At 53.4% G+C, this 52202-nt stretch carries 41 protein-coding genes, 2 tRNA genes and 2 pseudogenes (1 of these 45 only partly in view); 21 read left to right on the top strand and 24 right to left on the bottom strand.

The window, feature by feature from the left end; genetic code table 11:
- Positions 1 to 38 precede the first annotated feature (38 nt).
- Positions 39 to 2435 carry an LPS-assembly protein LptD gene (locus tag IKB43_06015; GenBank protein ID MBR2469691.1) on the top strand — a complete coding sequence of 799 codons (2397 nt, stop codon included), beginning with the start codon at positions 39 to 41 and terminating at the stop codon, positions 2433 to 2435.
- 51 nt (positions 2436 to 2486) lie between these two features.
- On the opposite strand, the gene IKB43_06010 is transcribed toward IKB43_06015, so the two are convergent.
- Both IKB43_06010 and IKB43_06005 read right to left on the bottom strand, forming a co-directional pair.
- Positions 2487 to 2559, bottom strand: a tRNA-Ala gene (locus IKB43_06010).
- Positions 2560 to 2727: 168 nt separating this feature from the next.
- On the bottom strand, positions 2728 to 3273 hold the full coding sequence (locus IKB43_06005) for a peptidylprolyl isomerase (protein MBR2469690.1): 546 nt from the start codon (positions 3271 to 3273) through the stop codon (positions 2728 to 2730).
- Between the two features lie 239 nt (positions 3274 to 3512).
- On the opposite strand from IKB43_06005, the gene pyrR reads away from it, so the two are divergent.
- From pyrR to pilQ, 9 genes are all read left to right on the top strand, one after another.
- The gene (pyrR, locus tag IKB43_06000) at positions 3513 to 4073 is read left to right on the top strand and encodes a bifunctional pyr operon transcriptional regulator/uracil phosphoribosyltransferase PyrR (GenBank protein MBR2469689.1); all 561 of its coding nucleotides are present in this window, start codon (positions 3513 to 3515) and stop codon (positions 4071 to 4073) included.
- A 1-nt stretch (position 4074) separates the two neighbouring features.
- Positions 4075 to 5010, top strand: coding sequence for an aspartate carbamoyltransferase catalytic subunit (locus IKB43_05995; protein ID MBR2469688.1), 936 nt, complete (start codon positions 4075 to 4077; stop codon positions 5008 to 5010).
- Positions 5003 to 6250 carry a dihydroorotase gene (locus IKB43_05990; protein ID MBR2469687.1) on the top strand — a complete coding sequence of 416 codons (1248 nt, stop codon included), beginning with the start codon at positions 5003 to 5005 and terminating at the stop codon, positions 6248 to 6250. The genes IKB43_05995 and IKB43_05990 overlap by 8 nt, the downstream gene beginning before the upstream one ends.
- A 5-nt stretch (positions 6251 to 6255) precedes the next feature.
- Positions 6256 to 7257, top strand: coding sequence for a PilZ domain-containing protein (locus tag IKB43_05985; protein ID MBR2469686.1), 1002 nt, complete (start codon positions 6256 to 6258; stop codon positions 7255 to 7257).
- Positions 7258 to 7365: 108 nt separating this feature from the next.
- Positions 7366 to 8514 carry a pilus assembly protein PilM gene (gene pilM / locus IKB43_05980; protein ID MBR2469685.1) on the top strand — a complete coding sequence of 383 codons (1149 nt, stop codon included), beginning with the start codon at positions 7366 to 7368 and terminating at the stop codon, positions 8512 to 8514.
- Complete coding sequence (locus tag IKB43_05975) at positions 8514 to 9146, top strand: PilN domain-containing protein (protein MBR2469684.1); 633 nt, start codon at positions 8514 to 8516, stop codon at positions 9144 to 9146. Before pilM ends, IKB43_05975 begins: the two co-directional genes overlap by 1 nt.
- Before the next feature lies 1 nt (position 9147).
- Complete coding sequence (pilO, locus tag IKB43_05970) at positions 9148 to 9747, top strand: type 4a pilus biogenesis protein PilO (protein ID MBR2469683.1); 600 nt, start codon at positions 9148 to 9150, stop codon at positions 9745 to 9747.
- Positions 9747 to 11672 carry a hypothetical protein gene (locus IKB43_05965; GenBank protein MBR2469682.1) on the top strand — a complete coding sequence of 642 codons (1926 nt, stop codon included), beginning with the start codon at positions 9747 to 9749 and terminating at the stop codon, positions 11670 to 11672. The genes pilO and IKB43_05965 overlap by 1 nt, the downstream gene beginning before the upstream one ends.
- Positions 11669 to 13195 (top strand): type IV pilus secretin PilQ, encoded by a 1527-nt coding sequence (pilQ, locus tag IKB43_05960; GenBank protein MBR2469681.1) that lies wholly within the window; start codon positions 11669 to 11671, stop codon positions 13193 to 13195. Before IKB43_05965 ends, pilQ begins: the two co-directional genes overlap by 4 nt.
- Before the next feature lie 77 nt (positions 13196 to 13272).
- On the opposite strand, the gene IKB43_05955 is transcribed toward pilQ, so the two are convergent.
- The 6 genes from IKB43_05955 to IKB43_05930 all read right to left on the bottom strand — a co-directional run bounded on the left by IKB43_05955 (position 13273) and on the right by IKB43_05930 (position 21434).
- Positions 13273 to 15828: a DNA gyrase/topoisomerase IV subunit A gene (locus IKB43_05955; protein MBR2469680.1), complete on the bottom strand. Its 2556-nt coding sequence runs from the start codon at positions 15826 to 15828 to the stop codon at positions 13273 to 13275.
- A gap of 131 nt (positions 15829 to 15959) precedes the next feature.
- A complete protein-coding gene (locus IKB43_05950) occupies positions 15960 to 17810 on the bottom strand; it encodes a type IIA DNA topoisomerase subunit B (GenBank protein ID MBR2469679.1) in 1851 nt (616 codons plus the stop codon).
- Positions 17811 to 18384: 574 nt separating this feature from the next.
- Positions 18385 to 18458 (bottom strand) — tRNA-Pro (locus IKB43_05945).
- 241 nt (positions 18459 to 18699) lie between these two features.
- Complete coding sequence (locus tag IKB43_05940) at positions 18700 to 19143, bottom strand: Smr/MutS family protein (GenBank protein MBR2469678.1); 444 nt, start codon at positions 19141 to 19143, stop codon at positions 18700 to 18702.
- Between the two features lies 1 nt (position 19144).
- Positions 19145 to 20032, bottom strand: a complete 888-nt coding sequence (locus tag IKB43_05935; protein MBR2469677.1) for a lauroyl acyltransferase — start codon at positions 20030 to 20032, stop codon at positions 19145 to 19147.
- 64 nt (positions 20033 to 20096) lie between these two features.
- Complete coding sequence (locus IKB43_05930) at positions 20097 to 21434, bottom strand: UDPGP type 1 family protein (protein MBR2469676.1); 1338 nt, start codon at positions 21432 to 21434, stop codon at positions 20097 to 20099.
- Positions 21435 to 21529: 95 nt separating this feature from the next.
- On the opposite strand from IKB43_05930, the gene IKB43_05925 reads away from it, so the two are divergent.
- Positions 21530 to 22591: a fibrobacter succinogenes major paralogous domain-containing protein gene (locus IKB43_05925; protein ID MBR2469675.1), complete on the top strand. Its 1062-nt coding sequence runs from the start codon at positions 21530 to 21532 to the stop codon at positions 22589 to 22591.
- Between the two features lie 79 nt (positions 22592 to 22670).
- Here the strand turns inward: IKB43_05925 and IKB43_05920 are convergent, their stop codons facing one another.
- From IKB43_05920 to IKB43_05910, 3 genes are all read right to left on the bottom strand, one after another.
- The gene (locus IKB43_05920) at positions 22671 to 22850 is read right to left on the bottom strand and encodes a hypothetical protein (protein ID MBR2469674.1); all 180 of its coding nucleotides are present in this window, start codon (positions 22848 to 22850) and stop codon (positions 22671 to 22673) included.
- Positions 22851 to 22880: 30 nt separating this feature from the next.
- Positions 22881 to 23630 carry an Rpn family recombination-promoting nuclease/putative transposase gene (locus IKB43_05915; protein MBR2469673.1) on the bottom strand — a complete coding sequence of 250 codons (750 nt, stop codon included), beginning with the start codon at positions 23628 to 23630 and terminating at the stop codon, positions 22881 to 22883.
- Positions 23631 to 23753: 123 nt separating this feature from the next.
- On the bottom strand, positions 23754 to 24899 hold the full coding sequence (locus IKB43_05910; protein MBR2469672.1) for a phospho-N-acetylmuramoyl-pentapeptide-transferase: 1146 nt from the start codon (positions 24897 to 24899) through the stop codon (positions 23754 to 23756).
- A 171-nt stretch (positions 24900 to 25070) separates the two neighbouring features.
- Here IKB43_05910 and IKB43_05905 point away from each other — a divergent pair, with 171 nt between their 5' ends.
- Both IKB43_05905 and IKB43_05900 read left to right on the top strand, forming a co-directional pair.
- On the top strand, positions 25071 to 25535 hold the full coding sequence (locus IKB43_05905) for a hypothetical protein (GenBank protein ID MBR2469671.1): 465 nt from the start codon (positions 25071 to 25073) through the stop codon (positions 25533 to 25535).
- A 26-nt stretch (positions 25536 to 25561) separates the two neighbouring features.
- A complete protein-coding gene (locus tag IKB43_05900) occupies positions 25562 to 26206 on the top strand; it encodes a LysE family translocator (protein ID MBR2469670.1) in 645 nt (214 codons plus the stop codon).
- Positions 26207 to 26218: 12 nt separating this feature from the next.
- Here the strand turns inward: IKB43_05900 and IKB43_05895 are convergent, their stop codons facing one another.
- The 7 genes from IKB43_05895 to IKB43_05865 form a co-directional block, all read right to left on the bottom strand.
- Complete coding sequence (locus IKB43_05895; GenBank protein ID MBR2469669.1) at positions 26219 to 27790, bottom strand: DUF3943 domain-containing protein; 1572 nt, start codon at positions 27788 to 27790, stop codon at positions 26219 to 26221.
- A 176-nt stretch (positions 27791 to 27966) separates the two neighbouring features.
- Positions 27967 to 29406: an Asp-tRNA(Asn)/Glu-tRNA(Gln) amidotransferase subunit GatA gene (gene gatA, locus IKB43_05890; protein ID MBR2469668.1), complete on the bottom strand. Its 1440-nt coding sequence runs from the start codon at positions 29404 to 29406 to the stop codon at positions 27967 to 27969.
- On the bottom strand, positions 29385 to 29714 hold the full coding sequence (locus tag IKB43_05885) for a DUF4321 domain-containing protein (protein ID MBR2469667.1): 330 nt from the start codon (positions 29712 to 29714) through the stop codon (positions 29385 to 29387). The genes gatA and IKB43_05885 overlap by 22 nt, the downstream gene beginning before the upstream one ends.
- A gap of 73 nt (positions 29715 to 29787) precedes the next feature.
- On the bottom strand, positions 29788 to 30393 hold the full coding sequence (rpsD, locus tag IKB43_05880; protein MBR2469666.1) for a 30S ribosomal protein S4: 606 nt from the start codon (positions 30391 to 30393) through the stop codon (positions 29788 to 29790).
- A gap of 111 nt (positions 30394 to 30504) precedes the next feature.
- Positions 30505 to 32169, bottom strand: coding sequence for a hypothetical protein (locus IKB43_05875; protein MBR2469665.1), 1665 nt, complete (start codon positions 32167 to 32169; stop codon positions 30505 to 30507).
- A gap of 12 nt (positions 32170 to 32181) precedes the next feature.
- The gene (locus tag IKB43_05870) at positions 32182 to 35256 is read right to left on the bottom strand and encodes a hypothetical protein (GenBank protein ID MBR2469664.1); all 3075 of its coding nucleotides are present in this window, start codon (positions 35254 to 35256) and stop codon (positions 32182 to 32184) included.
- 77 nt (positions 35257 to 35333) lie between these two features.
- Entirely contained in the window at positions 35334 to 36089 is a 756-nt protein-coding gene (locus IKB43_05865) for an endonuclease (GenBank protein ID MBR2469663.1), read from the bottom strand.
- Between the two features lie 181 nt (positions 36090 to 36270).
- On the opposite strand from IKB43_05865, the gene IKB43_05860 reads away from it, so the two are divergent.
- Together IKB43_05860 and IKB43_05855 are read left to right on the top strand one after the other, a co-directional pair.
- Positions 36271 to 37617, top strand: coding sequence for a bifunctional folylpolyglutamate synthase/dihydrofolate synthase (locus tag IKB43_05860; protein ID MBR2469662.1), 1347 nt, complete (start codon positions 36271 to 36273; stop codon positions 37615 to 37617).
- Positions 37618 to 38175: 558 nt separating this feature from the next.
- Positions 38176 to 39513 (top strand): fibrobacter succinogenes major paralogous domain-containing protein, encoded by a 1338-nt coding sequence (locus IKB43_05855; protein MBR2469661.1) that lies wholly within the window; start codon positions 38176 to 38178, stop codon positions 39511 to 39513.
- Positions 39514 to 39606: 93 nt separating this feature from the next.
- Here IKB43_05855 and IKB43_05850 read toward each other — a convergent pair whose 3' ends face one another.
- The 5 genes from IKB43_05850 to orn form a co-directional block, all read right to left on the bottom strand.
- Positions 39607 to 40026 (bottom strand): type II toxin-antitoxin system HicB family antitoxin, encoded by a 420-nt coding sequence (locus IKB43_05850; GenBank protein MBR2469660.1) that lies wholly within the window; start codon positions 40024 to 40026, stop codon positions 39607 to 39609.
- Positions 40027 to 40034: 8 nt separating this feature from the next.
- Entirely contained in the window at positions 40035 to 40211 is a 177-nt protein-coding gene (locus tag IKB43_05845) for a type II toxin-antitoxin system HicA family toxin (GenBank protein ID MBR2469659.1), read from the bottom strand.
- A gap of 635 nt (positions 40212 to 40846) precedes the next feature.
- Positions 40847 to 41716, bottom strand: a complete 870-nt coding sequence (gene lgt / locus IKB43_05840) for a prolipoprotein diacylglyceryl transferase (GenBank protein MBR2469658.1) — start codon at positions 41714 to 41716, stop codon at positions 40847 to 40849.
- 1 nt (position 41717) lies between these two features.
- A complete protein-coding gene (locus tag IKB43_05835) occupies positions 41718 to 43103 on the bottom strand; it encodes a penicillin-binding protein (protein MBR2469657.1) in 1386 nt (461 codons plus the stop codon).
- Between the two features lie 9 nt (positions 43104 to 43112).
- Entirely contained in the window at positions 43113 to 43667 is a 555-nt protein-coding gene (gene orn, locus IKB43_05830) for an oligoribonuclease (GenBank protein ID MBR2469656.1), read from the bottom strand.
- 205 nt (positions 43668 to 43872) lie between these two features.
- Between orn and fabF the strand changes: the two genes are divergently transcribed.
- From fabF to IKB43_05805, 5 genes and pseudogenes are all read left to right on the top strand, one after another.
- On the top strand, positions 43873 to 45102 hold the full coding sequence (gene fabF, locus IKB43_05825; GenBank protein MBR2469655.1) for a beta-ketoacyl-ACP synthase II: 1230 nt from the start codon (positions 43873 to 43875) through the stop codon (positions 45100 to 45102).
- Between the two features lie 168 nt (positions 45103 to 45270).
- A pseudogene (locus IKB43_05820) lies at positions 45271 to 46164 on the top strand (hypothetical protein).
- 258 nt (positions 46165 to 46422) lie between these two features.
- Positions 46423 to 47805, top strand: a complete 1383-nt coding sequence (locus tag IKB43_05815; GenBank protein ID MBR2469654.1) for a hypothetical protein — start codon at positions 46423 to 46425, stop codon at positions 47803 to 47805.
- A gap of 396 nt (positions 47806 to 48201) precedes the next feature.
- Positions 48202 to 49785, top strand: a pseudogene (locus IKB43_05810) (polysaccharide biosynthesis protein).
- Between the two features lie 35 nt (positions 49786 to 49820).
- Positions 49821 to 51017 carry a tyrosine-protein phosphatase gene (locus tag IKB43_05805; protein MBR2469653.1) on the top strand — a complete coding sequence of 399 codons (1197 nt, stop codon included), beginning with the start codon at positions 49821 to 49823 and terminating at the stop codon, positions 51015 to 51017.
- Between the two features lie 21 nt (positions 51018 to 51038).
- Here IKB43_05805 and IKB43_05800 read toward each other — a convergent pair whose 3' ends face one another.
- Positions 51039 to 51872 carry a hypothetical protein gene (locus tag IKB43_05800; protein ID MBR2469652.1) on the bottom strand — a complete coding sequence of 278 codons (834 nt, stop codon included), beginning with the start codon at positions 51870 to 51872 and terminating at the stop codon, positions 51039 to 51041.
- 152 nt (positions 51873 to 52024) lie between these two features.
- On the opposite strand from IKB43_05800, the gene IKB43_05795 reads away from it, so the two are divergent.
- Positions 52025 to 52202: the beginning of a metallophosphoesterase gene (locus IKB43_05795; protein MBR2469651.1), read on the top strand. It continues 812 nt past the right edge of the window; the window shows 178 of its 990 coding nt (coding positions 1–178); the start codon lies at positions 52025 to 52027; its stop codon lies beyond the right edge, outside the window.

Below are 52202 nucleotides of genomic sequence, written 5' to 3'. Positions count from 1 at the left end.
CCGTGACGGTCTTGTCACTCCCTGCCCTTGGCCAGGAGATGACTCGGTTTGAGTTGGAGGAACAGGTTCAAGAAGAGGAAAAGGATACCACCGAAGTAAACTGGATGAACGATACTTCTGGAGTGGATACCATCGAGTATCGTGCAGTGGACCTGGTTTATGACGTGGACAAGTCTACCTTCAACTTGAACAATAGTGCCCAGCTAAAGTACCGTACCACTACCTTGGATGCCGACACCATTTGGTTCGACCAGGAAAATAGCGTTCTCGCAGCCAGCGGTGACCCCATTCTTAGGGAAACCAAGAATCCATCTCTTTCGGGCATGCGGCTCAAGTACAATATGAAAAGCCGTATCGGTGAAATCTATTACGCCACAACTTACCAAGATAACCAACAGCTGAATGGTATGGAGGTCCGTCGTTTGCCGGACCAGCGAATCCAGATTGCCCGAGGAGATTTTAGTACCTGTAACGATTCCACCCACCAGCATTTTTACTTCTATGGTCGGCGAATGGTGGTAAAACCTAAGGAGACCATAACGGCAAGGCCTGTGGTTCTGAACATTGCCGATGTGCCGGTAGCGGTACTTCCCATGATTGTGGCCCCTCTCAAAAGCGGACGTAAGTCGGGTATCTTGACGCCCAAGTTTGGTGGTGACCAGGTGCAGGGTTATTACATGAGTAATCTAGGTTTCTACTACGCACCGAACGATTACTGGGATGCTACGGTCAAGGGCGATATTATCGAAGGCGAGGAGGCCCGGTTTGAACGCTCTACCTTGACGGGGGAGGTTAGGTACAAGTTGCGCTATGTGCTAGAAGGAAATGTTTCTTACACAAGTTACCTAGAAGAATTTGATATGGCCAATAGTGGCTATGACATCCGTTTTTCTCATAACCAGAACTTGACTCCCGATGGAAAGCATACCTTGAGCGGCTCGGGCTCTTTCGTTTCTAGCCAGAGCGTTCGTAAGGACAACGCCCTGGATGCAGAGACCATCTTGAACCAGCAGGCCAATGCCCAGATGACCTATTCCGGCAAGTTCGGTACCAACAAGAGCCTGACGGTGAAGGTCCGTCAGGACCATAACCTGGTGACGGACATGATGCAGAGGGAAATCCCCGATATCCAGTACCGCATGAGCGGCCCTCTGTTCAATTTTGACATAGATGAAGATGAAGAAGCCTACGACGATCATTCCATCGCAAGTTATCTGGAAAAGTTCAACTACAGTTTCAACAACAGGTTCAACTTCTATACCGTTCGGGCGCAGGATACCGTCAACGAGGTGGACACTACTGCCAAGTATGTGGGTTACACGGGAACTTATTCTTTGGACTATTCCTTGCGGGTCCTTCGGGTAATAAACCTGACGCCACGGGCGGACTTCACAGGCTTCTGGACGGGAACCTCCTGGCGCAATCCAGAAGATTCCCTGATCTACCGTAAGCGCTACATGAGCCTGGATCCGGAACACGATACCTATGGCGAAGCGGCTTACAACCATAACTATAGCGTTACGGCGGATACCAAACTGTATGGAATCTGGGTGCCGGAAATTGGCCGCTTTACGGGGCTTAGGCATGTGCTGTCGCCAAGCGTTTCGTACACCTACGCTCCAGAAATAGATACGGTCAAGACCTTTGCCCCACACCCATTGTTAGGACAGACCCCTTACCAGATTGAACAGAAAACCGTGGGCTTCGGTTTGAACAACGATTTTGATATCAAGTATCTGAAGGTGGTGGGCCGCGCTGCAGACACGACTAGGGAAGATGGTTCGGGGGCGGTAGAAGACCAGTACGGTAACCGTCGTGTGCTAACGACTCGGCATAATGTGTCGTACAACTTTGCAGCAGACTCCCTGAATTTCTCGGACATTACCTCTAGCTTTGGCTTGCAGATACTGCCCGATTACATGTTTACGGTCAATACCCGTCATAGTGTCTACCATAAGTTTAGCGATGACCCCAACAAGGTCCAGGTGCCGGAACTGACGTATTGGGGTTACGAGCTGTCCCGTGCTTTCCGCTGGAGCGGTAACTTTAACGGCGGACTGCCGTCCCAGATGGGCAAGTACGAGATGCTCAAGTGGTCCTTCGGTTTCGATTATCGTTACACCTTCTCCAGTACCCGAGTGGCCAAGGACTTGTTCCAGGACCAGATTTCTCACTCTACAAGCATTACCGCCACGTTCCAGCCCACGGTGAACTGGGAGATGAGCTACAGCACCCAGTACGATTACAACGAAGGCAAGTTTGTGACCCACCGGTTTACCTTTAACCGGACGCTCCACTGCTGGCAGTTGGACTTTACCTGGACGCCTACGGGCCCTGCCGCCGGTTGGAGCTTTGCCATCTATGTGCGTGACCTGCCCGATATCAAGCTGAATGCGGGCAGCACGGATACAAAGCAGGACAAGTCCAGCAAGTAAGGACAATACAGGGAAAACAAAAAGACCCGCCAAATAGGCAGGTCTTTTGAGTGGAGCTAAGGAGAGTCGAACTCCTGACCTCCTGCATGCCATGCAGGCGCTCTACCAACTGAGCTATAACCCCGAAAGGTGAGCCAAATAGAGAAATTTATTTGGCTCCTGTCAAGGGGGGATTTTCGAAAAAATGAAAATTTTTCAATTAATGGGCTAGAGGCTAGGGGTTAGGGGCTAGAGTAGATAATCGCGGCAGAGCCGCCCCCTAGATCCTAGTCTCTAGATCCTGTTCCCTCTCCTAAGCCTTCTCGATGGTCACGCTTTCGATAATCACGTCGTCGAAGGGACGGTCGCTACGGTCCGTCTTGACTCCGGCGATTTCGTCCAGGACCTCGAAGCCCTCGTAGAGCTGGCCGAATACGGAGTAGCCGTCGGCAGGGCCGGGGCCCACCTGGTCGTGGTCCAAGAAATGTACGTCGTCGCCATGAACGATGAAGAACTGGCTGCCGATGGAGTTGGGCATGGCGGTCTTTGCCCAGCTGAGGGCGCCCCGCATGTGGGAAAGGCAGGGGTCGTACTTGTCGCCGATGGTGGTGCCCGGGCCCTTGGCGGAGTGTCCGCCGGTGCCGTTCCTGTTGGTGAAGTCGCCGCCCTGGATCATGAAGTTCTTGATGATGCGGTGGAAGGGAGCGCCGTCGTACTTGCCCTGCTTGGCAAGTTCGATGAAGTTGGTGGCGCATTCGCCCACCCGTTCTTCGAAGAGGCGGAGCTTCATGGTGCCGTGATTGGTTTTCATGATGGCGATAGTTTCGCCTGCCTGGGGTTTGTCGAGCTGGTTGAACATGGGAACTCCTTTAGGAATGGGGTATGAGGTCGCTACGCTTTGAGGTATGGGCAATTTTTTGCTGCATTCCGACGTAACGCAAAGTCCTGCTTATATATATAAAAACAAGGTGTATTTTATGGAGTGCAAAAGAAAAAAGTCCTTGAAAAAATCTAACTTCTAGCGTGAAAATACCTCAAAATGAGCGGAGCGAATGACCTCACACCTCAGAGGGAGCTTGCGACCGCGCTGATGCCTATATGAAAGACAACTGCAAAAGACTTCAAGAACTCCTCTCGGCCCAGGCTATGGAATTTGCCTTGGACGAGATGGCAGCAAAGATTGCAAAGATGCACCCCAGTGCCGACAACATGATTGTTCTCGGCATGGCAAGCCGCGGGATTCCCCTGGCACAAAAGCTCAGCAAGCGCTTGAGCGAAAAGTTCGGGAAACCCATCGAGACCGGCAGCCTGGATGCCACGTTCTACCGCGATGATTTCCACTACCGCAAAAAACTGGGCTCTACGGAAATGCGTTTTACCGAGATGCCCGCCAGCGTAGAAGGCAAGGTGGTGATTCTGGTAGATGACGTCCTGTACACAGGTCGCTCCGTTCGAGCGGCCCTTCAGGCCATTTTGGACTTTGGACGCCCATCGGTGGTTCGGCTCTGCGTTCTGGTGGATCGGGGCCATAGGGAACTGCCCATCGCACCCGACTGCGTGGGACTCACCGTTGAAACCGCACAGAACCAGGAAGTCCGGGTGAACATCGAACCCATTGACAATGAAAATTCCGTCTATCTCGTAGAAGTGGAGGCTTAGCTTGAGCGCACTTGAAATTAAGCACCTGTTTGGACTGCGCGGCGTATCGAAACAAGATATTCGCCTGATTCTCGACCACGCAAAACAGTTTAGAGAAGTCCTTGAACGCCCCGTGAAAAAGGTGCCGAGCCTTCGGGGTATGACGGTGGTGAACCTGTTCTTTGAAAACAGTACCCGCACCCGCACCAGTTTTGAACTGGCGGAAAAGCGGCTCTCTGCAGACACGGTGAACTTTACCAGCAGCAACTCCAGCGTCAAGAAAGGAGAAACTCTGGTTGATACCCTCCGCAACATCGAGGCCATGAAAATCGATATCGTGGTGGTCCGCCACAAGGGGACGGGTGTTCCGAAGTTTTTGGCCGACAACAGTAAGGCCATCATCGTGAATGCCGGAGATGGCGCCCACGAGCATCCGACCCAGGCGCTTCTAGACATGCTTACCGTAGAAGAAAAGCTTGGGACTCTCGAAGGTAAGAACGTGACCATCGTAGGCGACATCCGCCACAGCAGGGTCGCCCGCAGTAACCTCTGGGGCATGACCACCATGGGTGCCCATGTGACGCTTTGCGGACCTAGCACCCTGGTTCCCCGCAACACGGAACTCATGTCCAATGTCACCTGGGAAAGCGATGTGAAAAAGGCGGTAAAGAATGCCGACGCCATTATCGCGCTTCGCCTGCAAAAGGAACGCATGGACGACGCCCTGCTCCCTAGCATGCGTGAATACCGCAACACCTTCGGTATCACCCACGAACTTTTGGAATGCGCCAAGGACAAGGTTCTGATTATGCACCCGGGTCCTATCAATCGCGGCGTAGAGCTGGATAGCGAAATCGCTGATGGTGAAAATTCTGTCATCTTGAACCAGGTGACAAATGGCGTTGCCGTCCGCATGGCTGTACTTTACCTTTTGGCCGGAGGCCGTGCCCATGAATAAGATTGTACTCAAGAATGTTCGCCCTTTTGTAAATGGGAAGTTTGAATCTCCTACCACCATGAACCTTGCCGACGGCAAGTGGGTCAAGGAAGATTTGGCCGACGCGGCCGTCTTTGATGCCGATGGGGCTCTTGCGCTTCCGGCCCTTTTCGGCCTTGGACTGGACTTTAAGGAACCTCTTCGTGACGACATCTACGACTTCAAGGATGGCGTAGATGCCATGCGTCGTGGTGGATTCTACGGTGGTCTTTACGAAAGCTCCGACAATGCCATCGACGATTCCCGCAAGCTTTCGGCCATCAAGCAGATTAGCAGCTTTGCCGGATTTGCGTTCAGCTTCTTGGGCGCCTTCAGTGTGGGCTACAAGTGTAAGGAACTAACGGAGATGATCGAGCTTGCCGAAGAGGGGGCCGTGGGCTTTGGCGACGGTAACCAGGACGCCACCCGGACCAGGTTCTTGCGTCTTGCCATGGAATACGGTTCCATGACGGGCAAGCGTTTCTTCTTTATGCCTTTGGACGAATCCCTCCGCCATCATGGACTTGTCCACGAAGGCCATTACGCCGATACACTTGGTATGAAGGGGATTCCTCGTGTGGCAGAAACCATCGCTGCTTTCCGCATTCTTGAAATGGCTCGGTTCTTAAAAGTTCCTGTGCATTTCAAGCAGGTCAGCTGTGGTGAAACCTTGAAGCTAATCGAAAACGCTCGGGAACAGGGTGTGGACGTTACTTGCGATGTGGACATCTATCACCTGTTGCTAGACGACAGCTGCTTGTTCAATCTGGATTCTCACTGTAACGTGGTGATGCCATTCCGCTCGGCAAGCGACAAGGCGGCTTTGTGGCAGGGCCTCAAGTCTGGGACGGTGAACGCCATCAGCGTGAACCACGATCCGGTGCTTCGTCAAGATAAAGAAGTAAACTTTGAAGACGCTGTCCCAGGAGCCATCTCCCTGGAAATAGCGCTCCCTGCTTTGTGGAAGTCCTTGATGGAAAATCTGGGCGAGGCTCGAGCTCTGGAGCTGTTGTCCTTTGCCCCGGCAAAGATTGCCCATGCCGAAACATCTGACTTGTCTTTAGGTGCCAAGGCGAATCTTGTGCTGTTCAATGACAAGGAAGAAACGGTGGTTACTCCGTCCTTGTTTGCCGGTCAGGTCCGTAATTGCCCGCTTCTGGGTCAAACACTTTCTGGCAAAATCAAGGGCTCCTATTTGGGCGGTCTTTGGACCGAGGTCTAGGCTAAATGATTGAACCCCTGCAACTGTTCTGGATTTTTGGCATTGTGGTCCTAGTGCTTACACTGGTGGCCCTGTGGGAAATTCAGCGCAGTTACTATCGCAGGGAACACGAGGTCATGTTCGGGACGCCTCTCTTTGATGCTCAGATTAAAGAGTTGGGACTTCTTCCTGATGAAATCAGGGTCCTTGAAAAGCTAGTCCGTTCTTCGAAGTACGAAAACAAGGACGCTATCTTGAATACGGCAACCCTCTTTGAATCGGCGGTGTCCAACTACTACGATTTCAAGGGCGAAGACAATGTCAAAAAAGAGGTGCTTGAGGTTATTGCGAGGCTCCGTAGAAAATTGAACTTTACGGCATCGAATCATCTTGCTACAGTAACCTCTACAAGACAGTACAACGAGACGAATCGCGTAGATGTTCTCTTGGACGGTGGAACCCGAATGTTCCATTCGACGATTCTTGGAACGGATGAACTGGGGCTTGTGGTCGGATACGACGAATCCGTAGGTTCGGGGCGCTCCCTGGTGGGCAGGAATGTCCGATTGCGCTGGACCCGGCCAGAAGATGCCGTATACACGGCCAAGGTTGCTGTCAAATCCTTCAATTCGGGCCGCCTTACGCTATCTCATGCGACAAACCTCGAAAAGAAGCAATTGCGCCGTTGGGTTCGCGAACCGGTGGATTTCCCTGTGGTGGCGACCTTTGAAGATGGTTCTACCAGCAATGGGGTGCTTTTGGACCTATCTGCGGGCGGTATCCTTCTTGGGCTTCCGGTGGACTGCTCTTCGGGGCAGCACTTGAAAATCAAGTTCGAGTTGCCCAGTTTTGGTGAAGAAGATGTGGAAATTGAGATTTTGCGCAATTTGGGGCAAAAAAATCCAAAATTTCCGGATTACTATTTCCTGACAGCCTCCTTCTTCGGGGCCTTCGGGTGGACCCAGGAGAGGGTCCTGCAGTACATTTTCGAGGTCCACAAACAAAAAAAGGCCCCCGAAGAGGCCTAAAAAAGTCCTAAGTAGTTCATTTTCAATGACTTAGATGAATTTTTTGCTTGACATTTGGCTTTTATAAAGGTAGAATTAGGGTAGTATAGTTTCCGATTGGAGTTTATTTTGGCTTTAAGTCTGCTAGCTAAGATTCGCGGTGAACGCGTGACCGTAGGCATTGATGTTGGGCATTACAGCATCAAGTATGTTAAAGTCTATCATAATAGCCGCGGTGGTAAGGTGGTGGTCGATGCCGACCTTGAACCGGTACCCGAGGGTGCCATTGTCAATGGTGAAATCCAACGTCGCGAAGGCGGTGACGAACCCCAAGATTCGAACGCTAAAAAAGAAAAAGACGGCTATGAGCTCTTGAGCGAAGCTATGACCAAGCTTATGTTACGTCATCCTCTGGATGAATCTACGGACTTGGTGGCTTCTGTGAACTGCGGCGCTGGCGCCGGTGGCGTCCTGGTGGACCGGTTGAGCGTGAAACTCCCTAAAAATGGAGATGAGGCAGCCATTATTCTCCAGACCGCCCAGTCCCGTCCGCCCTTCGATGACCAGGATAACGTCATTGACTACGAAGTGGCATCTCGTGAAAATGACGAGGTTAAGGTAAACGTGGTGGCTGCAAAGAACGCCCTATTGGATTCTTGGGCCCAGTTCTTTACGGTAAAGGGCCTCAAGCTGTCCGCAATTGATGTGGATATCTTCGGACTTCTCAATGCCTATATGGCGACAGCCAGCGAAGAAGATTTGAATACCACCTGCGCTATTGTGAACATTGGCGAAAAGAAGATGAGTATTGCCTTTGTGCAAGACGGAGCCTTCCACTCCATGCGTGCCATGACTGGCGGTTCCTTGGATTTGGTGATTTCCAAGCTGGGAACTCATTTGGGTATTGATGCTGCCAAGTGTCACGAAATTTTTGAGAAGGGCGATCTAGGGGTGGTGGATGGATTCTCCGAAGCCGAAGTAGAAGAAGCCATGAAGCTTGCTTTTGAAGACCTGATGGCCCAGATTGAGTTTGGTATCCGTTATTTCGAGTCTTCGGAAGACTCTAAGACGCTTGGAAAAATCTTCTTGGGCGGTGGAGGTGCCTCGATCCCTGGAATGAAGGCTTATATAGCAGAGCGCACAGGGCTTGAAACTGACACAGTGAACCCATTCCGCTATGTGGAGTGCGATGCCAAAGTGTTTGGCGCGAATGGTATTTCTCTAGGTCTTTCTAATATCTATGCCCCTGCGTTGGGCCTTGCGATGAGGAAGTTCTAATGGCTACGAAAAAGAAAAAGGAACAAGAAAAATCCGCCGTGGCTACAAGGAAATCTCTTTGCATTTCCATCAACCTGCTTCCCAGGGAATACCGTAAGCCAGTCAAGGATTTTTCCTGGATTACGGACCGCCGTGTGGTGTGGCCGACTATAGCGCTTATTGCTGTTGTTGTTGGCGTGGTGATGCTATTCTCTTTTACGGAAGAGACGATTTCTGGGTTAAACCAGGAACTTAGTCGTGTTAAAGCTGAGGTGGAACGTGAACGTCCGCTGCTCACAAAGATTAGCGACTTAGAACAGAAACAAGGTGTTATCAATACAAAGATAAACGCTCTTAAGTCCATTCAGGTCAGTAAGAAACGTTGGGTTATTTTGTTCGAAAATGTTTCGTCGGTATTGCCGCCTAATATGTGGCTTACTAGTTTGAACCAATTGAGCGACAATGATTTGGAAATGCGAGGTACAACCTTTGATTTCTCTGAGGTTGCCGAGTATATGGTGAAATTGGAAAAGCAGGTAAGTGTTGAAAAGGTCTCGCTGGTAAATATTTCTACTTCGAAGGTTGAAGGAGAGGAAGTTTACACCTTTACCATCAAGGTACTCCTGAAACAGGATTTGGGAATGGAGGGGTAGTATGGGTAATATTGATTGGAAAGACAAGAAAAATATATACGCCATCTCCATAATCGTCTTGATATTGGCTGCTGCTTACTGCGTTTATACCTATATGTGGGATCCTTTTGTCCAGGAACGGACAAACCTGGAGAACCAGTTGCAATCGGCCCAGGCTGAACTGGACAAGATTAACGCTCAAAAGAAGCGTATTGCCGAGTTGGAAATGCAGTTGGTCCAAGCGGAAAAGGATTTTGAAAAACTGAAAGAAATGTTCCCCGAAGAAGAAAAGGTTCCTCTGCGCCTGCAAGACCTATACTCTGTACTTCGTAGTTCTGGTGTGCAAATCCAGCGGTTTAATCCTGAAGGCGGTAGCGAAAAGGAACATTACATAGAGAACCGTTATTCTATTGCGGTGAACTCTGGCTATCACATGTTGGGTTACCTGTTTGCCGAAATAGCAAACTTCAACTACCCGACGGCGATTTCTAACTTGCGCCTTAATCGCTACTCCGGCATTGCCGCCGAGCTTCAGAAAGCGGAAACCCATGGATGGACTCCCATTACCATGTCGGTTACCTTTAACCTGACCACTTACACATCCAAGAAGGTAGCAAAATGATGAAAAAAATATTTGTCCTTTTGTTCCTTGCCTTTGTCGCCTCTACAACTGCGGCTCAGATTAAGGATGTAAAATTTGTCTGCGATGCCAAGAAATGCGAAATGGGATTCCTGTTTGCATCCGAGGAAGATTTGCCTACGTTCTTCCAGAAATATGACGCAGCGGCAAAGAAACTGACTGTTGGTTTTTCCAATACGGATTTCGCCTTGGGCGAAGGAAACTACGATATCGACGGCGCATCCGAGTGGGTGAAATCCATGAGGGTTTTCAAGGACAATTACCGTGGTATGCAGTTCTTGAAAATCGAGATGAATGTAGGTCCGTCCCTGAGTGGTGACAAGAACGAAATTTCCTTGGAAGGTTCCAATTTCCTTTTAAAACTCAAAGGGAACAAGGGTAAGGCCTGGATTCTTTCCAAAATTTTTGCCCAGAAGAAAAAAGAAGCTGACAAACGAGCTCTTGAAGAAAAGAAAGCTGCAGAAAAGGCCGCTCTTGAAGAAAAGAAACGTATAGCTGAAGAGAAAAAGGCTGCAGAAAAGCAGGCTATTGAAGATAAAAAAGCTGCAGCCAAGGCTGCTGCCGAAGAAAAGAAGCGCTTGGCCGAAGAAAAGAAAGCTGCTGAAAAGCAGGCCCTCGAAGACAAAAAGGCCGCCGCCAAGGCCGCTGCCGAAGAAAAGAAGCGCTTGGCTGAAGAAAAGAAAGCTGCAGAGAAGGCTGCTCTTGAAGAAAAGAAACGGCTAGCCGAGGAGAAGAAGGCTGCCGAGAAAGCAGCTGCCGAAGAAGCCAAACGATTGGCAGATGAACAGAAGAACTTGGATAAGGCTGTCAAGGAGGATGGAAATATTTCCGCGCTCTTGCCTGGAGTCAAGGAGTTTACGGTTCTTATGGGCTCCGGTATGGAACAGTTCCGCTTGGTAGCTGACGATGCTATTGATATCAAGTATGTTTCCGGTCCCGATAAGGCATCTATCGTAACGATAGGTGTTGCGGGCCCGCAGAAATCACCGGTATTTAAAATTGGTGCGGGATCTCTTGTTAAGTCTGCAACTTGGGGCGCTAATGGCCTGAAACTTCAGTTGCCAGTGGGACTCCGGCCTGTAATTTTGGTACAGGATGGTGCTTTGGTTCTGCAGACCAGCGAAAATGTCATAAAGAAAGACGGTTTTATTTTCTGGTCGGCAAGACCTGATGGAATTTTTGTACGTGATTGGATGAAGGCTGCAGATGCAAGCCAGAATTTCGATACATTTGTAAACAAGTACGATAAGGAAAGCAAGAAAATTGTGTCGGGGGCTCAAGTGTTCCACTTGAAACCGGTGGTTCGCGAACTTATCGTGGTAGATGACGAAATTGACATGTATGCAGGTCCTAATGAAAATTCCCAGATTATTAATCGCCTTTCGTTTGGTGATCGCTTGGTGAATATGGATTTAGTTGGCCTTTATTATAAAGTGCAGAGCGGAGCTCGTGTGGGCTTTGTGAACCGCCGTTCAGTGAGTTACAAGGATGAACTTTCTGCAGTTCAGCAAGAGAGGCTCAAACAAGTGGACAAGGAAAGGGGTGAACTTGCCGAAGGCTCTGTCAATATTGCCAGTCAGCTGGATGGTATGTACGAAGACCGCGTTACCTATAGCTCTTTCGGCCGCCGCGATCCCTTTGTAGATGTGAAGGGCTTGGTAGAAGAGGGTATTAATATTGACCAGGTGGAACTCGTAGGCATTATTTGGGAGTCCGATGTGCCGATGGCCATTCTGGTTGAAGCCAAAAATCCGTCTATTTCTTATACCCTCAAGGAAGGGGATAAGATCTTGAACGGCAAGGTATTGAAAATTACAGAAACAGATGTGCTCTTCCTAATCCAAGAATTCGGTGTGAGCCGTCGCTACTCCATGGGTCTTCCCGATAAGTATGGGGGTAAAAAGTGAAAAAAATAGCCAAGATCGTTCTCATTCTGCTTCTTGCTGTAGGTGTCACGGCATCATTTGCCCAGCAGCCTGCGGAGAGTGGCCCTTCGGAGCCCAACAAGAAGTTGTATAACTTTACCTTTGTGGATATGGACTTCGATGCCGTATTCCGTTCTCTCTCCGTGACTGCGGGTGTGGACATTCTTCTTGCTCCCGATGTGAAGGGCAAGATGAGCCTCAAGATTACCAAGAAAACTTGGCAAGAGACTTTGGATATTATCTGCGAGATTAATGACCTGACCTGGCTCATTCAGGACAAGTACATTACCATTCAGCGTTCTAGTACCTATCAGGCCAAGCAAAAGAAAATTGCGGATGAAGAGGCTCAGGCAGAACAGAATGCTCCTTTGGTCCGTAAGAACTTTCAGGTGCATCATGCCAAGGCTGAGGAACTGGTCAAGGTGCTCGAAAGCATGAAGTCCAATCGTGGCCGCATTACGGTGGTGGAACGCACTAACTCCATCATTGTCTATGATACCGATGGAAGAATTGATCAGATGGAGAACGCCTTGAATGAGCTGGATATCGAAACTCTCCAAATCATGATTACTGCAAAGCTTGTGGTGGTGAACAGCGAACTCGCCCGCGAACTGGGTGTGGACTGGACCTATCAGGCTGGCAAAACTGGGTTGACTCCGGGCCAAGCTCAAATGCCCACGGGAAGTGCTGCTGGAGATCCTCGAATGGGCGTGGCTGCGCAGTCTTTCCCCAACAAGGGCGTGTCTCCTGCAGTTCTTAATCCGTCTGCGTCTATAACTACCAGCGTTTTGGACAACCATTTGCAATTAGCCATTACCAATTTGATGGGAGACGCCTCTACAGAAGTGCTTGCCAGCCCCCAGGTTTCCACTCTTGACAACACCGAAGCTCAGGTGTTCATGGGAGACAAGATTTCTATCCGTGTCATTGACGATGACGGAGAATCCTCTACACAGTTAGTGGAAACGGGTATCAAGCTTACGGTAACACCCCATGTATCCGGTGACAACCGCATTTTGTTGGATTTGCATCCTGAAAATAACTCTTATGACTATGACTCTAAGGGTGAAGTTGTCATTAGTACTCAGGAAGCAAAGACTAAGGTGGTTGTAGCAGATGGTGAAACTGTGGTGATTGGCGGCCTTACTCGTAATGAAACGCAAGAATCTGAAAGTGGTATTCCGTTCTTGAAGGATATTCCGCTGTTTGGCAACTTGTTCAAGTATTCTCGTAAGGCTGTAGTGAAAAAAGACCTTGTGATTTTTGTGACACCTCGCATTATCCGTAACTATATTGGCAATGTGGATATTTCTGAGGCTTCCTCTGAAACGACAGGAAATCCTGCTCCAGTTCCTGAAGCGAAAAAGGTAGAACAGAAGCCTGCGACCGCAGCTGCTCCTGCTAAGCAACAGACTCCTGCTGCTCAGCAAGCACAAAAACCGGCAGCATCCAAGGCTCCAGCAGCACCAGCTCCATCAAAGAGTGCTGATAGTGATTGGGAGTAATTTTCCCATTTAAAAGAACTTAACAAAGGCCAGGGAAATCCCTGGCCTTTAATTTTATATCAGTTTGTCTGTTGTGACTATTTAAATAGGTCGTTGTCGTCTTCGTCCTTGACGGATACCTCTGTGCCGGTGGCCGAGTCGTCCGTGCCGTCGTCGAAGGTGTCGGCCGGGCTGATTCGGCTCGTGCGCTTCACCTTCTTCGCGGTGAACTTGCTGCCCAGAGCCTTGTAGCTCTTGACATCGGCCACTTCTGTCAGGTCCAGCTCTTCTTTCTGGACTTCGCGGCCCACCTGGTATTCCATGAGCTGGCGGGCATCGTCTGTGGCGAAGAATTCAATCATCTGAGAATCCTTGTGGTCGCTGATGAGGTTGAATTCCGTTGTCATGGGGCAGCCTTCCAGGTTGAATCGCTTCACCATGTAGTTGAAGTTTCCGCCCTCGAAGTAGAGGATGGTAAAGACCTGGGTGGGGTCGAACTTGTGGATGTACTTGATACCGGTACCCACAAGAATCGGGTCGGCCATGTCGTGGACCCGGGCCCTGCCGTTTTCCTTGACGATGAGGATCTTGTCCTTCTCGCCGAATTCGCCGATGCGGTCGCCCCTTCTCTGGGTGCTGATGAGTCCGGAGAGGGCGTCAAAGTACAGCACGCGGGCCCCCAGAGTGCTGACACCCTTACGGATACGCTTGACTGTCTTGACTGGGTACTTGGTGACGATATTGCCCATGGCGCCGCGTCCTTTCACTTCGATGGAGCTGAAGTCCACTTCGAAGTTCAGCTTGGTACGCGGACGCGGCTTGAGCGTCACTTCCACTACTTCGGCCTCGCCGTTCAGGTTGCTGGACATGTACAAGAGGCGGCTGCCGGGCTTGTTCTTGCCCATGTAGTAGTCCTTGTCGCGGGTCACGCCGCCTACGTTGAAACGCTTGATGTAGGCGGTGCCGTCCTTGCCGTCCTGGTGGATGACGTTGTAGATGTGGCGCTCGTCGTCCTTGTTGAATTTTTCCACGAGTACAATGTTCTTGCCCACGAAATCCTTGTCGGAGACCTTCACCACCTTGAAGCTGCCGTCGGCCTTGAACACGATGAGGTCGTCGTATTCGGACACGTCAAAGAGGTATTCTTCCTTCTTCATGCCCGTGCCGAGGAAGCCTTCCTTGCGGTTCACGTAGAGTTTCTGGTTCGCGAGAGCCACGTGCACGGCGCTCACCTGGCCGAATTCGCCAATTTCAGTCTTGCGGTCGCGACCTTCGCCGTACTTCTTGAGGATGTTCTTGAAGTAGTTCACGGCGTAGTCGGTGAGGTGTTCTTTGTTGTGGTTCACCTCTTCAATCTTCTTGTCCAGTTCTTCCAGGAACTCGTCGGCTTTTTTGCGGTCAAAACGGCTGATGCGGCGGACCGGAATTTCGGCCAACTTGAGAATTTCTTCGCGGGTCACTTCGCGGCGGAGCTTGCGCACGTATGGCTTCAAGCCTTCATCAATCAGCTGGACCATCTCGTCGTGGGTCTTCGCCTTCTTGATGACCTCGTAGACTTCCTTCTCGATGAAAATTTTCTCGAGGCTCGTCATGTGCCACTGGTCCTGCAGGTGCTTGAGCTCGTTGTCCAGTTCCCAGTCCAGCAGGTGTACCGTGTGGTCGGTGCTGAGCTTCAGAAGTTCCGTGGTGCTACTGAATTTCGGTTTCTTGTCGATAATCACACAGCTGTTGGCGGCCAAAGTCGTCTGGCAGTCGGTAAACGCATAGAGCGCGTCGATGACGACCTGCGGGTCGGAACCTGCCTGCAGGTGGATCTGGATTTCCACGTTTTCGGTGGTGTGGTCCACAATCTGCTTGATCTTGATTTTTCCCTTGTCGTTGGCCGCCACGATGGAGTCGATGAGGCTATCGGTGGTGGTGCCGAAGGGAATTTCGCGGATGACCAGCGTCTTGTTGTCGAGCTTTTCGATGCGGGCTCGGACCTTGAGGCGTCCGCCGCGCTGGCCGTCGTTGTATTCGCTCACGTCGATGATGCCGCCCGTATAGAAGTCCGGGTACAGCGTGAACTTGCGGCCGCGCAGGTAGTCGATGCTCGCCTGGCACAGTTCCTTGAAGTTGTGAGGGAGGATGGTGGTGGAAAGGCCCACCGCGATGCCGTCCACGCCCTGGGCCAGGAGAATCGGGAACTTCGCGGGGAGTGTCACCGGTTCCTTGGAACGCCCGTCGTAGTTCGGAATCCATTCCGTAGTCTCGGGGTTGAACATCACGTCCAGCGCAAAGTCGCTGAGCTTGCCTTCGATGTAACGCGGGGCGGCAGCCTCGTCGCCCGTAAGCGGGTTACCCCAGTTACCCTGCGGCTCGATAAGCAGGTTCTTCTGGCCCATGTTCACCAGGGCCGTGTAGATGGAGGCGTCGCCGTGGGGGTGGTAGTGCATGGTGTCGCCCACGATGCCCGCCACCTTGTGGAAACTGCCGTCGTTCATCTCGTACATAGTGTGGAGAATGCGGCGCTGCACCGGCTTGAGGCCGTCCTCGAAGTAGGGCACGGCGCGGTCGAGAATCGTATAGCTCGCGTAGTCCAGGAACCAGCCGTTGTAAAGCTTTTCCAGGTGGTTTACGTTCGAAAGTCCTAAAGTTTTCTGTTCTTCATCCATAATTTAGCCTTGAGGTCGCTTCGCTTTGAGGTGTGAGGTCGCTTCGCTTTGAGCTAGATAATCGCGCCTGTGGCGCCTTACTTTGCTCAAAGGGCCGAAGGCCCGTGCTCATAGCTCGTAGCCCATACCTGTTACAATTCCTCTACCGCCTCGGTGCGCAGGTTTTCGACGATGTAGTCCTGGCGGGCCTGGGTGTTCTTGCCCATGTAGTATTCCAGCAGCTTGCCCAGAGAGGCGTCGCTTGGCATGGTGACGGTCTCCAGGTGCATGTTTTCGCCGATAAGCAACTTGAAGTCCTCGGAGTCCATTTCGCCGAGGCCTTTGAAGCGCGTGATTTCCAAATCCTTCTTGTTGATTTCCTTCGCTGCCTTGTCCCGTTCCTCTTCGTCGTAGCAGTAGAAGGTCTTCTTTTTGTCTTTGCGGTTGCGCACGCGGAAGAGCGGCGCCTGCAATATGTAGAGGTGCTTCTCCTGCACGAGTTCCGGGAAGTACTGCAAGAAGAACGTCATCACCAGGAGGCGGATGTGCATGCCGTCCACGTCGGCATCGGTCGCGATAATCACCTTGTCGTAGCGCAGGTCCTCGAGCCCGTTTTCGATGTTGAGGGCGGCCTGGAGCAGGTTCCATTCCTCGTTCTCGTACACGATTTTCTTGGAGAGGCCGTAGCTGTTCTTCGGCTTGCCGCGCAGGCTGAACACCGCCTGGGTCTTGGGGTTACGTGCCGTAGTGATGGTACCGGAGGCGGAATTACCCTCGGTAATAAAAATCATGGTCTCGCTCTTGAGCGGGTTTTTGGCATCGGTGAGGTGCACGCTGCAGTCACGGAGCTTCTTGTTGTTGAGGTTCGCCTTCTTGGCGCGCTCGTTGGCGAGCTTCTTGACGCCGGCCAGTTCCTTGCGGAGCTTTTCGTTCTGGTTGATGCGTTCCAGGAGCTTCTTGGCCGTGTCCTCGTTCTTGTGGAGGTAATTGTCCAGTTCCTGGGCCACAAAATCCACAATCCAGGTACGGAGTGCGGGGCCGTTCGGGGCCGTGGTGGTGGAACCGAGCTTCGTCTTGGTCTGGGATTCAAAAACCGGTTCCTGGATGCGCACGGAAACGGCTCCCACGATGCAGTTGCGCACGTCGGATGCGTCGTATTCCTTCTTGAAGTGGTCGCGCACGCCCTTTACGAGTCCCTCGCGGAATGCCGCCTGGTGGGTACCGCCCTGGGTGGTGTGCTGGCCGTTCACGAAGCTGAAGTAGTGCTCGCCTTCCTGGTTCGAGTGCGTGATGGCAAACTCGATATCCTTGCCCTTGCAGTGGATGACCGGGTAGCGGATGGTGTCGTCGGTACGGCTGTGGAGCAGGTCCAAGAGCCCGTTCGGGCTGTTGTAATCCTTGCCGTTCATCACCAGCGTGAGCCCGTTGTTCAGGTAGGCGTAGTTCCAGATCTTCTCTTCCATGTAGGCGGGGAGGAACCGGAAGTTCTTGAACAGGTCGTTATCGGGCTCGAAGTAGATTTCGGTGCCGTTCTTCTCGGTGGTGGAGGTAATCTTGAAGTCCTTCACCAGGATGCCCTTGCTGAACTCGGCGCGCTTGACCTTGCCGTCGCGGAAACTTTGTACGATAAACTTTGTGGAGAGCGCGTTCACCGCCTTGGTACCCACACCGTTCATGCCCACAGACTTCTGGAAGGCTTCGGAATCGTACTTGCCGCCCGTATTCATCTTCGACACGCAGTCGATGACCTTTTCGAGAGGGATGCCGCGGCCGTAGTCGCGCACGCGGCAGCTGTGGTCTTCCATGTCGATTTCAATTTTTTTGCCCGCGCCCATGGCGAACTCGTCGATGGAGTTGTCGATAACTTCCTTCGCGAGCACGTAGATGCCGTCGTCGGGGCTCTGTCCGTCGCCCAGCTTGCCGATGTACATACCGGGGCGGAGCCTAATGTGTTCGTACCAGTCTAGAGTCTTGATGCTGTCCTTGTCGTACTTTACAGCCATTATCTACCTTTTCAAAACTAAAAAATGCCTTTTTTCGCCAATTTTAAGAAATTTCGCGAGATTTCTTGCGGAAAATGCCCGGACTCGCGGCTCCGGTCCGCCCTTTGCCCCCAATATAGCAAAAAATTTTGTCAAAGAGTGACAATTTGTGCAGTACCGGCTATTTTGAATTTCTGATTCTATAAAAAAGTTTGACTATTGTGCAATATTCTAATACGAAAGAGCTCCGGCAAAAGGAAAGCAATGTTATGGACAAAACCCTTACTACCGGAATAGCGAGATAAGACAAAGCCTTCATTACATTCAGGCTTTGCCCTACGGGTTAAGCCTTCGGCTTAATCTCTGAATCGGCTATATTCACTTCGTTCATCGCCGATTCAGTGCCAAAACAGTCACTTTGTTCCTGTTTTGCCCTTCGGGCTTGCCGTGCTTTGCACGGTCAAGGCCTCCCGCGTCGCGTTTCACTTCGTTCCGCTCCGCGGTAGTCGAACTCACGACTACGTCGCTCGTCCTGAATCTCTCGCTATTCCGCGTATAAAAAGAAAACCACCCTTTAGGGTGGTTTTTCTTTTTATCGGAATAGCGAGATTCGAACTCACGACCTCTTGCTCCCGAAGCAAGCGCTCTACCAGGCTGAGCTATATTCCTGTTTTGTGGCTCAAAGACAGTTAAAAAAGACGAAAAATTAAAGGTCAAATGCAAATTTTTTAGCGAGATGAGACAAAAACCTAACTTTGTTACGGTTTTTGCCCTACGGGTTAAGCCTTTGGCTTAATCTCTGAATCGGCTGCATTCACTTCGTTCATCGCCGATTCAGTCGAACTCACGACCTCTTGCTCCCGAAGCAAGCGCTCTACCAGGCTGAGTTTATTCCGTATTAAAGGGTTTGTCAGGTTATTTTTTTCGTTTTTGGGGCGGGTTTGCCGATTTTGAGGATGCTGGAACCGGCGTTTTCGATTTCGGTGCGGTAGAAAACCACCCGGTTTCGCCATTCGGAGCGGACCTTGCGGTCGATAATCTTCTTGACGTTGCCGTAGGCGGGGTTCCCGCCCCCGTGGATGACCCGGAGCACGCTGAGTCCAGCGATGGACATTTGGGACATGCGGCGTTCCACCGCCTCCGCCGCCTCGTCGGCGGTCATGCCGTGGAGGTCGATCTCGTCTTCGGGTAGCGGTGTGCCCCAGGAGGCGGGGTTCCGAACCTTGCGTCCCTTGAAAACTTTTTTCTCGGTCGGGACGTCGGCCTTCTCTGCATCCAGGGCCTTGTCCTTGTCTTCCATGTGGTGGTTCTTGATCCACTCCAGCTGGAAAAGTTCTTCTTCGTTGAAAGCCATTTTATACCTTGAAGTTCTTGTGGTAGTTCCAGGTCCACTGCTCGGGGTGGTCCTCGATCCAGCGTTCCACGTCGGCGGCTATGGAGCTGACCAGTTCCGCCTCGCCTTCGGGAGTGGCGGCCATCTTGGGTGGGTAGTAGTGCTCGAACCGGATGACGTGCTCTCGGATTTTTTTACCCTGCTTGACAACCGTTTCGCTGTAGGTGCGGAAGGTGACAATGCTTGCCCCCATCTGGTTTACCTTGACGGGAAGCCTGAGGTAGAGGGTATTCTTTTTCCTGAAAAGGGAGACGGTGTTGCCCTTGGTGTTACGGCCCTGGTCCACCACCATGGCAAGGATTCCCTGGGTCTTGAACAGGTTTCGGATAAGGCTCTGGAGCTTGTCGGGGTGGTATTCGGTGAGGTTCGGGTCGCTGCGCAGGTCTTCTAGGCACTTGCGCATGGCGGCATCCCCTGCAGAGTCGGTAATGAGGTGTACCGGCTTGCCGTAACGGCAGAGAATCCGGTGCATGTTCTCGAAGGCGCCCTGGTGGATGCTCATGCCCACCACGGTTCCCTCCTTGGCGGCATCTTGCATGATAAATTCGTTCTCGAATCGGACCCGTGCTGTGGCAGAGGGAATCCGGGCCAGCAGGCGGTAGCTGTCGATGCCGTTCCAGTAGATGCTTTCGAACACGTCTTTGGGCGTGACCTTGTGCTTGCGTGTGGCGTTTTTTCCGTAGAAGCCTGTTTCTTGCAGAAGCCGTTCAACACGGCCGTAGGCCCGCTTGGTATGGAGAGCCTTGTAGATAGGAAACGCAATCTTGAACAGCAGCGCAAAGAAGGCGTCCGGCAACCGCAGCAATGTATGAAGTGTAACTTTGTATATGACGAATTTTGCCTTGAGCATTTTAGAGCTTAGCACATAGAATGTTTAATTCCACATCACACACTTCACATTTCACATTATTTTTTTATTTTTCGTCAAACTCCAAGATGCCTCTGCCGAACTCCCGCACGAACAGCCTGCGGGAAAGTCCTTCGCCGGCGTAGCTGATGGTAGGTGAGATTTCGTAGAGCTTGTCTTCCTTGACTTCGACGTGAGCCTTTTTCAGCCATTCCTTGTGGAGGCGTCCGATCATGTTGCGGGCGGTCTTGGGAGAATCGTTTCCGTCGGCGTTCTTGACGGGGCTGAATTCTTCTTCGCGGACCACACCGAAGGGCAACATGGAACCCAGCAGCGGGAAGGCGTCAAAGAGGAACTGCTCGAACTTGAAGCATTTCTCGATGCCGCAGACGGTCTTTCGGGCGGTGTGCCACGGGAGCCTGCTGGTCTGCAGCTTGCGGAGCCCTGCCAGCTTGAACAGGTGGATGGCGATGTTTCCGCCGTCGAAGGTGAGGCTGCCGTCGGCGTTGGTCATGTCGCGGTAGTTTTCGGGAAGGTCGCTGTATTCCACCACGCCGGGCTTGCCGTTCTGCAGGGCGAATATGCCCACCTTTTCGTTTGGACCGGCCTTGTGGACCACCTTGGAGGCCGACATGCTACGGCCTTCGCTGGCAAGTGCTCCGATGAACGCCGGGTCGCAAATGCGGCACAGCGCGTTATCTACGCTGTAGAGGAACACGTACTGCACGCCCTTTTCGACAAGCCAGGCCAGAGTGCCGCTCTGTGCCAGGGCGCGAAAACAGCCGCCGTTTCCGTCGGGCACAAGGGCCAGGCGGTTGTTCTCGTCCACCACGGCCTTGCCCTCGGGAGTGAGGGCGCAGATGGTACCCTGCTCGAAAAAGCGGATGTTGTCCCGGTCCATGCCAAAAAACTTGTGTTCGGTAAAGAAGTTGACGGTGGCCTCGTGGTTCAGGGGGCTGGTCATGATGCACCAGGGAATGGGGTGGCCCACCTGTGCGGCCAGGTTCTGCAGGCGTTCCGCTTGCAGCTGGAACAAGCTCTTGTGGCTGGGGAGCCCGATGTCGAACATGCCCTTGGGTCCGTCGAAACCGAGACGGGAACCCTGTCCGCCCGCCACCAGGAAGGCGGCCACCTGTCCTTTCTGGAGTAGGATTTCTCCGGTTTCTTTCCAGAAGTCGTAGCGCAGGTCGTCGGCGGCAATCTTGAAGGGCATGGGCTTGAGGTCGGCGGAAACGTTGTCTGCCAGGGTGGCGGCGGACTTTTCGGCGTAAAGGGACTTCAGTTCTTCCCAGTCCTGGGATAAAATATCTCGCTCCAGAAGGCTGCGGGCTTCACCAGTCAAGGATTCCAGTTTAGCGACGAGTTCTTGCTGGCCCGCCGCTTTCAGAGTTTTGATAATGTCCATAAGCTAAATATAGAATAGTAGGAGGTGGGCTACACTTGACGCATCTGTTTCCAAATATTACATTGCCCATAATTATAGTTTCAAGTAAGAAGTCCATGAAAAAATTAATCCTGGCGGCATCTATCGCCCTGACTGCAGCATGCTTTGTCGCTTGTGATGACAGTTCCAGTGGTTCGTCCAACGAAATTCCCTCTTACAAGAATGAGGCAGACCTGCCTAACGCTTGTGATAAGGATGTCGCCAAGGTGAATACTACCTATTTCGCCTGTCTTGAGAACGAGTGGGTGGCTGTCACAGATTCTGCTACCATTGAAAAAATCAAGGATGGTCTTACCGGGGATAAGTTGAAAGATGAGCTGGAAGAACTGATGTCGAAACTGTCCAGTTCATCAACCGAGTCCAACGAAGACGACTCTTCGCCTTCTATAGGGGACGATGACCTGGAATCCAGTTCCAGCGGCTCTACTATTCCTGCCAAATGGAGCTGGGATGTACCGAAGGAAGCCCGCCTGAACCCGAAAATCACCTACGGCACCCTGACCGACCACCGCGATAGCAAAGTTTACAAGACTGTAAAGATTGGCGACCAGACCTGGATGGCGGAGAACCTGGACTATGCCGACAGCGTAACCACGCCGAGCCTCAAGGGCAAGAGTTGGTGCTACAATGACGTGGTTGAGAACTGTGCCGTGACAGGTCGTCTCTATACTTGGGCTGCGGCAATCGACTCCGTCAAGCTTTACGACGGTGGCACCGGCGTGAACTGCGGTTACCTCAGAGCCTGTACGCTGCCTGAAAAGGTGTCGGGTATTTGCCCGTCGGGCTGGCACTTGCCGACCAAGGATGAATGGCAAACCCTGTTCACGGCGGTGGGTGGATCATCAGCCGCCGGTGCAAAACTAAAGTCGCAGACAGGCTGGCGTGCCCATAACGGCATCACCAACGAGGATGCCTACGGCTTTTCTGCGCTCCCTGCTGGCATCTGGACCGACGATCTCTACTTCAATAATGTCGGCGACATCGCCTACTTCTGGAGTGCCACGCAGAACGATTGGGACTTTGCCTACTATATGTACCTGTGCCACTATGACGACGAGGCGCACCTGAGCTACTACAGCAAGACATTCGGGCTCTCTGTTCGTTGCCTAAAGGACTGACCACAAGGTGAACGCATTGCAGAAAGGTTCTAAGTAAAGAGAGATACGCCCGAAGTTCCAAAAGAACCTCGGGCTTTTTTTACAAAGCCTTAATTTCAGCTTCGGAAAGACCTGTTTGTTTTGCAATAATAGCCAATGAAACTCCGCTATCACGAAAGCCCTTGGCAAGTTCGCGTACAGACTGTTCCTTGCCCACACGCAGGAAGTGTTCGGCAAAAGATTCATAACCTTTGTTCGCTACTGCTTCAGGACTATCCATCTTGATTACCTCGCTGTTTTCCTTGTATGGTCACTTCCAGAAGAAGTAGGATAGTGACTGTTTGATGAATTCTTTCCCAGTGTCTGAGTTCTGCATCTTGAGCAGGCGCACTGCGGCTTCTTTGAAAGAAACGGAGAATTGCTCCGCATTCCAAATATATTTCATTGCGGTCAAAGCGACAAGGGTCATGGGCGACAATCCTTTCAAATCGGCGTCACTCACTCCGTGTCCTACATCCAGGAATTCAACTTTGAACGGATACCCGATATCGTGATAGTATTCTGGATAGTTCGCAAAATGTGGCTTGGAAAGCGGATTCCAATCCATCTCCCCGTTGTAAACGATAAACGCTACCACGGGGATATCCTTATTGTGTTCAATGAACAGGTGGTGGTGATATTCGGAAAGTTGCCTCATGACATCGTCCTTGTTTGTGGACTTGTGCTCAGTAATGATTCCCACATAAAGTCCCGCTTTGCCTCCATTTCCCTTGATGTCTGCTTCGAATACAAGGTCCGCTGAACTCGTGTGTTTTGCGGTAGAAGAGTTCTCGGGAGCACCACGCAATGTCGAAATGTCAATGGTGTTCAAGAAAGCCTTAAGGGAGGGTTTCTTCTTGGCGGATAGTTTCAGCAATTCTGTCATGCGTCCCGTGTCGGCAAATGCAAATCTGAAGTATCTATCGTGGTTGAACTTGGATTCGTCATTTGCGGACTCAACGATAGTGTTGAATTCCTGAATGAAATCGATGTTGTCGTCCAGCTTGTTTTCGTTAGTCATAATATCTCCGTTTTTAATGGTGTTCTATGTATAAGACGGAGATGTAGATCAAAAAAGCCTTGTAAAGAAAATTTTTACAAGGGCTTGAAAAGGAGAGGCCCCGTCAAGCGGGGCATGACAACATTACCTAATTCCAAAAAACACCACCATGCTGAAGATGAGGGCGAAGATGCTCACCAGATGCATGCGCCACACGATCTTGGAGTTCATCAGGGGCTTGCTCGGGAACTTGCCTTCCCATTTCTTTTGGTAATGGTGGTGCAGGGGCGCGCAGAGGAACAGGCGCTTGCCGGTGCCGGTGGTCTTGCGGGTGAACTTGAACCAGAGTATTTGGAGCAGCACGGAGCAGGCTTCGGCGATGATGATGATGCACACGATGGGTAGAAACAGTCCCGCCTGCACCAAGATGAACATGATGCCGATGGCGGCACCAAAGCCTACGGAGCCCGCGTCGCCCATGTAGATTTCGGCGGGAGGACTGTTGAACCACAGGTAGGCAAGCAGTGCGCCTGCAATGGCTGTGGCGATGGGGAACAGCTCGTCGCAGCCCGGCAGGTAGGGCACGCTCAGGTACTGGCTGAAGATGAAGTTTCCGCTCACGTAGGCCACGAGACCCACGAACACCATGCTGGTGAGGATCGGCACGGACACGAGGCTGTCCAGACCGTCGGTGAAGTTGGTGCCGTTGGCGCTGGCCGCGATGACAAATGTCATGAAGGCGACGAAAATCCAGTTGGGCAGGTGCAGCTGGAACATGTCGATGGGGAGGAGGGGAATGGTCAGGTCGCCCTTGAGTTCGGGAATGAACTTGTAGCAGAAGATGGCCACAACGAGGCTAAAGAGGAAGTAGAGGAACAGACGGAGACTGCTGGAGATGCCGTCGGCCTTGTCCATGTAGTCGGCGGCCTTGAGCTTGCCCAGCTTGATGAGGCGCTTGGCCTTGACTTTGGCGATGTCGTCGATGGCGCCCACGGCGGAGAATGCCGCCAGGATGACCAGGGTGGAAATGCTGTATCCGTTCATCTTGCAGACCAGGAGCGAGACGACCTCGACGACGATTACCAGAAGGAGACCGCCCATGATGGGAGGGCTCTTGGCTCCGTCCTTGTCAAAATCGGAGGTGGCGTCAAGGCGCTGGAGTTTGCGGATATAGACCGGCATGAGGCACATGACTAAAACGATGGAGAGCATGGCGGCCACGCCTGCACGGAACAGACGGCCGTCGAAAAGGTCAATGCTGGTAATGTGATAGAGCCAATGGCAGAGCATAGTAGTTGATAGTGGCTAGGATCTAGGAACTAGGGGTTTGAGTCGAAAAGGTTTGATTTGTCATGTCCGCAAAGGCGGACATCTCCCTTATGTTGAATCGTCAGACAAGAGAAAAATAAAATAATGTAGTGGCGTTGGCTTGGGTTATCTAAAATTTCTACATTATAGATCATGAGCGAACTGCATATCAACTGCCCCCATTGCGGGTCTTCTTTCCAGGTCATGGTGAAGGGCGAGCCTTCCAGCATGATGGTGTTTTCTTGCGTCAGGTGCAAGACCCCGCTGATGTATTACGGGGGAGAAACCGCCGAGCTGGACAGGGACGAGTTTGCAGGGCTCCGCAAGCGGCTTTCCAAGGTGCTGGACGTGGTGGTGAGTAACGACGCCTCGGTGAAGGAGGTGGCGGATTCGCTGCGCCGTATGGTGGATGCGTCCAACGCCTTGGCGGAGGAGCGTGTCGGTCAGTCCGGTGCAGGCGAAAATAGCGCTGCCGATGCCGGCGGTGCGGATGCCGCTGTTGGCGGTGCTGGTCACGGGGATGCCCGCAGGGCTGTGGCCATTACGGACGAGGCCCTGGAAAAGTTGCAGAAAGACCTTGCCGAGATGGATGCCGAAAAGTTCCTGGAAAGCTTGTAGCCCAAGTCCACTTATCGCTGTTTTTTATGCTTGAATTTTTCATTGCCGCCATCGTTGTCGCCCTCGCTCCCGGGCCGGATAATTTGTTCGTGCTGGCCCAGAGCGCTACTCACGGTGCCAAGGCCGGTTTTTGCATTATTTGCGGGCTGTGTACGGGGATAATGGTGCAGACGGGGCTTTTGGTGGTGGGCGTGTCTGCCCTGATTGCCGCAAGCCCTGTGGCGTTTTTCGTAATCCAGTGCTTGGGCGCTGCCTACCTGGTGTATCTGGCCTACAAGAGCTTTCAGGTGCGGGCGGGAGTAGTTGCTTTAGACGAGAGACGAGAGAACGGGCAGAGCCCTACAGACGAGAGGCGTGTAGGAGTGGTGTCGGCCCGCAGGCTCTACTTGCGTGGCATCATCATGAACCTCACGAACCCGAAGGCGATACTTTTCGCGCTGTCGTTTATCCCGCCTGCGGTAAAGATGGACAGCCTCTTGAGCCCGTCGGTCCAGATGTTGATTCTCGGGTCGGAATTCGTGGTGGCGACCTTCATCGTGTTCGGAACTGTTGCGCTTCTGGCGGGTGCCGTCAAGAAGTTCATGCTGAACAGCCCCAAGGCGAACCGCAACCTGAACTGGTTCTCCGGTGCGGTATTCCTGTTCATGGCCGTCGCGCTGTTTGCGCTGTAGCCGTTGGCGTTTTTAATCCCCCAGCAGGTGGAAATTCAAGTATAGGGTGTAGGCATGGAGCCTGCGGGACATGGGTTCGGCGATTTCAGAGGAATAGGCGGCCATTTTGACGTATGTGTCTAAACGGTAGCCGACATCCATCCAACTTAGCAACTTGTATTCAAGTGCGGTCTTGTTGAGCAGCAAGAAATCCCAGCCGGTCACGCCGTAATCAGGCGTTGTTCCTTCGATGGTTTTCATGGCGTCAATGGTTGTCTTGCTGAAGAGTTTCCATTTGTTCTTGTAGAGAACTTCCAGGGTGAGGCTGTATTTTACGCCGGAATTGTATTGGTAGCTGTCTTTGTCCGGATGGTAGTCAGGATTGAATTCCTGGATGATGTCGTCGTAGCCCATGTCGGCAGAACCCAGCATAATCCAGTAGAGTTGGTTGATGACGCGGAAACGTATGCTGGGGGTGAGCCAAAGTGCGATATCCATTGCACCGCCCAAAGACAGGGTGCTGACGGTCGCGAGATCTCCGTAAAAGGTATCGTAGTCAAGGTTGATGGAAAAGTCCAGCCAGTGCCCACGCCCGTGGATTCCCCGGTTGATTAGCTTTCCCATGACATCCAGTTGCAGCACGGCTCCCTCGAAGCCTTCTTCGCTCATGAATTCGGCCTGGAAATAATCAAATGGACGTTTTACTTTTGTATAGGGTTTCCCGTATTCCAGGGAAACGGCAAGGATTCCGTGACGGTCGTTCCATTTGGCGTCAACCTCATCGGAATTCTTGCCACCCATGCGGTAGACAGAGCCGAATCGGGACCCCATGCCTGTGGCGATAGCGAGTTCAATGGGAACCCAGCCTGTGTAAAAGTCCCGGTTGCCGAAAGCTTTCCGTTGGACATAGCCTGCAGGCTCAAGCACGAATGCGGCCAGCTGCCTGTACCAGGGGGCGCCAGGCCTGTTGTAGGCTGCACGCGAAAGCCTGTAAAGAGCTTCGCCAAATACGGAGCCCGCAATGGATGTAGAAATAAGGTCGTTGGGAGCGGGATATTCCGTTTCGCAGAACATTTCCCAGGTGGAACTGCCAAGAGCGGCAAACAGTAGGCTTGAGTAGAATCCGTAGCCGCCACCTCTTGCGGCGGCATAGTACATGGAACCTTGGTAGGGGTGTCCGTAAAAGTTGATGGCCCAATGGTTGTGGTCCCATTTCCAGCCTTCGCGGAAGTTTCTTTTCCAGTAGCTTGGTCCGGTGTGGGCGTAGTTCTTGTCAAGGACGTAATAATCAAACGACCATACGAGTGCGTTTTGGCCTAGAACTTCTGCAGATACGATTAGAGGGTTTACATGGGTGCCGTAAAGGCTGTCCTTGGGCACGACAAGGGTGTCTTTTTCCCGTTCCGTAATGACGGAGTCGCCCAATACGGCGGTGCGCAGAATCTTTGCCTCTTCGATACTGAAAACGGCATTTTCGTCTCTCAATTTTTCCCGGAGGGAGTCTGGAATGGCCGCGATTTTTGCCGAGTCAATCTGCTGTGCGAATAGGACTCCGCTAAGAGCGAGAAGTATTGCGACGATTTTTGAGAGGCGCTTGAAAAGCATTCTTAATATTTAAAAAAGAGAGGACTTTGTTTCAAGATAGACGGCTTGGTTTTCCGACAAAGCGATTTTTTGCCAAGACGAAAAAAAGGACTTGTTCTGGAGAACAAATCCTTTGGTAACAAACGATGCCTTGCACGGTTTGTCCGACGCGGTCTATGTAAACGGACTCCAGCGGATTACTTGTTCAAGCGCTCCGTTGCGGCGGCAACGGAAAGCAGGTCCGCTTCCATGAAGGGCTTGCCGATCCACTGGAGGCCTACAGGCAACCCGCCTGCCATTCCGCAGGGGACCGTTACGCCCGGAAGCCCAGCAAGGTTCAGGCTCACGGTGTAGATGTCGCTGAGGTATACGGCCATGGGGTCGGACTCGTTCATGCCGCACTTCAGCGGGAGCCCCGGCATGGCGGGGCTTGCAATTACGTCGCAGCTTTCAAAGGCCTTGTTGAAGTCGTCGGTAATGAGGCGGCGCACCTTCTGGGCCTGCACGTAGTAGGCGTCGTAGAAGCCTGCGCTGAGCACGTAACTGCCCAGCAGAATGCGGCGCTGGACTTCTTTGCCGAAGCCTTCGCTTCTGGACTTGGCGTAAAGGTCGAACAGCTTGCGGGCATCCTTGCTCCGGTAGCCGTAGCGCACGCCGTCGTAGCGGGAGAGGTTGGAACTGGCCTCGGCGGTGGCGATGATGTAGTAGCTGGACACGGCGTAGCTGATATGGGGGAGGCTTACTTCCTTGAGGGTGGCACCTTCCGCTTCCATCTTCTTGAGCATGCCTTCGATGGCGGCCTTGCAGTCCTTGTCCAGGCCTTCGCCGAAGTATTCCTTAGGCACACCGATGACCTTGCCCTTGATGCCTGCGTCAAGCTTTGCGCCGAAATCTTCGGTAGGCCTTGCGCTGGTGGTATTGTCGTGAGGGTCGATTCCGCAGATGGCCGAAAGCAGTGTTGCGCAGTCGGCTACGGTGGCACCGAAGGGACCGATCTGGTCCAGGCTGCTGGCGTAAGCCAGAAGACCGTAGCGGGACACGCGGCCGTAGGTGGGCTTAAGGCCCACCACCCCTGTGCAGGCGGCAGGCTGACGGATTGATCCGCCGGTATCGGAGCCTAGAGCACAGGGGACCGTGCCCGAGGCCACGGCTACGGCCGAGCCTCCGGAGGAACCTCCCGGTACGCGGGAACTGTCCAGCGGGTTCTTCACAGGGCCGAAGTAAGAGGTCTCGTTGCTGGAACCCATGGCGAATTCGTCCATGTTGGTCTTGCCCACGATGACGGCACCTGCCGCTTCCAGCTTTTCGATGGCAGTGGCGGTGTAGGGGGCTACAAAGTTTTCGAGAATCTTGGAGGCTGCCGTAGTGCGGGTGCCTTCGAGACACATGTTGTCCTTCACGGCTACGGGAATCCCGTCCAGCGCACCCAGGGTCTTGCCTTCGGCGCGGCGCTTGTCGCTTTCCTTGGCACGGGCCAGCGCCCGTTCGTTAAGAACAGAAATATAGGCGTTCAAGTCCTTGGTAGCGTCAATCTTGCTGAGGGCGGACTGCACCAGCCCTTCGGCGGTCGTCTTCCCGCTTTTCAGCTGTTCCTGTAAATCTTGAATGGTGTCCATTACCTGTTTCCTCCGGACCATTTCATAATATAGATGGCGAGAACCATGCCTACGATGCTCACGACGTTAATCTTGAGGCCGAGGCCAAGCGCAAATTTTACCATGTAGAGGTCGATGACCACCGGGTTTGCCTTGTCGCCCAAGAATCCGAAATTCAGGTCGAAAGAGGCCACGAAGAAGTTGCGGACAATATTGTCGTATCCGCCGGCGTTCATCAGTTCGCCCAGTTCCCCGAACAGGAGCCCTAGGCATTCACCAAGTACTCCGCCGATAATCAGGCCGAGCACGATAAAAAGCAACAAGCGTGCAAAGGAATTTCTCTGAGTCATGCCGCTAATTTAGAAAAATCGGCGTAAAAAAAACGCCCGACTTGCGCCGGACGTTTTAAACTTGCAACACTCACTACCTGGAGTAGTATTCCACCACCAGCTGTTCTTCGAGCTGGACGGGAATCTGGTCGCGGAGGGGGAGCTTCACCAGGGTGCCTTCCATCTTGCCGGCATCGACGGAAAGGTATTCCGGGGCGGCAGGAGCGTTGGCGATAGCTTCCTTGATCTGCACGTGTTCCTTGGAACGTTCGCGCACGGCGATCACGTCGCCGGCCTTGACCAGGCGGGCGGGGGAGAAGCTACGAACGCCGTTCACGGAGAAGTGACCGTGGGCCACATACTGACGGGCGGCGAAAATGGTGCGGGCAAAACCCATGCGATAAACGAGAGCGTCAAGGCGGGTTTCCAGAAGAATCATCAGGTTGTCACCGGCAGAACCCTCGCGACGGTTGGCTTCTTTGTAAGCCTTGGCCAACTGGGCTTCGGAAATGTTGTAGGTGAAACGGAGACGCTGCTTTTCCACCAACTGCTGCTTGTACACGGAAGCAGACTTCTTGCGGTTCTGACCATGCTGGCCAGGAGCGAAGTTACGGCGGTCAAGGGCCTTTTGAGTTTTCTGGGAGACGGCAACGCCGAGAGAGCGTGCGACTTTACCTTTTGGTCCGCGGAAGGACGACATATTGTACCTCGTAAGGAAGCTCTTTGGTTATGCTTGCAAATTGGCAGAGCTTGGCGCGACTTGCAAGAGTGAGCCCCAATAATAGAATTTTGGGGACGTAATTTCAAGGGACTACTTCACCACGATGTGCAAAGTATCCCGCTTTTGGGGGTCCAGAAGGCTTTCGGCGATGAGTTTTGCCGAATTTCCGGAGCCTCCGCTTACAACCAGTATCTTGGCGTCACCTGTATTTTCGGTGGATTCCACCTTCAGTTCGCCCTTGGTGTTGCCCTCGCAACTGTCATAATTCACGTTGCCCAGCACCATCCAGTCCCCGCAGGGGATAAACCAGTTCACTGCCCCGTTCTTTGTGCTGGTGGGGGTCGATTCAAACGCCATGTCGTCCAACTTCAGTTCCTGGTCTTCGCTTACCTTCAGTGTGTCTATCGCCTTTTTGGCCGAGGCGTCATAGAAGTTGAACTTGGTAAGGGAGCCGGGCCTTTTAAGCAGGGTGTACAGCTCCAGCTCCTTGGCGTCGGGTGTGTTCTGGCTGTTGACCATCTGGAAATGGAAATAGGCGGGGCCGTCGCTTTCCACCTTGTATCCCAAGTTTTCTTCGGAGAGGGTCTTGAGGGACTTGCCTCCCTTGCCGAGAACACTGTAGTCGATGACGGTGAAGGGCTTGGTTGAACGCTTGCCGTAACCCTTGAATATGTGTTCCACCACCAGGGTATCGCCCTTCTTGAAGTCCCCGAGCCACACGTACTGGTCTTGCCTCAGTTCGAAAGCGTCAATCTTTGCGCGGGTCTTTTTCAGGAACTCGCCGGCCTTGCCCAAGGAATCGGGGAGTGCGAAATATTCGCCTTGAGAAAGCTTGCGGTTGCTGGACTGAATGGTAAAGCTCGCGTAGGGGCCTGTCTGGTAGTTGGAAATCTTTTCGGGGGCTATCACCAACTCCCAATGGGTGGAATCGTCGGTGAGCATGGTTCTGTCCAGTGTGTCCTTTTCGCTTGCGATGGACTTGCCCTCTTGGCGCAGGTCCAGGTTATTAATCCAGTCGCCTTCAGCCTTGATGGTGACGCTGTGGCCGATGGCCGCTGCAAAATTGAACCTGATACTGTCGGGAGAGTTCCCGATTTTGAGAATCCCTCGGAGGTTCTCTTTTAGGGAGATGCTTACCTTGTTTGTGTCGCCGGTGTATTTGTAGTAGCCGTTGTCCACATGGGTGTACAGGCGCCAGTGAGCCATGTCGCTGAAGGTTGCCTCTAGATGCACGTAATAGTAACCGTCCTCAAAAATCACGAACTGATTCTTTTCCATATCGGCGCCGTCACCGGGAATCACGAAGGATTCAAAGGTGCAGTTGTCCGAAACACACCTGGGAAGCATGGGGTGCATCGTTTGCCCCAGTTCGCTCATCACACGCATGGTGTCGTTTGTCATGCCGCTGGTGGCGGCCCAAATACTTATGCGGTCACCCTTCTTCAGGTTGCCGAGGTACAGGTTGATTTCTTTTGTCAGGGAATCAATGCAAAGAGTCTTCTCGGGACATTCCGCCTTGCCGGTGGAATCCGTCACGGGCCGCTGGATATAGATGTTGGTGGTATCGTCCAAAACGATGTCGTCATCGTAGTCAATGTCGGCACGGTTGCTGGTGCCCGAACTGGAATAGAAGGAACTGTCGGCGTATTCGCCATCACCGCTGTTGATGTCCGAATTGTTGGTGTGGCTCGATTCGCTGCAGGCGAGGAGCGACAGGGCCGTTGCGGATAGCAGGGTAAAAAACAATCTTTTCATCGTAGAGCCGTCCTAGTTCAAGATGTAGAACTTCTGTTCTGCGCTAAAGGCTTCGCCGTTGACCTTCAAGGTGTACTTGCCCGTGGGGAACTCGTGGGCCTTGAACTTGAAGTGTGTCTTCTTTTCTCCGGCAAGTTCACGGGCGGCTACCATGAGCATGCGCCGCCCGAACTCGTTGACGATTTCAATCTGCACAAATTGCGGATAACCTACCGTCAAATCGAAATCGCATTCCAGGGAGTAAATGTCGATGTGCACCTTGGTCAGCGTGTAACCGCCTTCCATCACGTCACCGCTCACGGAACGGGTGTTGTCAAAGTAGCCCACGTAAAGCGCCGGAGCGAGAGACCTGTTCTGGTTGTGGGAATGGATGATGGTCTCGCCCGGGTCTACGGCGGTGAGAATCAGCGTGTACATGTTGGAGGGGTGCTTCCTCTTGAAGAACTCCGTCAGGGTCGGAGTGCGCAAGAAAGCTCCCAACGGGGCCTTGGGGTTCAAGGTGATGAGCCCCAAGAAGTCGGCGTGCTTGGTGTCGACGCCACCGCCGGAGTTCTTGCGGATGTTGAAGTGTCCACCGGGCTGGGGCAAGTTGGCAGGAGCGTTTTCCCAGGTCAGCTCGTCGCCTCGCCAGTCTACGCCCAGCTTGCCTTCGCCATAGTTCATTTCCCTGGCGGTTTCTTTCAGGCCGAATATGTTGAACTGAACAGGCTTTGTGAGGGAATCGGCGTTGTATTCCAGCTTGAGGCCTGCGTCAAAGAGGGGCCCCGGCAGGGCGGACAGGTCGAACTTTAGGTATATCTTGCCGGCGTCGTTGGTGTCGTTTGCCACCCTGAGGGCGGCGTCCGTATTGTGAGGTGTAAAGTTGTCGAAGGACGAAATCCAGGTGTCTACGCCCTTGCCGCTGGGGGCCCCGTCTCCGGAGTTGTCCAAGGTGGTGTATTTCTTGTCGAACACGTAGACCTTGCCGGTGTCGGCGCCGGTCTTGGTACCGTCGTTGGCGGTGAAAATCAGGTTGTAGCGTCCGCTACCGGTAAAGGAAACGTCGGTCTCGTATTCGGCGGTATCGGAGAAGATGACCTTGCCGGGGCCTACACCTTTTTTCCAAAGGACCGGGTCCCTGCAGAGACCGTTACCGCGGCCGTCGTCTTCGACGGTACCTACCAGATGTATCTTGCCGGGCTGCACCACGATCATCTCGTCGGCGAAGGAGACCTTCGGGGCCTCGTTCTGGCCCTGCTTAGGGGCGTAACCGGTGTAAAGGGCCATGTTCACGCCGCCGGTGCTGTTCTTTTCAAGGTCGGCGTCCGTGAGGGCGTAGATGGCAGAACCCATGCGGGATTCTTCCACAATCTTCTTGTAGGGGTTTCCGCGGGTGAGAACTTCCTTGAGGCCTTCGATGGAAAGGCTTCCGTTGTCGTTGATGAACATGGGAGTGGTCTTGGCCTTGTCGCTTGCGATGACCAGCACGCCCAGGAGTTCGGCGGAACCTTCGTTAAAGTTCTGCAAGATGGTGTTACCGTCCTTGGAGGTAAGTCCCAGAATCCAGATGTCGCCACCGTTGTTCTGGATCTTTGCGCCCTTGGTGTCGGAGAACATGGAAACCTGGCGGCCCCACAGGTGCTGCTGGTTGATCTGGATAGAACCTACCGCAACGTCTTCCATGTAGATGTCGCCTACGCCCAGTTCGTTGGTCTCGAAAGACTTGAACATCATGTTCTTGAGGAGTACGGCGCGTTTGCTCTTGTGGATGATTCCGTTTCCAAATTCGGAGAAACGCTCGATGGTAATCTCGTTGAAGGCGCCGTCCTCGATGATGAACTTGCCCTTACCGTCGATGCGGCCTTCGGTTCCGAGAATCCGGCGGACGCGGTTCCGTAGGTAGATGTCGCGGTTGATGGTCCAGCGGCCTCCCGGCGGGAAATAAATCGTTTCGGCACCGTCGTCGATAGCGTCCTGTATGGCCTTGGCATCGTCGGACCCGGAATCCATCTTTCCTCCGTAGTCGCCAGCAATGGTAATCCAGGCGTCTGATTTCTGGTCGTTCAGGTTAGGGGTTTCTGCCACCGGGAGCCGCATGGACTGCTTTGGGCTGTGGCAAAGCTGGCGGGAGGCCTGGGTCACGAATTCCACAATCTCGTTACCAACGTATGTTTCGCTTGCTGCCTTCGGGGTGCTTCTGATTTTTTCCTCGAAACGGCTGGTATTTACGGAACGGGCAAACAGCATGCCTTCGTTTTCGATAGCAACGGCAGGCTTGGACTGCTTTACACGATTGTATTCCAGGGTGGCGTCCACCATGACCATGGACGCTCCTTCACCGTGGTTGAACACTGCCGGAACGTCTCCCTTGAAGCGGAGCCCGCGGCTGGACACCACCTGACCGTCGTTTTCCAGACCGTACTTCTTTTGGCCTCCCAGGGTCACGTGCTCCAGGGTGACGCTGTTGGTCTTGCCGGCAACATAGATGCCGGTTTCAAAGCCCTGGATTTCTACGTTTTCGAGAAGGAGAGGGCCGATATTTTCGGTGTGCCCCAGGTCAATACCGTAAATGCCCAGGCTGTCGCCGGAATAGACCTTCACGTTCTTGATGGTGCCCTGCTGGGCGGCGTTGAAACGGATACCTACGGCACCTGCGTTCTTTTTACCCGTGCGGATGGTAATGTCGCGGATGGAGTTCCTGGGTTTGAGTCCCGGACCCTCGCCGGTAAACAGCACCGGGGCCGGGAAATCGGGATTGGTGAACCCCTGGCATTCGTCGGCCAAGGCGATGATAGTGCCGCCGATGCTTGCACCCTGCAAAATAGTGCGGCTGTAGGCCTGTTCCGGTTTGTCGCTGGCGGGCCAGGTCAGGGTGTTGGTCACCTTGTAAATGCCGTGGGGCAGATAAATGATATAGTCCCCGTTGGGGTGGTCGTTTAGCGCTTTCTGGATAGCCTCTGTATCGTCGGTCTTTCCATCGGCCTTGGCGTTATAGGGAGCCTTGGTCACGTCGACGACGTTGGAACCCAGAGGGAACGTCACCTGGGAAAATGCCGTGGTGGTCACGCTTAAAATCAGGACAAGACAAAACGAAAAAACACGAAACATGAAAACCTCGTTATACGCCCTAAAATTAAGTTTTTAAGGGCGTTTTTTGGAAACGCTTGCCTTGAAATGCCCCTGTTCTAGGGCTTGACTTCGCACTTTTCGTAAACGAAGGGGTTGTGGTCCCCCTGGACCTTGAAAATACGGCGGTCCCGCTCGCATTCCTTTTCGGTGACGGGGTACATCTTGTCCCAGGCATCGAACAGCTTGCGGTCCTGGCTAGAGAGCTTGATGCCGTAGGTCTTTTCCATGTAAAAATGCACCCGGGCGATAAGCCCCCGCACCTCTTTTCGCGGCTGGGCCTTTTTCAGCTTGAAATCCACGATGGTCTCGCACTCCCCATACATAGGTTCCGGATTGTTGGTCCACTGGGAATACATGAAGTTGCTCCGGTCCCCGTTGATTTCGCCGATGGCGGGGTAGAGGTTATGCAAATCACCTTCAAGAATTTTGAACAAAGTATCGTTTGCGCTGCAGTTCTTGCGGCCGCCGTCCTTCCAGCAGGGCATAAAGTGCCCCATGTTGTGGGCGGTCACGATATGCTCCCATTCCACGGTCTCTGCCCGCTTGAAACTCTTGCGCCGGGGATTTTCCCTGGGCCTGAAGTTGCAGGTGCTGTAGTCCACCTTCTTCTTGTCGTTGTACCTGCAGCCGCAATAGATGGTCTCTTGCAGGTCGCCGTAGTAAATCCGCTTCATCTGCTGGCCTGCACCACGGTAGTTGTAGTGCTGCGGAGGCGGCTCCTTGTCTACGGCGGCAAGGGAAAAGGAAAATGCGATAGCGGTAAGCGCAAGGGCGAACCGCGCCGCCTTTTGGAATGTGGAAATAATAAGCATGTCTTACTGGGAATATAAAAAAAGAATGCATCCAGGCCCGAGGTTCCTTAAACAGAGCATTATTCTCGAGTGGTTGGTAGGGGAAAGCCTTCCCCTGGCTCGCATTACATTGCTCGCCACCCCTTCTGCGGGGGATGCCCCCGCAACGCCCCCTTTGCAATAAAAAACTACATTTGTGCCCATGAATTCCGCAGGCATACAATATCTGGAGTCAAGACTGATGTTCGGGATGGTTCCCGGGCTGGAATCTACTTTCAAGATTTGCGAGGCCTTGGGTAACCCGCAAGAATCTTTCCGCACTATCCACGTGGTAGGAACCAACGGCAAGGGGTCCTGCAGTTATTACCTGGCGGGGGTGTTACAGGCCCACGGGCTCAAGACAGGCCTCTACACCAGCCCGCATCTCATAAGCCTGCGGGAACGGATTCGGGTGAACGATACGCCCGTCTCTGATGTCGACCTGGACCGGCTCTTTTTGCAGGTGAAAGCCGCCGCCGAAGCTGCCCGGGTAGAACCGACGTTCTTCGAGGTGGTTACCGTGGCCGCCTTCCTCTACTATAGGGAGCAGGGCGTGCAGGTGGCCGTGCTGGAAGCAGGTATGGGCGGCCGTCTGGATTCTACCGCCGTCGCCCGCGGGAACGTAGCGGTACTCACCAGCATCGGGCTGGAACATACCGAAGTTCTGGGCGCAACCGAAAGCGCCATCCTTAAGGAAAAGATGGCGGTTATGCCTGGAGTCGTTGCGAGACCAGATGTCATTGCGAGGAACGCCAGTGACGAAGCAATCTCTGGCAAGAAAGTTTATGTTGTTGGTGGTCTCTCTGAAAGCCTGCTTGTCGAGGCTCGAGATTATGCCGCTGCGGTCGGCGCGGAATTGGTAACGCCCGCAACCCGCGAAGACATTGAGCTGCCAAACTTGGGACGGCATTATGTGGAAAACGCTAGCCTCTCCCTGGCGGCAGCGAAGCTGATGCTAGATTCCGATGTCGCGGCGGGTCAATCCGCAGCAGACCACTACGATGACAAGCTTGCCCTAAAAGTCTTGAAAACCCGCTCCTGGCCGGGCCGTATGCAGCAACTTTTTGACGCCAAAGGATCGCTCCGCTTTATTCTGGACGGCACCCACAATTCCCATGCGGCAAGACGCTTGGCCGAAACTCTGGACCGCTACTATCCGGGGCAAAAGTTCCCCTGCGTCTTTGGAGCCCTCAAGGACAAAGACGTAGAAGAAATGCTCAGGTTTCTTGCTCCCTATGTTTCGGAGTGGCACCTGGTCCGAACACCCTACGAGCGTTTTCGCGAACCGTCGGAAATCGCCGGCATCTTGCAGAAGATGGGGTCGGCGGTCGCCTCTACGGGTCCTCTTTCCCGCGAGGTACTGGACAACATTTTGGACAAAGTAAAATCGCCTGCTCTGGTGACGGGCTCCTTGTATATGATAGGGGAGGTCATCGACCTCCTGAAAAATGACTTTGACGGTCTCGCCTTTTTCCGCGGCCTCACGAAAGCCACCAATGAACATAGGTAGCAGGCTACACGAATTTGTCATCCCCGCGACCTTCCTTGTCATCCCCGCGAAGGCGGGGATCTCCTTGCCCTTCCCATTGTCACCCCGGGCCTGTTTTTAACAAATCTTTCCCTCGATGTGTATCTTCCCTCGAGAGCAGAATCACTTCGTTCGACTGCTCTCTCGGGAAGCACACATCTCGGTCAAAAAACAAGCGTTGGCTTTGGCATACAAGTGTTTTTTCGGGTAAGAATATTTACTATAGGTCTGAGCAGTTACAACAGGCGGAAACTCTTGTGACTGTTAGTCCCTGCGAGTTTCCCTCGAGATGTCATCCCTTGCGCTTCTCCATTGTCATCCCCACTCCTACGTCATGACGGCCCTCGAGCCGCCACCTGGCATCATCGCATCCATCTTTGTCATCCTCGCGTAGGCGAGGATCCGCTTGCATCCTCCATTGTCACCCCGGGGCCACACGAAACACCCCTCTTTCACCGCATTTCATGGTTCTTCATTTGATATTCCCGAAAATTTTATATAGATTACATACAAACAACCTCCTCGAAAAAAGGATTGGACATGAAAAAGCTTTTCCCTGAACTTTCATTCGCGGTCCTGTGTGCCGTACTGTTTGCTGCCTGTGGCGACAGCGACGGTGGCGCAAACGCTTCTACAAATGCGGGCGCGTCCACTCTCGACGAAGTCTACGCTTCCGAAGACGACTTGCCGGGTTGTATTGAAAAGTACGACGGCGCGGTTGCCTTTGTCAAGGAAGGTTCGACGGCGTTCAAGTGCGAAGACGGTCGCTGGGAAAACAAGGGCGAGTATTACGCGAACAACGACGCCATCAAGAACTGCACCGCAAAGCGCGAAGGCGAAGTTGCCTATATCGTCGACGAAGACAAGAGCCTTGTCTGTGAAGACGGCAAGTGGGAGAACGCTTCTGCAAAGACCGACGATAAGGGTGGTGAGCTTGCCGAACCCACCGAATGGGCTAGCTCATCAAGTGTAGAGATTGCTTCGAACTCTTCGAGTTCAACTTCGGTATCGCTCAGTTCTAGTTGCAATGACGAAAAGGATGAATCTTCCAGTGAGTCCAAGAATCCTGAATCAAATGGTTCTGCGCAGGCTTCGAGCAGCAGTTCGGTTGAAGAATCGTCATCTTCTGTTGCGTCCAGTAGTTCTGTACAATCTTCATCTTCTATTGTGGTTGCTATGCCTTGCAAAACTGACGAAGAAGATAACTGCGAATATGGAATTTTGAAGGATTCTCGTGATGGTCAGGAATACAAGACCGTGAAAATCGGTGGCCAGGTGTGGATGGCGGAGAACTTGAACTACGCCTACACCGGCGTTCCCTTTGATAACGCCTACTATGCCTCCGATTCCACCAGTTGGTGCTACGACAACGTCCCTGCCAACTGTGCCAGGTACGGCCGTCTCAGGTACGGCCGTCTTTATACCTGGGCTGCGGCCATGGACAGTGTGGGCACCTGGAGCACAAGCGGCAAGGGTTGCGGCCATGGCAAGGATTGTAGCGTTGCTTCGGCGGGCTCAGCGACCTTGGTGCGGGGCATCTGCCCCAAGGGCTGGCACCTGCCAAGCCATGATGAATGGGAAGCCTTGTTCACGGCGGTGGGAGGCTCTTCTACGGCGGGTTTCAAGCTCAAGTCCGCGACAGGCTGGAAGATCAATGGCAACGGAACAGATGCCTTCGGGTTTTCGGCGCTTCCTGCCGGCAGCAGGAGCTACGATGGGAGTTACGAAAGCGAGGGCTACGGCGCGTACTTCTGGAGTTCTACTGAAAGCAGCAGCTACCTCGCGTACCACATGTATTTGCGCTACGTCGGCGGCAGTGTGTACCTGTACGACTACAACAAGGACGTCGGGTATTCTGTTCGTTGTCTGATGGATTAGGTCTTAGGGCCGCTTGTTACAAGATGTGCCATCCTGACGGCCTCGCCTTTTTCCGTGGCCTGACAAAGACCACCAACGAACATCGGTAGCAGGCTACACGAACTCTACCACGAGTTGCTTGCCGAGGGCATGAGCTAGCTTGTAGAGGGTTTCTACAGACGGTGATCCCTTGGGTGTTTCGAAACGCTGATAGGCCTGCGGGGTTATGTTTGCCCGCCTTGCCACATCGCTTTTCTTTTGACCTCTGCGGGCCTCGAAAAGTTTGTATGCAATCTCGATTCGCGGGGAAAGTTCGACCGCATAAAGTCCCTTGTCGGAATCGGGCGTGGTCTTGGGTAAAATCATGGTGTTGCCGAGATCCAGGTCGCATTCCATGGCACCGTCAAGGGCGTCTTTCGCTTGCTTGAGGGCTTCTTCTTGTGTGTCGCCGAAGGCGTTTACGTTGGGCAGGTCGGGGAACGAAACCACGAAACCCATGTCCTTGTCTTTCTCGATTCTTGCTGCGTAATTCATGGTCGCCTCTACTGGTCAAACTGTTTCAAGATTCTCTTGAGATAGACTCCTTCTATCTCGTGTTTGTTCCTTTGTATCGGAACTGGGCGCTTGCCCTGTTTTACGAAGATGTGGTGATCTCCGTTTATCCGTCCGAGTATCCAGCCTCTTTCTTTGGCATAGTTGCATATTTCTTTAAACTTCATAGATTAAAATACAATAAATTTATTTATTTGTCAATAAATAAATTTAATCATGCCTCCGTTTTTAGGGTGTCCTCTGTATAAGACGGAGATGCAGGCCGAAAAAAGCCTTGTAAAGGAAAATTTTACGATGGAATGAAAGGGAGATGCCCCGTCAAGCGGGGCATGACAAGAGGGAAGGTCCGGCATGACAGCCGGGGAGACTTCTTGAAGGAAACTCGCAGGGACTAACAGTCACAAGAGTTTCCCCCTGCGGTAACTAGCCAAACCTGCTAAAGCGGATTTCGCCCACAAAAAAACATTTGTTTCCCGAGCCAACCGCTTATTTTTCGACCGAGATGTGAGTTTCTCGAGTGAGCAGTCGAATGAAATGAGTCCCTGTGAACGAGGGAAGGCTCTCATCGAGGGAGAGATTTGTTAAAGGACATACCCACCATAATGATAGCGGATCCTCGCCTTCGCGAGGATGACAATGAAAGAGCGATGGGGTTTTAGGGGCGAAGCCCCTAGGAGAGGGGGTAGCGGATGCGATTAGGAGATCCCCGCCAGGATGATAGTGGATCCTCGCCTGCGCGAGGATGACGAGAAGGGTTGCGAGGACGACAAGTCGCAGGAGCGAGGGGGAGGCTTCCCCCACATTAGGATTTTGCTTCTGCGGTCTTTGCGGCTTTCTTCTGTTTTACGATTAGCACGATCAGCCAAATAAGTCCAGTGAGAATCATGAGGCTGCACAGCGTCTGGCCGCGGCTCATGCCGAACAGGTCCACGCGTCCAATGTGGGCGTCGGGCATGCGGAAAAACTCGATGAAGAACCGTGCGGTGCCGTAGCCTATCAGGTACAGGCAGGGCATCTTGTCGTGTAGGACGGGAATGCGGCGCAGGTTGTAGAGCGCTACGAACAAAAGAACGCCTTCGAAAAGCATTTCGTAGAGCTGGCTCGGGTGGTGGAGCACCGGCGGGCTCACCAGGCTGTCCTTTGCCAGCGGGAACCACATGCCGATGGGGCTGGTGGTCACTTCGCCAAAGAGTTCCCCGTTGATGAAGTTCCCCCAGCGGCCCCAGGTGTAGGCGAGGGGCGCCAGCAGAAAGCACAGGTTCAGAGTTTTCCACAGGTCCATCTTGTTGCGCTTGATGCCGATGATGGTGAACACGGTGCCAAGGATTAGCCCCCCGTGGTAGCTCATGCCCGAAATGCCCACGAAATGCCCGTTGCTCATGGGAATAAGGATTTCGGTGGGGTTAGCGAGGTAGTAGTCCGCCTTGTAGAAGAACACGTAGCCAAGGCGCGCCCCGATGATGATGCCCGCGATAATCCAGGTGAAAAGGCTGTCGAACTGTTCCTTGGTGTAGCCCAGGTTTTCTTTCTTGTTGATGTGGGTCAGGGTCAGGTAGCCCGTGACGAAGGCGAAAATGTACATGATGCCGTACCAGCGCACGGGGAAACTCCCCAGCGTGAATGCGGTTCCGTCAAAATACGTGGGAATCAGGTTCCACCAGGACAAATCCATGTTACTTTCCTTTCTTGGTGTTCAAATTCTGGTGCGCCCAGTAGTTCATGATCATGGCGGCCACCTGGGTGGCGGGCTGGCTGCGGACCTTCTGCAGGTCGTGAATCTGCAAGATGACCACCACGATGGCTTTCTTGGGGTCTTCCTTGGACTGGGCGAATCCCTTGAACCATTCGTAGCGTCCGTAGGGGTCGTGCCCGTCCAGGGAGCCGGTCTTTCCGCCGATGTCCAGGGCGTTGTAGTTCTTGCGGGCCATGTTCCGGGTGGAAATCTGCTTGCGGGCCGTTCCGTTCGTGATGGAGCGGATCATGGCCTGCCTAAGCCCGTAGTACGTGTTCTCGCTGAAAGAGCCTGCGTTCAGGGCGATGCGGTTCTTGGGAGCGTAGGGGGCGAGGTTTTCGGCCCAGGGAATTTCAAGAGGTTTCTTTGCGAGAATCGCCCGAACCTGTGCCGCCGCCAAAAGCGGGGTGAGGGTGGTGGATTCGGTGAAGCAGCAGCTCACTTCGGCAAGTCCGTAACCGCTGTCGGGTGGCGTGTAGCTGGAACGGCCAGGGATGCCGCTTGGGAAGTTGGTGTTGTAGCCCAGTTTCTTGGCGGCTTCTTTCAGTCTGCCTGCGCCAACGTTCAGGCCTATGAGGGCGAGGGGCGGGTTTGCGGACATGGCGTAGGCGTCTTGCAGCTCGATGGTTGGGCCCGTGTAGTTCTCCTTGACCCGTAACTGGTTCTTGTACAGCGTGTGGTAAGAGCCGATCATGGGGATGGGGGTGTTCAGGGAGTAGCGCTTGCTGTCCATGGCGGCGGCGATGGTGATGGTCTTTGCCAGGGAGGCTGCGGGGAAGGTGTTCTTCACGAAAAAGTCCGGCGTGCTCTGGACCTTTTCGTCTTTGCGTTCGCCCCAGGCGATAATCTCGTTGGTCTGCACGTCCACCACCAAGATGACGCCGTACATGGGCTTGAATCGGCGGAGCATGTTGTCGATTTTTTCGGCCAGGAATACGTTCTTTTGGGCCTTGATGTGGGTGGAGTCGATGACCTCGATTTCGGGGGGAACCTCGGGGGTGACCGCCGCAGTGATGGCGGCCTGGGCGTTGGCCATGTCTTCGGCCTTCTGCTCGGCGGGGGTCAGGGGCGAACCTTCAGCCATGGCGGTTTCGAGGTCTCTTGCTCCGGAATCGCTTGCGGCGCTGTCGTTGACTGGATTACTGGCGGTGTTGCCTGCGGAGTCGGCGGCAACGAGGGGTGCTTCCGGCGCTTCGGGGAGCTTTGCGACTTCTTCTTTTTTGCCGCCTCCGAAAATGCAGGAGCCTATCATGAAACATAGGGTCGCGAATATCCCCAGGGCGATAATGCGGTTGCGGAGCCGTTGGGCGTAGGGCAGGGGTTGAATGGGCATCTGTTAAAGGGATTCCTTGAAGATGGTCTTGCGGTAGTAGGCCAGTTCGGCGATGCTTTCCCGGATGTCGTCCAGGGCCTGGTGCTTCTCTTGCTTCTTGAATTCGGGCAGGTTCGGGTACCAGCGGAAGGTGAGTTCCTTGATGGAACTGACGTCGATGTTCCTGTAGTTCAGCCAGCCCGTTACCTTGGGCATGTACTTGTACATGAACCTGCGGTCCTGCGTGATGGAGTTTCCGCAGAGCACGTTCAGTTTCTCCTGGGTGAAGGGCTTGATAAAGTCCAGGGTCATCTGGTCGGCATCGGCAATGGAAAAGCGGGATTTGCGGCAACGGTCGATAAGCCCGCTCTGCTTGTGGTGCTTGGAGTTCCACTCGTCCATGCCGTTGAAGATATTTTCGGTCTGGTAGATGGCAAGCACCGGGCCTTCGGCGAGAATGTTCAGGTTCGGGTCGGTGACTATGGTGGCCACTTCCAGTATCACGTCTTTTTCGGGGTAGAGCCCCGACATTTCCAGGTCCATCCACACCAGGTTCGGTGCGCTTTTAATCTTTGCCATAACGGTGCTAAATCTAGTTTTTTTCAAAAAGTTGAGAGATGAGTCTGTGCCAATGTTATCTTTTCATCGCATTTTTCTGTCCGTTTTTCACCGGTGGTGTCTTTTTGTCGCCAACTTTCGCCAAATGATAAATAAAACTATTTAATGTAAGTTTTTTATTTTCTATATTGGCCCGCGTTAATTTGTTACACCAATAGGAGCAATTATGGAAGAAGTTGTAATCACTGGTATGGGCTGCGTTTCGGCCCTTGGCAACACCCCCGATATCCTTTGGGATAATCTTTTGCAGGGAAAGTCCGGCATTGCCACCATTGACCGCTTTGACGTAAGCGCATGCCCCATCAAGATTGCCGCCGCCGTGAAGGAATTCGACGGTTCCGAATATTTCAGCAATCGCGACCAGTCCCGTTTTTCCAAGTGCATCCAGTATGCCGTCTATTCCGCCTACAAGGCCCTGGCCAACGCAGGAATTGACCCCAAGGCCGAAGACCCCAGCCGCTCCGGCGTGATTATCGGTGCCGGCGTGGGCGGCATGAACATGTATTCGGATAGCGCCGTGACGCTAGCCAACCGCGGCCCTAGCCGTGTGTCCCCCTTCTTTATCCCCATGGCCATCGTGAACATGCCCGCCGGCGAAGTTTCTAACCGTACCGGTTGGATGGGCCCCTGCTTTGCAGTTGTTTCCGCCTGCGCAACCTCCAACCACTCCATCGCCGCCGCCTACGACGCCATCCGTCTGGGTCGTGCCGACATCATGCTGGCTGGCGGTACCGACGAGACGGTGAACCCGCTGGCCTTGGCTGGCTTTACCAACATGCATGCCCTGAGCAAGCGCAACGACGACCCGTCCACAGCATCTCGCCCCTTCGACAAGGACCGCGACGGCTTTGTGATGGGCGAAGGTTCCGGCATCCTGGTGCTTGAAAGCCTCTCTCATGCCAAGAAGCGCGGCGCCAACATTCTGGCCCGTATCGCAGGCGTTGGCATGAGTGCTGATGCCCACCACATGTCCGCTCCCCGCGAAGACGGCGAAGGCGTGCGTCTCGCTATCGAGATGGCGCTCCGCGATGCAGGAATTTCTCCGAACGACGTGGGCTACGTGAACACCCACGGCACTTCTACTCCTCTTGGCGACGTGGCTGAATGTTCCGCCCTGGAAAAGGTATTCGGTGCCCGCGACAGCCTGAAGGTGAACTCCTCCAAGTGCATGATCGGTCATGCCCTGGGTGCCGCCGGTGCTCTCGAGGCTATTATTACCGTGAAGTCCCTGCAGAACCAGATGGTTCATGCCACGAGGAACGTGTTCAACCAGGACGAACGCATCCATCTGGATGTGTGCGCCAACAAGAACACCAGTCACGACTTCAAGTACGCCCTGTCCGACGGCTTCGGCTTTGGCGGCCAGAACAGCGTGCTCTTGCTGGCCCGGGACTAGTTCGGGCGTCTTCGACGCAGTTATTAGTTAATAGGTTCTTGTTACTAGAGATTTTGATTAAATATTTCTAGTAACTAGAATCTTGGAACTAGTAACTTTTTTATTTTTGTCCCCGTGAAATTTTCTTGTGTGAAAATAGCCGTCTTGTGTCTGGTGGCCGCACTTGTGGCCCACGCGGCTCCCTACGATCCGCCCACCTGGCGCGATTCTACCTGGGACTACCGCAGCGAAGATTCCACGGATCTGGCCGACGAGGTCTCTTGGCTCAAGGTTGGGGGCGTCGCCTCCCTGACGCTCATTGCCTACGGGGCTGCCTACTGGCTTGTTTTTGATAAGGGCTGGTGGGACGAACAGGGCAATCATTTCCATTTCGAGAACGACTTTGACTACGCCCTGAACCTGGACAAGTTCGGGCATTTTGCCTCGGGCGTGGCCATGGGCGAACTCTTTTACGAGGGGTACCGCTGGGCAGGTGCTACGGAGTTCCAGTCCTACTTGTTTGCGGGTCTTTCTGCCATGATGACCCACGTTGCCATCGACGTGAAGGATGCCTATTCTCCGGAGTGGGGCTTTAGCATCTTTGACGTGCTTTCCGGGACGTTGGGCGGTTTCTTGCCCATGGCGGAGCGATACGTGCCCTTGTTCAAGTACGTGGACCTCAAGTGGAGCTATTGGATTAACAGCAGGGCCTATTACGACCAAGGCAAGATAGACGGAAAGAACCACACCTGTGTCTTTACCGACGATTACGTGAATCAGACATTCTGGGCGTCTTTCAAGATTTACCGTATGTTGCCGACAGCTGTCCGCAGCTATTACCCCAGCTGGCTTGCCATTGCGGCCGGTTTAAGCATTGACGATGGCGTCTTTTTGCACAACAAGGAGATTACCCCCCACAGGGAAGTGTATATCGCCCTGGACTACGACTTGGAGGCTTTCCGCCCCCAGAGCCGCATGGCCCGCACCCTGATAAAGAGCTTGAACTATTTCAAACTGCCGGCACCGGCTGTGCAAGTTTATCCTGAATTTCACTGGTTCTTGCTGTATCCTATTAAGTTCTAGCCCCACCCCAGTTGTCATCCTGACCCTGAAATAGTTTTGGGGGAATACGGTAGGTTCCGCTGGTCTGGATTCTTCAGTCGCTACGCGCCCTCAGAATGACGTCTTGAGTTAATGTTTTTATATTTCTAACAAATGCAAATGAAACTCCGGATATTGCTCTTCTGGAGCGTTTTTTGGGTTACGTGCGGAACCTCGGGGGCTGCCCCTGTGGTGGGTTCCGAACGTACCCGGAATTTGCAGGGTCTGGAACATTCCCCCATGCTCATGGAGTACCACAGGCAGACCGTGGGGGAGGACCGTCAGTTCTTTACCTACCCCAGGCGTGATTACGGATTTATCCGGAACTTTACCCGTGCAGAATCCGGCGCAATGATGTTCATGGCCGATACCACCGGTGAGTTCTTTGGCAAGAGCCACAGTTTCGGTGTGGCGGCGTCCCCGGTGTTCGGGGCGGAATACCGCGGTAGTGAATTTCTGGGCGATACCCTGTGGCCCTCTTTTGACGGGGGTATTTACTTGCGGGGTTACGCCGACTCCCTAGATTTCGATTTGGATGCCCGCATGTATGCCGGCGAGCATTCCGCCAAGAAGCCCAAGAGTTTCGACGGCGAGGTCTTTGACGTACAGACCAAGGAAGGCAATGCCGGTGCCGACTACGTGAGCTATTCCCGCTACAGGGCACACATGGCCCTGAACTACGCCTGGGCAAGGCTCCAACTGGCCCGTGACGTGCTCCACTGGGGGCCGGGCTACTACAACAATCTATCCCTGAACCAGTTTGCCTTGCCCTACAACATGCTTTCCTTGGACCTGACCTTTGGACCCCTGCGGGTGTTCAGCGTGTATGCAGACCTTCGGGTGGACAGCTGGAGCTACAGCAAGAACAACCTGAACGACCGGAACCTGTATGCCCACCGCTACGAACTGGCCTTGGGAAACTTGACTATCGGCATGAGCGAAATCCAGGTGCTGTACAACGAGAACAAGCCCTGGCTGTTCGTGCCCATCGCTCCGCTTTTTATTGAAAAGGGCAATTACACCGAGCGGGTAAACAACGGCGCTCTGGCCCTGGACATGAACTACCGCCTGTTCAGTGCGGTCAGGCTTTATGGTGAGTTCTTCTTGGATGATTTGGAATCGCCCAATGCAGTTTACGAAAACAAGTACAGCAACAACCGCTGGGCAGGCATGCTGGGTCTGCAGGCGGGGCACGACTTTTACGTGGGGCAAAAGCGACTCAGTGCGGGTACCATTGCCGAAATCGCCCGTGTGGAGCCCTACACCTATTGTCATTACGATACCGCCCATGCGCAGCTTGCGAACCTGGGGGCTCCTCTAGGGAATCCCAATGGCCCCAACAGCTTGGCGGTGGACTGGACGGTATATGCCCAGGCGGCCCTTGGGTCCCTTGGACAGCTGTTTGCGGGCGTACACCAGAAGTGGCTGTGGAAAGGGACCGATGCCGGCAGTGACATCGAAGACCCTTACAAGACGGTGCGCAAGCGTTTTGCCCATGGGGCGCCTCTTGTTTATACCGTGGCTCCAGCCATCGGGTACAACGGACGGTTTGTTGGTTTTTCGGGAGAGTTGACCTTGGGGGACTCCAAGGCGGCAGACATTAGAGTTTCATTCATGTGGTAGCATATGGCGAACATTAAAGAGAGAATTAAGGGAAGCGGGCACTTCAAGGCGCTGATGAACAGTTTCCGCTTGCGAAAGCGGGTGCTTGCCCTTGCGGATGCCTTCGTGGTGGCGGTGTCGGCTTTGATCGCCAACTACCCTCTGCCCCTTTTCGCCCAGCGTATCGGTCGGCCTGACCTGTTTCTCATTATTGTCGTAAGCATTATTTGCTGCTTTGGAAGCCTGCTGTTCTTTGGTGCCTACAACAAGCTGTGGCGTTATTTTAGCAAGCGGGATTACCTGAGTTGCGTCAAGGGAATTGTCGTAGGTATTGCTGTGGCTTATGGCCTGGTGTACCTGTTCCACAAGGACCTGTTCTGGGAATTTGCCTTGCTTCACGCCTTTGTGGCGGTGGTGGGAGTTTCTCTGTTCCGTTATCTGTTCCGTAGGACCTTTGTGTCTTTGGTTTCTACGGGAATGCACGAGGCCGAACGCAAGCGCACCATGATTATTGGTGCGGGGAACGCCACACACTTGCTGCTGGACGAAATCCGCAACAACCAGGCCGACGCGAGCCACGGGGAAAGCACGGGTTCCGCCAAGAACATCAACCCCGTGTGCCTGATAGACGACGACCGCTACAAGATAGGCAAGCCCTTCAACGGTGTGCTGGTGGCGGGTTCCACCAGCGACATACCGAAGGTGGCCAGGGAAATGCGGATTGAGCAGATTATATTCGCCATCCCCAGTTGCCCGCCAGAGGACAGGCAGGTCATTTTGGATATCTGCGGCAAGACGGGTCTCCCCGTGAAGGTGCTGCCCTTTATCGGGACTCTCCTGGATACATCTGCCGTGGGGACCGGCGCCACCAACTTTGTGAGCCAGATCCGCGACATCAAGGTGGAGGACTTGCTTGGCCGCGAGCCCATCAAGTTCAACAATTCTGAAATTCGAGAGTTCATCGAGGGTAAAGTCTGCATGGTCACCGGCGGGGGTGGCAGCATCGGTAGCGAATTGGTGCGCCAGATTGCAAAGTACAAGCCCAAACAGGTGATTATCGTGGATATCTACGAGAACAATGCCTACGAAATCCAGCAGGAACTGGTGATGGGGTATGGCGACCGCCTGAACCTGGTGACTCTGATTGCAAGTGTTCGCGACTATTTCCGCATGAACCAGATTTTCAAGAAATATGAGCCCCAGGTGGTGTTCCATGCGGCGGCCCACAAGCACGTGCCTCTGATGGAAAATAACCCCATGGAAGCCATCAAGAACAACGTGGTGGGCACTTTTAACATGGCTACCCTTTCCCTGTTGCACAACGTGAAAAAGTTCGTGATGATCAGTACCGACAAGGCGGTGAACCCCACCAACGTGATGGGGGCGTCCAAGCGTTGTTGCGAAATGATTGTCCAGTTCTTTGCACAACAAAAGGACTGCAAGACTGAATTTGTGACCACCCGCTTTGGAAACGTGCTGGGAAGTAACGGCTCCGTGATTCCCTTGTTCAAGCGCCAGATTGAGCAGGGCAAGCCCGTGACGGTGACACACCCAGACATTATCCGCTACTTTATGACTATTCCGGAGGCGGTGAACTTGGTGCTTGAGGCGGCAAGCTTTGCTCACGGTGGCGAGATTTTTGTGCTGGATATGGGACAGCCCGTAAAGATTGTGACCTTGGCTGAAAACCTGATCCGTATGTATGGCAAGGTGCCCTATAAGGATGTGGAAATCAAGTTCACGGGGCTGCGACCTGGCGAAAAACTTCTCGAAGAATTGCTGATGAACGAAGAGGGTCTGCAGAAGACCAAGAACAAGCTCATCTATATCGGAAAGCAGATCGAGATTGATGCCGATACCTTTATCAATGAACTTTGGACATTGAAAAATGCAGCCCAGGAAAATGACGACAAGACCGCCATTTCCGCCCTGCACCACATTGTACCCACCTTCACTACGCCCGAAGAATTTAACAAGACGGTAAGGATGCCGAAGGTGTAAATTTTGGCGGGTGTCGCCGATCAGAGGAGGATGCTATGAACCAGAAACTGAAAATTCTTGTTTCTTTCGCTGTGGCCCTGTTCCTTGTGGCCTGCGGCGATTCCTCCAGTTCTTCTAGTGGCGAAGACCAGGTGCTGCTCAGCACCACTGTCAAGAAAGACGGTATCGACATGCTGAGCTTTGGTAGCCTGAATCTGGACGTGGTGGCGGATTCGTTCCTTGCGGTATTTGAACTGGGGGACATTGTGACGGTGATGGTGGACGGTTACGACACTCTGGAAGTCCCCGTTGTGCCGGACTACGATGCCGTCTCTCCCGGGGAACTTTTGCTGCGGGCGGTGTCGGGTAAGCCCCACGTGACTCTGGGCATCAACTTTGGGCAGCTTGCCGTTGCCCTTGGCATTGCAGAAAACGCCCCCGCGGGTTCGGAATACCCCTACCGACTGAAAGACGTCAAGTTGCCAATCGAGGTGAACATAGCCTTGAAGGACAAGGGCGGCTTCAAGGAAAACCTTGAAATGCTGGAATACCAGAACTACGGACTGGTCATTGATAACTATCCGGACCTGTCCGTGGCGGATTTTGCCAACTTCAGGGAAATTACCACCACGGGAATGGGGAAGGGCGTACTCTACCGTTCTTCTAGCCCTATCGACCCGGTGGATGGCCGCAATACATACGCAGATTCCCTGGCCAAGGCGGCCAAGGTGGCGACATTTATCAACCTGACGGATACGGACAAGGGTGCCAAGGCCTACGAGGGTTTTGACAAGTCCTACTATGCTACACAAAAAGTGGTTTACCTGTCTTTGCCGGCGTCGTTCACCACCAACCTCTTCAAGGAAGGTCTGGTAAAGGGCCTACGGTTTATGCTCGAAAACGAGGCCCCTTATCTGGTGCACTGCCAGATGGGCAAGGACCGTGCGGGCTTTGTGAGCGCCGTGCTGGAAGCCCTGATGGGTGCTTCTGCCGAAGAGGTGGAGAAGGACTACGTGAAGACCTATGACAACTACTACAACGTGGTGCACGGCAAGCAGCAGCGCCTTACGGAGTCGCAGTTAGACTGGTTCCAGGCCCTGATTGTCCGCAATATGAAAATGGCCTACTCCGATGCGGGCGTGGATATTGATGACTTCGAAAATGTCGACCTGGCGAAGGCCACGGAACAGTACCTGGAAAAACTGGGGCTGTCCAAAAAAGAAGTAGCGGACCTGAAGGCCCGCCTGAAGTAGTTTTTTTGAAAATGCCGCGTTTTAAGGAAGGCGGATGCCGTCGTCCTGGATCAGGATTTTTCCTTCGCGGTAGAGGGTCCCGAGAATTTTCTTGAAGGTTTTCTTGGACATACCGAATTCCCTCTGGATGGTTTCCGGGTCGGTGTGGTCGCCGTAGGGCAGGAACCCTCCCGCTTCGGAGAGCTTCCGGAGCACTGCGTTCGGGCTGTCGCTTTTCATGAGCCCCTTGTAGCCTACGGGCGAAAGGTTCAGGGTAATCTTACCGTCGCTGGTGAACCGCTGGATGTAGCCCGGCATGGTGTCGCCGATGTAGATGCGCTTGGTGCCGGGCGAGACCATGAGGCGCCCGGTATAGCGGTAGTTCACCAGAAAGTCCACGTAGTCCGGCGTGACTTCGTAGGCGGCCAGTTCCACCCGCTCGCCGACGTGCAACTCCGACGTGTCGGTATCGATGAAGCTCTTGATTTTTTCGGTAGCCACCAGACGGTTGCTCTTGTCGTCCAGCAGAATATAGACCACGCAGCGGTCGCCCCGCTGGAGTTCTCCCAGCTGTTGCTTGTAGGGCAAGAAAAGGTCCTTGTTCAGTCCCCAGTCCAGGAACGCTCCTACGCGGTTTACATCCTTGACTTCCAGCACGGCGAATTCTCCGGCTTGGGCATAGGGCTTCTGGAGTGTGGCGATAGGGCGGTCTTCGCTGTCCATATACACGAACACGTCCAGAATTTCGCCTTCTTCCAGGGAAAATTCCTCCCGGTTTCCGGGGAGCAGTACCCTGCCGCCGGTTTCTAGCTCCAGGTAATAGCCCTGGGGCATGATGCTTTCGACCCGGGCGCGATTGTATTTGCCGATTTCCATAAAAGCCTTTCCGTTCAAGTGTCCGCGATTGCAAAAATATAGGATTTTACAGTGTCGTGTCCGTGTTGGTTTCGGCAATAAGAACTCCCTGAGCCACGAACCTTGTGCCTCGTGCCCCGACCCTTTATTTTATTATATTCAACGGTGGATCTATGATAGACTTTATCGGCGACATTCACGGTCACGCGACCGAACTGCGGGCCCTGCTAAAAAAGTTGGGTTATGTGGAACGGGGTGGTGTTTTCGCCTATCCGGGAAATGCCCGTAAGGTGGTGTTTCTCGGGGACTACATCGATCGGGGCTCTGAATCCCGGGAGACCATAGACCTGG

It is taken from the genome of Fibrobacter sp., from assembly GCA_017503015.1.
Taxonomy (GTDB): domain Bacteria; phylum Fibrobacterota; class Fibrobacteria; order Fibrobacterales; family Fibrobacteraceae; genus Fibrobacter.
Note: the sequence above shows the minus strand (reverse complement) of the source record. Positions and strands in the feature narration are given on the sequence as shown.

Bases quoted from the DNA above. Each gene is read 5' to 3' on its own strand.
- IKB43_05910 (MBR2469672.1), bottom strand. From the start codon at position 24,899: ATGCTCTGCCATTGGCTCTATCACATTACCAGCATTGACCTTTTCGAC.
- IKB43_05875 (MBR2469665.1), bottom strand. From the start codon at position 32,169: ATGAAAAGATTGTTTTTTACCCTGCTATCCGCAACGGCCCTGTCGCTC.
- IKB43_06015 (MBR2469691.1), top strand. From the start codon at position 39: ATGACTCGGTTTGAGTTGGAGGAACAGGTTCAAGAAGAGGAAAAGGAT.
- IKB43_05860 (MBR2469662.1), top strand. From the start codon at position 36,271: ATGAATTCCGCAGGCATACAATATCTGGAGTCAAGACTGATGTTCGGG.
- IKB43_05865 (MBR2469663.1), bottom strand. From the start codon at position 36,089: ATGCTTATTATTTCCACATTCCAAAAGGCGGCGCGGTTCGCCCTTGCG.
- IKB43_06005 (MBR2469690.1), bottom strand. From the start codon at position 3,273: ATGTTCAACCAGCTCGACAAACCCCAGGCAGGCGAAACTATCGCCATC.
- fabF (MBR2469655.1), top strand. From the start codon at position 43,873: ATGGAAGAAGTTGTAATCACTGGTATGGGCTGCGTTTCGGCCCTTGGC.
- IKB43_05940 (MBR2469678.1), bottom strand. From the start codon at position 19,143: ATGGCTTTCAACGAAGAAGAACTTTTCCAGCTGGAGTGGATCAAGAAC.
- IKB43_05990 (MBR2469687.1), top strand. From the start codon at position 5,003: ATGAATAAGATTGTACTCAAGAATGTTCGCCCTTTTGTAAATGGGAAG.
- IKB43_05905 (MBR2469671.1), top strand. From the start codon at position 25,071: ATGAGCGAACTGCATATCAACTGCCCCCATTGCGGGTCTTCTTTCCAG.
- IKB43_05815 (MBR2469654.1), top strand. From the start codon at position 46,423: ATGCTCATGGAGTACCACAGGCAGACCGTGGGGGAGGACCGTCAGTTC.
- IKB43_05900 (MBR2469670.1), top strand. From the start codon at position 25,562: ATGCTTGAATTTTTCATTGCCGCCATCGTTGTCGCCCTCGCTCCCGGG.
- pilO (MBR2469683.1), top strand. From the start codon at position 9,148: ATGGGTAATATTGATTGGAAAGACAAGAAAAATATATACGCCATCTCC.
- IKB43_05930 (MBR2469676.1), bottom strand. From the start codon at position 21,434: ATGGACATTATCAAAACTCTGAAAGCGGCGGGCCAGCAAGAACTCGTC.
- IKB43_05915 (MBR2469673.1), bottom strand. From the start codon at position 23,630: ATGACTAACGAAAACAAGCTGGACGACAACATCGATTTCATTCAGGAA.
- IKB43_05850 (MBR2469660.1), bottom strand. From the start codon at position 40,026: ATGAATTACGCAGCAAGAATCGAGAAAGACAAGGACATGGGTTTCGTG.
- IKB43_05955 (MBR2469680.1), bottom strand. From the start codon at position 15,828: ATGGATGAAGAACAGAAAACTTTAGGACTTTCGAACGTAAACCACCTG.
- IKB43_05805 (MBR2469653.1), top strand. From the start codon at position 49,821: ATGAACCAGAAACTGAAAATTCTTGTTTCTTTCGCTGTGGCCCTGTTC.
- pyrR (MBR2469689.1), top strand. From the start codon at position 3,513: ATGAAAGACAACTGCAAAAGACTTCAAGAACTCCTCTCGGCCCAGGCT.
- IKB43_05920 (MBR2469674.1), bottom strand. From the start codon at position 22,850: ATGGATAGTCCTGAAGCAGTAGCGAACAAAGGTTATGAATCTTTTGCC.
- lgt (MBR2469658.1), bottom strand. From the start codon at position 41,716: ATGGATTTGTCCTGGTGGAACCTGATTCCCACGTATTTTGACGGAACC.
- IKB43_05925 (MBR2469675.1), top strand. From the start codon at position 21,530: ATGAAAAAATTAATCCTGGCGGCATCTATCGCCCTGACTGCAGCATGC.
- IKB43_05975 (MBR2469684.1), top strand. From the start codon at position 8,514: ATGGCTACGAAAAAGAAAAAGGAACAAGAAAAATCCGCCGTGGCTACA.
- gatA (MBR2469668.1), bottom strand. From the start codon at position 29,406: ATGGTCCGGAGGAAACAGGTAATGGACACCATTCAAGATTTACAGGAA.
- IKB43_05895 (MBR2469669.1), bottom strand. From the start codon at position 27,790: ATGCTTTTCAAGCGCCTCTCAAAAATCGTCGCAATACTTCTCGCTCTT.
- IKB43_05800 (MBR2469652.1), bottom strand. From the start codon at position 51,872: ATGGAAATCGGCAAATACAATCGCGCCCGGGTCGAAAGCATCATGCCC.
- IKB43_05965 (MBR2469682.1), top strand. From the start codon at position 9,747: ATGAAAAAAATATTTGTCCTTTTGTTCCTTGCCTTTGTCGCCTCTACA.
- IKB43_05870 (MBR2469664.1), bottom strand. From the start codon at position 35,256: ATGTTTCGTGTTTTTTCGTTTTGTCTTGTCCTGATTTTAAGCGTGACC.
- rpsD (MBR2469666.1), bottom strand. From the start codon at position 30,393: ATGTCGTCCTTCCGCGGACCAAAAGGTAAAGTCGCACGCTCTCTCGGC.
- IKB43_05985 (MBR2469686.1), top strand. From the start codon at position 6,256: ATGATTGAACCCCTGCAACTGTTCTGGATTTTTGGCATTGTGGTCCTA.
- IKB43_05845 (MBR2469659.1), bottom strand. From the start codon at position 40,211: ATGAAGTTTAAAGAAATATGCAACTATGCCAAAGAAAGAGGCTGGATA.
- orn (MBR2469656.1), bottom strand. From the start codon at position 43,667: ATGGCAAAGATTAAAAGCGCACCGAACCTGGTGTGGATGGACCTGGAA.
- IKB43_05935 (MBR2469677.1), bottom strand. From the start codon at position 20,032: ATGCTCAAGGCAAAATTCGTCATATACAAAGTTACACTTCATACATTG.
- IKB43_05885 (MBR2469667.1), bottom strand. From the start codon at position 29,714: ATGACTCAGAGAAATTCCTTTGCACGCTTGTTGCTTTTTATCGTGCTC.
- IKB43_05950 (MBR2469679.1), bottom strand. From the start codon at position 17,810: ATGGCTGTAAAGTACGACAAGGACAGCATCAAGACTCTAGACTGGTAC.
- IKB43_05855 (MBR2469661.1), top strand. From the start codon at position 38,176: ATGAAAAAGCTTTTCCCTGAACTTTCATTCGCGGTCCTGTGTGCCGTA.